The organism is Pontibacter populi (assembly GCF_040278685.1).
Taxonomy (GTDB): domain Bacteria; phylum Bacteroidota; class Bacteroidia; order Cytophagales; family Hymenobacteraceae; genus Pontibacter; species Pontibacter populi.
Genome location: NZ_JBEOKT010000004.1, coordinates 288,111 through 341,907, shown reverse-complemented (window position 1 = coordinate 341,907; position 53,797 = coordinate 288,111). Strand labels below are relative to the sequence as shown.

Genomic DNA, 53,797 nt, shown 5'->3' with positions numbered 1-53,797 from the left:
TATGTCTTATATAGGAGAAAAAAAGCGGCGGCCCCATTTTAAATGGAGCCGCCGCTTTTATGTGTAAACTATAGTTGGTTACATATTTTTTATTTTAGCTAAAAGGTCTTCGGTTCCGGTTACATCGTCGCCATTCTTTTTGCCGGCAGCAATTGCTTTGTTGGCTGCTTCCAGTGCTTTTTGTTTCTGGCCCAGTTTGTAAAGTAAAGCTGCCTGTGTGTCTAAGTTGGCATAGCCCGGCGCAATACTTACCGATTTACTTGCCCACTCTTCCGCTTTTTGCAGCATGGCTTTGTCGTCTATCGTTTCATAGTATTTCCAGGCAATGCTGTTCAGGCGGTTTGCATCGTTGCTGAAGTAGGTATCATATAGTTTGGTATTGGCTGCATGGTACTTCGGCAGGTCCTGTTTGCGTTCGTAGTAAACAGCATCTGCAATCAACATCGACCTTTCAGCGTCTTTCAGGTTTAGTTTAGTGAGATCTGTTTTCAGTTTCGCAAATTCTGCATCTTTTCCTTCGTACGCAGCTCGATTCAGGGCCATGCCATACACACTCAGTATCTTGTTATTTACAGAGTCTGCGGTATACTTTTTGGCAAAGGCATCACGGTTCTTAACCAGGTGCGTAAACGTCGGCGATTCTAATGTACTGATGTTGTTGTAGATAAGGTTCCAGTTGCCACGTTCCATCAGTTGCTCAGATTTTTGGGTAGCGAAATATGCTTCTGCCACTTTTCCGGCATCCAGGGCGGCTTCGTTAAGCACTTTCAGGTAGCCCATCATAAAGTCTGCAGATCGTTCACCACCGTCGAATCTCCTCTGGTAAGATGCAAAATTCTTAGCTGGATCTTTGGCTATACTTGCTACATCCAGAAACATTTCGGCTGGACGGGCGCCAACAGTGCGGTGCATTATACTTCCGTCTGCATTCAGAAACAGGAAGCTTGGATAAGCCTGTACTGCATATTTTTTGGCCATCTCAATACCTTCGCCTTTCTCCATGTCCAGTTTATAGTTCACGAAGTTGGTGTTAAAGTAATCGGCTACGGCATCGTTCACAAACACATTTTTATCCATCCATTTGCAAGGGCCGCACCAGGTAGTATAAGCATCAATAAACACCGGTTTTTTCTCAGCTTTTGCCTGCGCCAGTATCTCGGCCACAGTGCCTTTCCGGAAATTTATCTCTTTGGTTTGTGCCCAAACGGTGCTGCTTACCAGCAATGCCAGCAGCCATAGTATTGATCTTTTCATATGATAGGTTTTGGTTAACGGGATGATGCTACAAACGTAGTTTATTATTTAGAACAAACTATATAGCGTAAACGATAACTACAGTTAAAATTATACTTTTCTACGGATAAATTGCCACTTAAAGATTCTTTTTTATCTTAACAGAACAATTACCCGGACGAAGCTTTTACTTAACAGGACTAACAACCAACTATAAAACATAGCATCGCATGAAACAGAAGGAAGAATTTATGATGGAAGCCATTAAGCTTTCTATAGAAAAGATGGAAGCAGGTTTTGGTGGTCCGTTCGGGGCTGTAGTTGTGTGTGACGGTAAGATTATAGCGCGCGGTTACAACAATGTTTTAGCCACCAACGACCCTACTGCGCATGCAGAAGTAGATGCCATCCGGAAAGCATGCCAGGCTTTAGGCACTTACCAACTTGATAACTGCGAACTATACACCAGCTGCGAACCCTGCCCCATGTGTTTAGGCGCCATTTACTGGGCCAGACCCAAGAAAGTATATTATGGCAACACCAAAACAGATGCCGCCCGCATCGGTTTCGACGACCAGTTTATTTACGATGAAATAGAAAAGCCCCTTACTGCCCGTGCAATACCTATGGAGCAACTTTTAGCAGATGCCGCCAAAGAAGCGTTTGACCGCTGGGAAGCGAAGGTTGATAAGACAGGGTATTGATGATTGATTGCTGATTGCTGGTTGTTGTTAGAGCTTAGCTCTTTCGGACTGGGAAGTCCGCAGCAGCCTAAGTTCCGGACAAGAATGTCCTGAACAGCATCCATTAAGAGCAGGCCAGTTTAAAATCGTGTTAATTTCTAAAACCCTGGTTCTTATAATATCCTGCAAGTTCATTAATCCTGAAAATCCTGATTCGGATAAACAAAAAAGGCTGAGTAAATGCCCAGCCTTTCTCAATTCTACAGTTTAAAGTTCCGCTTAGCGACGGCCCATCATTTTGGCAAGGTTACCTAAACCACCTTTCGTGCCAGCCATCTTGTTCATCGACTTCATCATTTTGCGCATGTCGTTAAACTGCTTCATCAGGTTGTTTACCTGTGTAATGTCAGTTCCAGAACCTTTCGCGATACGGGCACGACGGCTACCGTTTATCAGATCCGGGTTCTCGCGCTCAGCAGGCGTCATCGATTTAATAATTGCTTCGATAGGCTTAAAGGCGTTGTCGTCAATCTCAACATCTTTCAGGGCTTTGCCAACTCCAGGTATCATACCCACCAGGTCTTTGATATCACCCATTTTCTTGATCTGCTCCAGTTGGGTCAGGAAGTCGTCGAAGTTGAACTGGTTCTTACGGATCTTTTTGTTGATACGCTTCGCTTCGTCCTCATCAAACGCCTGCTGGGCACGCTCCACTAAAGAGATAACGTCACCCATGCCAAGGATACGCTGCGCCATACGATCCGGGTAGAACAGGTCAAGCGCTTCCATTTTCTCACCAGTTGAGATGAATTTGATAGGCTTCTCAACTACAGCACGGATAGAAAGGGCCGCACCACCACGGGAGTCACCATCTAACTTGGTAAGAACTACGCCATCGAAATTGATGCGGTCGTTAAAGGTTTTGGCTGTGTTCACTGCATCCTGTCCCGTCATGGAATCCACCACAAACAAGGTCTCAGTTGGCTTAACAGCAGCTTTGATCTCGGCTATTTCTTTCATCATCGCCTCATCCACGGCCAAACGACCGGCGGTATCGATGATGACTACTTTCTTGTTAGTCTTTTTGGCGTGCTCAATTGCGTTCAAGGCAATCTGAACCGGGTTTTTGTTCTCCAGTTCGGTATAAGCTTCTACGCCAACCTGCTCGGCCAAAACCTGTAGCTGGTTAATAGCAGCGGGGCGATACACGTCGCAGGCAGCCACCAATACAGATTTGCCCTGCTTTTTAAGGTAGTTTGCCAGTTTACCGGTAAAAGTTGTTTTACCAGAACCCTGCAGACCAGCGATCAGGATAATAGCCGGGTTACCTGTAATGTTGATGTCCTGCTTCTCACCACCCATCAGCTCGGTCAGCTCTTCGTACACGATTTTCACCATCAACTGGCCCGGCGACACGGAGATAAGGACATCCCGGCCCATGGCTTCGTCTTTGATCTTATCGGTTACAGTTTTGGCAACTTTATAGTTAACGTCAGCATCAACAAGGGCGCGGCGCACCTCTTTTATAGTTGCTGCAACGTTGATTTCGGTAATGCTACCCTGGCCTTTAAGCGTTTTAAAAGCGCGGTCTAGTTTGTTACTTAAATTATCAAACATCTCTTTCTTCTGGATTTACCTACAAAAATAAACAATTTTTACTTGTCAGGGTCAGTGATTAAAATGATTTATGCGATTTCTGTGATTTTATAGTTAGCGTAAACTATAGTTCTCTAATTACACAACCTGAGCCCTGGCAAATCTCATTATTCTAACCAATCCTTTTAATCACTGGTTCAGACATTCCGTAAAGCCATAATTAGTATATATATTTCTTATATTTGAACGACAGCTAAGCAACCTATAGCTTTGGAAAAGACTGACACAACAAACTTACTATACATTTCTTATTACTGGCCTCCGTCGGGCGGGCCAGGCGTGCAACGTGGCTTAAAGTTCTGTAAATACCTGCCCCAATTTGGCGTAACTGCAGGCGTACTCACCGTCGACGAAAAACAGGCATCTTACGCTTTACTTGATACCACGTTTGAAAAGGAGATCCCGGAAGGCCTGGAAGTGTACCGTACTGCTACTTCCGAGCCATTCGAGTACTATAAAAAGCTCTCCGGCAAAAAAGAAATACCTTACAGCGGCTTTGCCAACCAGAAAACCAAAGACACTTTTCTAGATAAGGTGTTCAAGTTTGTGCGCGGCAACCTGTTTATACCGGATGCCCGTGTTGGCTGGAACAAGCATGCCCTTAAAAAAGCCGAAGAACTTATAGTTGCCGGTAAATACAAAGCAATCCTTACCACCAGTCCGCCGCATTCTACGCAGCTTATCGGGCTTAAGTTAAAGCAAAAATATAAACTGCCCTGGGTTGCAGACCTCCGTGACCCCTGGACCAACATCCATTACTACGACCAGCTGCTGCACACACCTATTGCCAAGCGTTTAGATGAAAAGTACGAGCGTCAGGTGCTGGAGCAGGCCGATGCCATTATAGTTACCAGCGAAGACACAAAACGTCTGTTCCTGAACAAACCGGCTAATATTCACGCCGATAAGATTCATGTTATTCCGAATGGCTACGACGAAGACGATTTTGTTTACCCGAGTAATCCGCCACAGGATGAATTTCTGATAACCTATACCGGTACTATAACAGAGCAGTATAATATTGATGTCTTCCTGAAGGTGATAGCCAACCTGCTTTCTACGCACAGCGAAATAAACTATAAGCTTCGGTTTGTAGGCAAGGTATCGGAAGGTGTGAAACAACGGATCGCCAAAGCCGGCCTGGAAGGTATAACGGAATACATTTCATACGTCCCTCACCAGGAAGCCATTAAACACATGATGGAAAGTACGATGCTGTTGCTTTCCATTGCGGAAGTAGACAGCGTGTACGCCAACGTGCCGGGCAAATTGTTCGAGTACTTGGCTTCCAACAAACCAATCGTAGCGCTTGGCCCCGTACATTCCGCCATGGACCAGATCATAGACGAATGTGGCGCTGGCCGCCTGTTCCATTATACTGCCTACGACCTGATGCTGGACCACATGACACAAATGAGTAAAGCCTGGAAGATCAATCCGAATCTGGACCTGCCTTACATTAATCACTCCCAGTTCTCGAGAAGAGCGTTAACAAAGGAGTTGGCAAAGGTGGTGAAGGGGTTGATTAAGGTTTAATGGATTTTAAAGACCTGGCAGTGTTCCCGAAAGCATTCGGGACTGGTCTCCGCTCCTGCTAGTGGCTGGATTTATAGTTTATAGTTCTATAGTTGTTGATTAACACCCCTATTGAGCTATGCTCGCAAGTTTCGAACTCCCGTTCTCACTTGTCCTCAAGGGGATAGTTCTTACTATCCCATAGGTTACTTAATAGTTCTATAGTTAAATTCCATCCATGGACAGGTCGCGACCTGTCCCTACGGAATTATGACCATGATAAATGTCGAAGCTTACCGTTTCAAACTATAGTTCAGCAGTTACTATGAGAAGTATCACAGTCTTTGGGTTGAGCGCCTTTGATTTGTTGCGGTGCCGCAGGCAACCCGAGGTTACGAGGGTAGCTTCAAATCAGCAGCGCGATGCCCGAAGACGAGGCCTCCCGACCGTGAGGGTGCCAAGTTGAAAATGAAACTATAGGTTTGTAAAGCTCCCAGGATTGGAAGTGACTATGGAAGGATAGCTTGGTTAAAGAAGGATTATCTTCAACTATAGAATTCAGATTTCTCATTAGGTTCGAAATGACAAAAGAGAAATTTAAGGACAAAAAGGCTTTCTCGTCTATCACTCGATATGAGGAACCAGCAACTATAGCAACTGCAATACATTCTCCGGCGGACGACCAATAACCGCTTTATCACCTTTTACAACAATTGGTCTTTCAATCAGCACAGGATTCTCAACCATAGCTTGTATCCATTCTTCATTACTCAACTGCTTCCCAGCATACTGCTCTTTATATATGGCTTCGCCTTTGCGTACTAACTCCTCCGGTTTCATACCCAGTTTCTGAAGCACATCTTTCAGTTCAGCAGCATTTGGGGTTTGTTTCAGATATTCAACTATCTCTACCTCCTGGTTATTCTCTTTCAACAGATCAAGCGTGCAGCGGCTTTTGCTACAGCGGTTGTTATGGTAAATTTTGATCATGGCAACTATAGGTTATTTCTGTAAAAGTATAAATTTCCCTTATCTTACGTAAAGTTTACCGCACGAAACGTCAGACACAAATCAGGTACAACCCTCAAGATAAAAACACTATGCACGCAGGCACCGACATTGTCGTTAATTCCTGGATAGAGCTGCAGGCCGCCCTCTTCGACCACAGCTGGGACCCGCAACTGGGCCGTTTCCGGTCGAGTTACGTTTACCGTGGCAACTGGAACAAATCATATGACCTGAGCACCAGCATTACCCGCATTGGCCCTCAGTTTGAAAGGCTGGAGCCCCATATTCTGCGCAATTTCAGAAAGTATGCGCACGGCACCGCTCCCCAGGATGATACCATCTGGAACTGGCTGGCCATGGCACAGCATCACGGTCTCCCAACCCGCCTCCTCGACTGGAGCTACTCGCCTTATGTTGCCCTGCACTTTGTAACTGACCTTCTGGATAAGTATGAAGAAGACGGCGCTGTATGGTGTGTAGACTATGTAAAATCGAAACAATACCTGCCCCCTGCCTTGCTGGCTGCTGTAAACGAAGAAGGCGCCAGCGTATTTACACCCGAAATTCTGGCACCGGTAAGCCCTACACTAAAAAAACTGCAGAGCTTTCAAGACGAAGAGTTTGTGTTGTTCCTGGAGCCACCGTCATTGGATGCCCGCATTGTACAGCAATATGCCCTTTTCTCGATGATGTCGGATGTAAAATCGGAGCTGAGTTTGTGGTTGCAACAGCACCCGGAGTTGTATTTCAGAGTGATCATTCCGGCAGAACTGAAGTGGGAGATACGCGACAAACTGGACCAGGCTAACATCACGGAGCGCGTACTTTTCCCGGGGCTGGCCGGCCTGAGCCAGTGGCTGAAGCGGCATTATACTCATTCGAAATAAGAAAACTAAATTTTAACTAAATTGAGGTAAGCAGTTGTGCGGGGGTAACTATAAAATTGCTAACTTATGCAGTAATTACACCCTTACATTCCTGTTTATGTTTACCCGCGTACGCTTTACTTCTAAACTCCCAAAGAACCGTTTAGCATTTTTACTTTGTACTACTACTTTGTTTGCCAGCAGTTGCATGCAGGAGCGCGAAGCACAACAAGCCGCCGCCCCACTGCAACAGGAAACTATAGTTGCCCCTGATACACTGGCTAAAACAAAAGTAAAAACAGATACTACAACTGTAGTAACACAAACGACTCCAGATACCTCCTGGATTTACCCTGGACCGAAGCCATTGCCGGGCGCGATACTTCCTGAAAAGCGGATTCTGGCATTTTATGGTAACCCACTCTCGAAACGTATGGGTATTTTAGGCGAACTGCCACCGGAGCAGATGCTGCAGAAACTGGACGAAGAAGTAGCCAACTGGAGCAAAGCCGACCCAACCACACCCGTACAACCTGCACTGCATGTTATAGTTGTTACTGCTCAGGGCCACCCAAGCGCCGGTGGAAAGTACAGGTTGCGCATGCGCCACAAGATGATCGATGATGTGCTGGAGATTGCCAAAAAGCGCGATGCGATCGTTTTCCTGGATGTGCAGGTAGGCCATAGTACCTTGCAGGCTGAGTTGCCGGAACTTGAGAAATACCTTAGCCTGCCAAATGTACACTTAGGTATTGATGCCGAGTTTGCGATGAAAGACGGAACAATACCGGGCCGTAAAATAGGCTCTTTTAACGCAGACGATATAAATTATGCAACCAGCTACCTGGCTGACCTGGTCACTAAAAACCAGATTCCGCCGAAGATGCTGATCGTGCACCGCTTTACTCAAGGCATGATCAAAAACACAGAAAACATTAAACTGGACCCACGCTACCAGGTTGTAATGCATATGGATGGCTGGGGCGGACCTGCCCTCAAAAAAGATACGTACCGGCGCTATATTAAAAACGAACCGGTGCAGTTTACAGGTTTTAAGCTATTCTATAAAAACGACACTAAAAACGGTCATCGCCTGATGACACCGGAAGAAGTACTGGCACTTACACCAACACCGATGTATATCCAGTATCAGTAAGCGTTTCTATAGTTCATATTATTTCAAAAGCCGGACTTAGCCTGTAACCATAGGTTTGGTCCGGCTTTTCTCTAGTTATAGTGTACTCGTTTTTATACACTCCCAATTTTTCGTTAAATATAGTATAATCTTATATTTAGTTGTTTATGCATCATTTTCTCCTGCTTTAGTATAATTCCCTGCTTTTAGCTAAAAAGCTTTTATTTATAAAAAATATTCCCGAACTTAAAAACAGAAAGGCCGCCTCCCGTATTTTCTATATAAAATAAATTATACATAAAAGGAGTAATAAGGCCCGGATTTTGCGTTAGGATAATAAAGGAATAAGATAAAGGTACAGTACTGTACTTTTTATACAACAACTTTTAGCGAGAGGGGAAATATGGCGCAGTTCTTACAACCTAAATTGGCAATGGGTTTTGCCGTTCGGTTTATCCAGATCATTATTGTGTTTCCGATGGCGGTGCTACTTAGCTTTTACATACCGCCTTACAAGAGCATGGACTATGAGTTACACTTCCTGCTGTGGCTTATGATTTCGGCGGCTGTCTCGGTTATAGTTACCCGTATCAGTCCCAAGCTTATCGTGTTCACGTTCTTCTCTATTATGGGCGTGTTCTTTTACAACAGCACCTTCCCTAACTATACCTTCGGCGACATTTACTCTGATTACAATGCTGCCCTGGTAAACATGACCAGCAACCCGCATAAGGTGTCGTACTTTAAGCCGGTGAAGGGTACATATTTCCAGGAAGAGCGTGTAAAAAATGCCATGCAGGCAACACACCCAAAGCTGCGCAACTTTGCCGTAGAGAACTCTACCCGCTATTTCCACGACGAATATTACCGCAAGTATGGCAAGCTGACCCGTTATTTTTCGCTATTCAAACATATTCGCCTGAACTGGAAATATGTGAACGACCCGGTAAATATGGATTATTATTCGCCTCCCATTGAAAGCATGGAACTGCTGGCCGGCGACTGCGATGATTATGCTATCCTGATGGCCTCATCGGTAATGGCTATAGGAGGCGAAGCTCGCGTGGTGATCTCTGAGAGCCATATGTACACCGAAGTAAAAGTTGGCAAATCAAAAGATATAGATGCGGTAAGCCATGTGGTAAGAACCTTGTTTCCGGATGAGGTAAACAGCGGTAAAATCCACTTCCACGAGACTAATGATGAGCTTTGGATCAACTTCGATTATACTGCGCGTCACCCGGGTGGTTACTTCCTGGAGCCTGAACTATACAGTGTGATCGCTTTTAACAAATAAGCTGATACCAGAAGTATACTAAATCAGTTATATACACGTACAAGTGCAACAGCCACCCTTGCCGGTGGCTGTTTTATTTTTTAATTTAGCCTGATAACATAAACTGATTCTACCTATGCCCAAAATTCTGATTATAGATGATGAGCGGGCCATCCGTAGTACCCTGAAAGAAATTCTGGAGTTTGAGAATTACGTCGTTGACGAAGCCGAAGACGGTGAAAAGGGACTACAGCTCCTGAGCAAAAGCAAATACGATGTAGCGCTCTGCGATATTAAGATGCCCGGTATGGACGGGCTGGAAGTGCTGGAAAAAGCCATGGAGATATCGCCTGACACGCCGTTCATCATGATATCGGCACACGGAACGATAGACACTGCCGTGGAAGCTACAAAAAAAGGCGCCTACGATTTTCTGCAGAAACCACCGGATCTGAACCGCCTGCTGGTAACTGTCCGCAATGCCCTGGATAAAGCCACCCTGGTAACCGAAACCAAGATCCTGAAGAAGAAGATATCCAAGACCTATGAAATGGTGGGTACTTCGGGAGCATTGGGACGTGTTAAACAGGCCATAGAAAAAGTGGCCCCTACCGATGCCCGCGTACTCATTACCGGTCCTAACGGGTCTGGTAAAGAACTGGTAGCGCGCTCTATCCACGAACACAGCAACCGCAGCCATGGACCATTGATAGAAGTTAACTGCGCCGCTATACCAAGCGAGCTGATAGAGAGTGAATTGTTCGGCCACGAAAAAGGCTCATTTACATCAGCGGTGAAGCAGCGCATCGGTAAGTTTGAGCAGGCCAATGGCGGTACCTTGTTTCTGGATGAGGTAGGTGATATGAGCCTTTCGGCGCAGGCCAAAGTGTTGCGAGCACTGCAGGAGCATAAAATTACCCGCGTTGGCGGCGATAAAGATATTCAGGTGGATGTTCGCGTAATTGCGGCAACCAACAAAAACCTTCTGGAAGAAATCGAATCCAAAAATTTCCGCGAAGACTTGTACCACCGCCTGGGTGTTATACTCATACATGTGCCGCCACTTAACGAGCGCCGCGAAGACATTCCGGACCTGGTAGCCAAGTTTTTAAATGATATTGCCAACGACTACGGTAACAAACCTAAAACCATAGCTGCCGATGCGATGCAGTATTTGCAGGGACTGGACTGGCGAGGTAATGTGCGCGAACTGCGAAATGTGGTAGAGCGACTGGTAATTATGAGCGGGAATGAAATTACGCTGGAAGATGCCAAAGCATATGCACGACCTGTTGTAGCATAACTATAGCTCCAACTATAAACCGCCGGCCCGGAGTATTTAAACTTCAGACCGGCGGTTTTTCTTTAGGCAGCCTGCTTTTTTAATAAGCAGCAGTTCTTATACTTTTCACCGCTGCCGCATGGGCAGGATTCGTTTCGGCCAACCCGCTTGCCATACGGATTTAACAGCTCCCTGAAATTAAGTTTAAACCTTCGTTTAGGATTTTGCTTGAATATCTTAGTAAGCAGCGCGTATAGTTTAGGATGCTTTTCGGCCAGTTTATCGGGTTTTTCAAAAAAGTATTCGGTAACTACGGCAAAAAACTCGGCTTCGCTTGTAGCGCCATAGTCATCTATATCCGACTCCCCTTTTTTTATGCTTTTGATCTTGCGGTACATTAGCTCGCGCCATGGCTCTACCCATTCGTCAGGCAGGTATGTTTCAGGAACACCATCGATCTCTCCGTCTGTCTGGTCGAGCATGTGGGCAAATTCATGTATGCCTACATTTTTCCGGTCGGCCATATCGTTGAAGCCCCGTTCCAACGCCGGCTTAGATAACGTAACATAATGGTCGTTCTGAAAAGGGTTTACGCGACCCAACACTTCAGATACAGCCTCGCTATCCTGGTCTTTGTACTTGTGTATGCTCCCCGGAAACACAAACACCTCACCCAGGTTAGGATATTCCCAGTCCTTAAATCCGAAGATCGGGATAATGGCACTTGATGCAACCAGTACTTTTGTAAGGTCATCTACCTTTAAATCGATACCCGTTATGCGCTTTTCAGACAGAAACAATTGCACCATTTTCTCGAAACGCTGCTTGTCTTCGTCTGTCTTTAAAGTGTGGTAAAAACCAACCCGGTCGTTCAGTATCTTCCGCCATTCAGCAGGGAAATCAGTTTTCAAAACCTTTTTCCTGTTCCGCTCTTTACGCGTTGCCCAACTATAGAAAAGAAGGCAAACAGCAAGAACTATAACTATAAAAAAAACATATCCCATGGCAGGCTATAACGCAGTTGCTTTAAGAAGGATGTTACGCGATGAGTAAATTACAGCCACGGATATCAGAATTATCAAAGCGCCCGAGTACTTCAAAAGTGCCATTGTCATGCATTCTGCCAATATCCTTTGTCTCAATAAAAGCACAGGAATCTATGTTAGCCAAATCGATTACGTTAATACCGCCGCTTCTGTGATGGGCACCAATATCAAACGGATCGTTAAGGTCGCGGAGTAAGATCTGCATGGTTTGGCCAGGTTTAAAAATGCCCTCGCCCATGGAATAGCCCTGCGAGAGCAGTTCGGTCATGCCGTATTCAGAGTGTATTGTTTCAACTCCAAAACCTTGTTTCAGGTAACTATGGAGTTCTTCACGCACCATTTCCCGGTGACGGCCTTTCATTCCACCGGTTTCCATTATAGTTACGCCGTTAAAACTATAGTTGCTTTTTAGTTCTTCGGCCCAGTCCAGCAACGCGTAGCTTACCCCAATCAGTAATACTTTTTTTCCTCGTGCCCGGGCTGTTTCTATAGTTTGCAGCAATTCCTGGTGATTATGTAAATAAAATCCTTCTTCTGTTTGCCCGGTCTGTTTTATAAAATAATCAACCATGGCCACCAAACTGGAGCCGCCCTGCTCTAAATAAGACGGTAAAAGTGCCAGCACTACATACTGCTCCAGTGGTCCGTAAAATTGCTCGAAAATGTGCTTTGTAACCTGGTTATACCAGTGCAGGTCGGCTACATAATGTTTGCTACGGGTTTGCTGGGTAGTGCCGCTACTATAAAAAGTGACTTCGGGCTCAAAAGTACCGGTTGCAACCTTTTGCAGTTTAAAGAACTCTATAGGTAAGAAAGGGATCTGTTTTAAGGTATTTACCTGATCCGGTTTAATGTGCAGGTTTTGCAGGTACGTTTTGTAAAGTGGGTTATTTTCGGCCTGGTACCTGAAAAGCGACAGTGCCAATTGGGTAAAATCGGAAGGTTGCCCGAGTAACTGCTGTTTGAACTGTGCCTTAAAATCCATCAAATAAACTTATAACAAATCCTATATCTAATCGTTTGATTTAGTAAATTTAGCTTCATTTTTCTGATTTCCCTGTATGAACTATACGCTAAAATATGGCCTTGCCTGCCTGGTGCTGGTGCTTGCCCTTGCATCGTGCCGCAAAGAACCCAACTACCCCGACGAACCAGAGATCTCTTTTAAGCGAATAGAACAGGTGAGTCATGATGATGAAGGCCTGCAGATAGACAGTATTTTTTTGGTGATAAACTTCAAGGACGGCGATGGCAACCTGGGGCTTTCAACAGACAGGCAATCGTCGGATTACTTCCCTCCTTTTAACGTGGGCTCCACTTACGAGAACAATTTTAAGGTGAAGCTTTTACAACGCGTGGAGGACCCTAACAATCCGGGCCAGTTTATTTTCAGAGAATACCAGTTTCCGGTTGAAGGCTTTGACCTGAGCGGGCGTTTCCCGAGGATCAGCACCGATGATCGTGAAGAGCCGCTGGAAGGTGAGATACGGTTTGGGATGGAGTTTACGGAAGAGTTTTTCAGGCCCGGCGAAGTCATCAAGTTTGAAGTGTTTATTTACGACCGCGAGACACCTGTACCGAACAAAAGCAATGTAATTGTATCAGACCCTGTCACATTGTTTACCGAATAAGTAACCCAACTATAGTAACTATAAAAAAGGCCCTGCAACTATAGCTGCAGGGCCTTTCTGTTTTTTATATGATCTTCACTTAATAGATCGTAGGATATGTTTCAGGATCAGCTTCGTGCATAATGTCGTATACCGCTTCAAAAACATCTTCAGTGTTAGGCTTAGAGAAGTAATCGCCATCAGAACCATACGGCGGACGGTGCGCCTGCGCTGCCAGGCATTGCGGCTTCGAATCCAGCCATCTCCAGGCTCCCTGTTCGTCTACAACCTGCTGCATCATAAAGGCACTTGCGCCACCTGGCACGTCTTCGTCGGTAAACAATACACGGTTCGTTTTCTTGATGGAGTCAGTGATCACATGCTCAATATCGAAAGGTAACAGTGTCTGCACGTCTACTACTTCCGCTGAGATGCCAAATTCCTCCAGCTGGCGGGCAGCTTCCATAACAATGCGGCACATAGAGCCATAGGTAACTATAGTTACATCCGAACCTTCTTTCAGAATTTCCGGCTTACCAAGCGGCACTGTAAACTCTGCAATGTTATTCGGGATACGCTCTTTTAACCTGTAACCGTTTAAGCACTCAATTACCAGTGCCGGCTCATCAGATTTCAGCAAGGTATTATAGAAACCTGCTGCCTGTGTCATGTCGCGCGGTACTAAAACGTGCATACCACGAATGCTGTTCAGGATCATACCAATCGGGGAACCTGAGTGCCAGATACCCTCCAAGCGGTGACCGCGGGTACGAACTATAAGCGGCGCTTTCTGGCCACCTTTTGTACGGTACTGTAAACAAGCCACGTCATCAGACAAGATCTGGATCGCATATAACAGGTAATCCAGGTACTGAATTTCAGTGATCGGGCGAAGACCGCGTAATGCAGCGCCTATCCCCTGGCCAATGATGGTACACTCACGGATACCGGTATCTGTAACGCGCAGTTCGCCATATTTTTCCTGTAGACCGGCAAATGCCTGGTTCACGTCACCTATTTTACCAACGTCTTCGCCTATGGCAAATACGCGCGGGTCGCGGGCAAGCATGGCATCAAAGCAAGCCTGTAATACTTCGCGGCCATCTACAACCGGGGAGTTATCATCAAACTCAGCTTTTACTTCTTCAACAAGCAGTGCCGACTCTTCAGACTGGCTATACAGATATGAATTGAAACGATCTGCATTCTCTCCTATAGTTTGCTCCAGCCAACCCACCAGTTCACGTTTGGCAGCGTTGTTTTCGTCGCGGACATAACGCAAGGCCTTACGCACCGCTCTAACTGCATCGCTGCGGATAGGTACAGTTACTTTGCGAAGCTCTTCGGTTATAGTTGCAATTTCGGTAATATGCTCACTCGCGGCTGCCAGGTCATCCAGTAACTGAAGTGCTTCAGCATGATCTTCTTTTATACCTGCATCAAAAGCGCTCCATGCATTGGTACGGGCTACACGAACAGCGTCTTTTGCCTCGTTTTCTATCTGGTCGAGCTGATCTGTGGTGGATATACCGTTATCCAGTATCCACTCACGCATCTTTTTAAGGCAGTCATAGTCAGCTTCCCAATCCAGTCTTTCTTTAGACTTGTAGCGCTCATGAGAGCCGGATGTTGAGTGACCTTGCGGCTGCGTTACTTCTTCTACGTGCACCAGAACCGGCACATGCTGCTCACGGCAAACGCGTACGGCTGTTTCGTAGGTTTCGCAGAGAGCGGCATAATCCCAACCCTTCACTTTAAATATCTCGTAGCCCTGCTCCCCTTCTGCGTTGCGCTGGAAACCGGCTAAAATTTCAGATATACTGCCTTTGGTGGTCTGGTACTCAGCTGGCACCGAAATACCGTAGCCGTCATCCCAAACAGAAACCAGCATTGGCACCTGCAGCACACCACCGGCATTTATAGCTTCAAAGAACATGCCTTCAGATGTAGAAGCATTACCTATAGTTCCGAATGCTACCTCATTACCATTGACCGAAAACTGCTGTAAATGCTGTAACTCAGGGTTCTGGCGGTATAGTTTAGATGCATAAGCTAAGCCAACAAGACGTGGCATCTGCGAAGCAGTTGGCGAAATATCGGAACTGGAGTTCTTCTGTTCCATGATATTTTTCCAGTTACCTTCATCATCAAGCGAACGTGTTCCGAAGTGACCGTTCATGGCGCGACCGGCTGTTGATGGCTCGGCTTCTACATCGGTATGGGCGTATAGTTGGGCAAAGTATTGTTGTAGTGTAAGCTCGCCAATGGCAAACATAAAGGTCTGGTCGCGGTAATAGCCCGAACGGAAATCGCCGTTCTGGAAGAATTTGGCCATAGCCAGCTGCGCTACTTCCTTACCATCTCCGAAAATACCGAACTTGGCTTTGCCCATAAACACTTCCTTGCGACCTGCAAGGCTGGCATGGCGGCTTTCCCAGGCTATGCGGTAATCCTGAAGTATTTCTTCAGCAGTTAATTTTTGAGTTATAGATACTTCAGCAGTTTGCATGTTATATCAGGTATATACTTGAGGTATAATTTCATTCAAAAGTACAGAACATTAGCCTAAACTTCAAATTAAGCCCATCCTTCACTAAATTTGGTACGGTAGTGGAACCCGTTTTATAAAAGATTCCTTATCTTTGTTTTACTCCTGAAAATAAAGAGCCATTTTTTACGTTATTTTGCTTCTCAATTTTTTGAAATGAGAAAAAACATATACATTATTGCGTTACTAATTTTATTACTGGTTAGTTTTGGTGCAAGTGCACAAGGCGAACTTACTTTCGAAAAGGAAACGCATGACTTTGGCAAAATAGCAGAAGGCACGCAGGCTACTTACGAGTTTAAGGTAAAGAACGTGGGAGATCAGCCGGTGGTTATTGCTAATGTGCAGCCATCGTGTGGGTGCACCACCCCAGACTGGACTAAAACGCCAATATTGCCAGGGAAAACAGGAGTTATAAAAGCAGTTTATAACAGTACAGGCCGCCCGGGACCGTTCCATAAGTCTATTTCGGTTACGTCAAATGCTAAAACGCCTAACACTACCATTTACATAAAAGGTGACGTTGGCCCAAAAGATTTGAAAAACAGTTATACACAGGAACAAAAACTGATGTCGCCGCGTTTGGCAGTTGGAAGCACAATTTATAGCTTTGGAAAACTTGAAAAAGGACAAAAAGCTGTAGCTAAATTCATCATTAAAAATACAGGTCGGCAGGACCTGGTAGTGCAAGGGGTACAAAGCAAATGCAATTGCGTGAGCTATAGAGTATCTAAGCCGTCAATAAAAGCAGGAGAACAAGCAGTTTTGGAACTTAGATACATTCCGGTGATGTTAAAGGAGCAAAACGAGCAGGTAACTGTACTTTCAAACGATATAGTAATGCCAAACCTCAGGCTAACATTAAAAGCAAATGTAGTGGAGAGCGAGGCTAACAGAAATATGTTAAGGGAAGGCGAATAGCCCAACCTTTCAGATAGTTTTTTTCATAGTTTTATTTTGTACTAACGGCAGTGATTTTATCGCTGCCTTTTTTCATTTTATACCTTCCCGTTTCTTCCATTTCTTATAGTTTCCGGTACAATTTACTGGCATTATCAGTCTAATTAAAGCTTGTTAGATTTGTTGTTTTAATTACCTGAAGTTGTGGTATATTTGCGCAGCTTTAAATAAAAGATACAACGTCATGATAATTGGTGTTCCAAAGGAAATCAAGAATAACGAGAACCGTGTAGGTGTAACTCCTGCCGGTGTTAACGCACTAGTAGGTAACGGCCACACCGTGTACGTACAGGCTACTGCTGGCGAAGGCAGCGGTTTTGCTGATGAAGATTATGTAAAAGCGGGCGCTACTATTCTTCCAACTATACAGGAAGTTTATGGCATCGCTGAAATGATCATTAAAGTAAAAGAGCCTATCGAATCGGAATACAGCCTGATCAAGAAAGACCAGTTGCTGTTCACTTATTTCCACTTTGCTTCTTACGAGCCATTAACGCACGCCATGATAGAGCGTGGCGCAGTTTGCCTTGCTTACGAAACTGTAGAAAGAGCAGACAGAAGCCTTCCGCTTCTGGTGCCTATGTCAGAAGTTGCTGGTCGTATGGCCATTCAGGAAGGTGCTAAATACCTGGAGAAACCATTGAAAGGCCGTGGCATACTATTGGGTGGCGTACCAGGTGTTCGTCCTGCTAAGGTTATGATCCTGGGTGGTGGTATAGTTGGTACCAACGCTGCTAAAATGGCTGCCGGTATGGGTGCTGATGTAACGATAATGGATACAAACCTAGCCCGCCTGCGCTACCTGGATGATATTATGCCTGCAAACGTGAACACGTTCATGTCGAATGAGTACAACATCCGCGAGCTGTTACCTACCCACGACCTGATCATTGGTGCGGTATTGATACCAGGTGCTAAAGCGCCACACCTGATCACGAGAGAGATGCTGAAGGAAATGCGTCCGGGTACTGTGCTTGTTGACGTAGCAGTAGACCAGGGCGGTTGTATTGAAACCTGTAAGCCAACTACGCACGAGAACCCAACTTTTATTATCGACGATATCGTGCATTACTGCGTGGCTAACATGCCGGGTGCTGTACCTTATACTTCAACGCTTGCACTTACAAACGCTACCCTTCCTTACGCGCTGCAAATAGCAAACAAAGGCTGGAAACAAGCATGTGCCGACAACGAAGAACTGAAAAAAGGTCTGAACGTGGTGAACGGTAAAGTAGTGTACAAAGGTGTTGCTGAAGCCTTTAACTTAGAATACACGCCAGTAGAGTCAGTTTTATAGTCTGACTGGAAATAGATTAAAAACGCCTCCTGTAGTTTCTGCAGGAGGCGTTTTTATTTATGGTTACTTAGGCTTTTACCTTAGGAACAGGGGCAGAATTTAACCCACCCCTGCCTCTCCCGAGAGGGGAATTTTGCCTTTGCTATAGTTACAGCTGTAGTTTTATAGTTACAGACCATGAGCAGGCACAAGGAAATAGACCCACGAAAAATGTCGAAGCTTACCGGTTCTAACTATAATTTAGCGGTTACTATGAGAAACATCTCAGTCTTTGGGTTGAGCGCCTTGTGAATATCTGGTGGCGAAGCCATTGCGAAGAATGAGCAAAAGAGATTCGCACAGCGCGATGCCCGAAGACGGGGCCTCCCGGCCGAGAGGGCACCAAAGCTGGATTGAAACGACAGGTAAATAAAGCTCCCAGGATTGAAAGGGGTTTGAAAATATAGCTTGGTGCGGAAGTAGGGTTTACAACTATAGGACACAGATTTCTCCTTTCGTCGAAATGACAATAACGAACTATAGAAATATAAGATCCTTCACAGCTACGCTGGCTCTCTTCGGCTCGCGCCTCAAGAATGCTCAGGATGACAAATGAGAAACTATAGTTGACTATACACAGGTATCTCCAGCAGCGGCTGAAACTGACGAGTATCAAAATCAACCTGCCAGCAATAATGCGCTAAGCCATTGGTAATAACTACAAATTTTGCTTTTAAAGTCTGGTTATAAACAGATACCTGCTTTACTACATCCTGCGTAATCGGCACATACGAAGCTTTACACTCAACCAACAAAAAAGGATTACCGCTGTTATCGTACACACACAGATCGGTGCGTTTTTGAAGCTTGTTATAGTTAGTGCCGCGTTCTATACTAATAAGGCTTTTGGGGTACAGCAGGTCGTTTATCAGGTAATGTAGAAAATGCTGCCTGACCCATTCTTCGGGGGTTAAAACGATATTCTTTCGGCGCAGTATATCAAAAATGAGATAATTCGCACCGGATTTTGTAATTTTGTGTTCGAATGGTGGCAGATTAAGAGCATCCATGCTGCAATTTAGCCATTTTCTGACGCTCCGCCCTAGTAGTACCTACTACCAAGGCGGATTTTTTATATCTATTTGAGTATATTTAATTTATGAAGACTAAAGAAGAGATCGTAAGCGATTGGTTACCCCGGTACACGGGCGTGCCATTAGAAGAGTTTGGAGAATATATCCTGCTTACCAATTTTGTTAACTACGTGCGCATGTTTGCCGACCGCTTTGAAGTGGAAATGAACGGCCTGGACAAGCCCATGCAAACGGCAACTGCCAACAACATTACCATTATTAACTTTGGTATGGGTAGCGCGATGGCGGCAACTGTAATGGACCTGCTTTCTGCTATTAAGCCAAAGGCAGCTTTGTTTTTAGGTAAATGCGGTGGTTTGAAGCGCAAAACACAGATAGGCGACCTTATCCTTCCGATTGCGGCAATCCGTGGTGAGGGTACATCTGATGACTATCTGCCCCCTGAAATTCCGGCCCTGCCATCGTTCCGTTTACAACGTTCTGTATCGTCTATGATCAAAAAGCATGAGATGGATTACTGGACCGGTACTGTGTACACAACCAACCGCCGCGTTTGGGAGCACGACGAAGATTTTAAAGACTACCTGCGCCAGATCCGTGCAATGGGTATTGATATGGAAACGGCTACCATATTTGTAGTTGGCTTTATTAACGAGATCCCGCATGGTGCACTGTTACTGGTTTCAGATAACCCGATGATACCGGAAGGTGTGAAAACATCAGCCAGCGATAAACTGGTAACCACTTCGTATGTTGAAAAGCACCTGAGTATTGGTATTGATTCGCTGATCGAACTTCAAAATTCAGGTGAATCTGTTAAACACATGCGCTTCGAATAAAAAACATTCATGAAAAAAACGCTACGCACCTTTGCTGCGGCTCTACTGCTTGGCTCTACCCTGCTGAGCAGCTGCACCAGTACCCGCAGCCGGACAGCTACCGAAACTGCAGACCTTATAGTTTATAACGGCACGGTTTACACGGTAAACGACAATTTCGATAAAGCCGAAGCCTTTGCTGTTAAAGATGGTAAGATACTGGCTGTAGGCACCACAGAAGAGATACGCCAGAAGTATAACGCTACCGAAGAACTGGATGCGCATGGCAAAGCCATTTACCCTGGCTTTAACGATGCACATGCGCATTTCTACCGCTATGGTTTATCGCTGCAGTCTGCTGACCTGGTAGGTACGGAGTCGTTTAAGGAAGTGGTGCGAAAGGTAACGGAGCAACGCGAAAAGTACCCGGACACCGAATGGATAACGGGCCGTGGCTGGGACCAGAACGACTGGGCCGTAAAGGAATTCCCAGCTAAAGACACCCTGGATGCACTTTTCCCTAACACGCCGATCATCCTTACCCGTGTAGATGGCCATGCCGCAATCGTTAACCAGAAAGCGCTTGACCTAGCCGGTATCACTACAGCCACTAAAATGGTAGGCGGCTTGGTTGAGGAGGAAAAAGGTAAAATGACCGGCATCCTGATCGATAACGCCATTGACCTGGTAACAGCTAAAATTCCGGAAGCTACAGAAGAAGAGCAGCGCCAGGCGTTACAGGCAGCGCAGGAAAATTGCTTTGCTGTTGGTATAACTTCTCTGGCTGATGCCGGACTGGATAAAAGCACAGCCGACCTGATGGATGCTATGCATAAAAGCGGTGATCTGCAAATGCGTGTGTATGTGATGCTGAACCCAACTAAAGCAAACCTTGACCATTATCTGAAGAACGGGATCTATAAAACCGACAGGCTGAATGTGAGATCTTTCAAGATCTATGGCGATGGTGCGCTGGGTTCTCGCGGTGCTGCCTTGTTAAAGCCTTACGAAGATAAAGCTGGACACTATGGTTTCCTGTTGGCTACCGAAAAAGAGTTCAGAGACATTGCAGCAACCTTAGCTAAGTCTGATTTCCAGATGAACACGCATGCTATTGGCGACTCTACCAACCGACTGCTGCTTGATATCTATGGTGAGGTGTTAGGTGGTAAAAACGATAAACGCTGGAGAATAGAACACTCGCAGATCGTAAACCCTGATGACATGGCTAAGTATGGCAAGTATAATATTGTGCCTTCGGTGCAGCCTACACATGCTACTTCGGATATGTACTGGGCCGGCGACAGACTGGGCAAAGATCGTATTGCACATGCATACCCGTTCAAAGAGCTGCTGCAGCAAAACGGTTGGTTACCATTGGGCAGCGACTTCCCGGTGGAGCACATTAACCCGCTATATACGTTTCATGCGGCTGTAGCGCGCCAGGATGCGAAAAACTGGCCTGATGCTGGTTTCCAAATGGAAAATTCATTGACTCGTGAAGAAGCATTGCGTGGCATGACGATCTGGGCGGCAAAGGCAGCTTTTGAAGAGAATGAAAAAGGAACTATAGAAACCGGTAAATTTGCAGATTTCGTGATATTGGAAGATGACCTGATGACAGTTGCTACGGAGAAAATGCGAAACTTGCAAGTTCTATATACTTACCTGAACGGTAAGCAGGTTTACAAGAAGTAAGCATGCTCAAACTATAAATAAAAATGCCGCTGCACCTCCTTCAGCGGCATTTTTATTTAAAACCAATAGTTAACTAAAGTAAAAAACTAAGCTCTAGCTTGCGTCCCGCGAGGGTGAGTTATTTAGCTGACTTTGCCTCTTAAAACTATAGTTTGTAAATCAATTTAACTGAATTGCGTAACGGGACGCCATAAGACTACCCACAATCGTGGGTCGCGAGCGAGAGCCTTGTCTTTAGTTCAGATTCTGAAGCCTAAGAAACTATAGTTGCTTTCATTTCCTGTTGCGTAGCCATGGCACGTTTCCAGCGCACCATAGACAGGAAGATCAAACCAAGCACAAAGAAAATGATGAGCGCCAGAATACTGTTTCGCATAGATCCTGTAAGTTGGGCGACCAACCCATAAGCGAGTGTTCCCAAAACTATAGAAACTTTCTCGGTTACATCATAAAAGCTGAAGAACGAGGCATGATCTATAGTTGTGGCAGGAATGAGTTTGGAATAAGTAGATCTGGACAGTGACTGCACACCACCCATAACAGTACCAACTATAGCTGCCAGTACATAAAAATCCATCTCCCCTCTTATAAAATAAGCCCCGATACAAATGCCTATCCAGATCACAACGGCAACTATAAGCGCCCTGATGTTACCATACTTACCAGATAAAACCGCAAAGGCATAAGCTCCGGCAATAGCAACCAATTGTATAATCAGGATGGTCAATATAAGTGCGCTATCCTCCAGATGCAGTTCTTCAATACCAAAAATAGTAGCCACGTACATTACAGTTTGCACGCCCATATTATAAAAGAAAAAAGCCAGCAGAAAACGCTTCAGCATAGGCAGTTGCTTTACCTGTTGAAGCACTTTCTGAAGCTCTTTAAGGCCATTCAATATCCAGCTGCCTTGTGGTTTTCGATTATAAACGTTACCAGGCAGGTGATAAAACGAATATTGCGCAAAACTGAACCACCAGATACCTGTTGTTAAAAAGGCTATGCGAGGCGGCAGGCTCTTGTTATCAGCAGCAATGCCAAACCACTCCGGTTTCATAATCATAGCCAGGTTAAAGATCAGGAGCAGCACACTACCAACATACCCCATCGAAAAACCACGGGCACTCAGTTTATCAAACTGGTCTTCGGTCGCGATCTCGGGAAGATAGGCGTTATAAAAAACGATACTACCGCTGAAACCAATGGAGGCAAGCACAAATAGTATAACAGATAACGTAAAGGTATCGCGGGTAAAAAAGAACAAGCCGATACAGGACAGGGAACCAAGGTAACAGAACAACTGCATAAACAACTTTTTACGGCCGCTATAGTCTGCAATAGAAGTCAGGAAAGGGCTCAGCAGTGCAATGATCAGGAATGAACCCGACACGGCGTAAGAGAACAACACCGAGCTCTCGAGGTTAAAACCCAGGAAGTTAACTATAGTTGACTGTGTTTCGGGGTTGGTAGCGACAGCGCTATAGTATATCGGAAAAATAGTAGACGTAATAACCAGCGAGTAAACCGAATTAGCCCAGTCGTAGAAACACCAGGCATTGGTTATTTTAGGGTTGTTCTTTTGCATGTGTCAAGATATTAAAAATCTTATTCATGCCTGTTATACAATAAATATAATGTAGAGCTGTTACTATATTTTGTTTTCCAATTTCTGAAGTATTATCTCCCATAATTGCTCGTAGGGCACAATTTCTGTTTCGGCGTATGCGTAACCAGCAACAGGCGTCTGCTTTAATTTATTCAGGATATAACTGCCTTTTTGTTTACAGACTTTAGTGTTTTTATATTCTCTACCTGTTATCTGCAATAGTTTTAAGAACAGCTTGGTACGAGCGTCTCCTTCACTTGTTAAATATTTAGCAATGAATTTTCGTACCCTATCAATTTCCCGTTCTACTAATTCAGGCTGATCTTTTTCAATTACAACTATAAAATCCAGGATAAGACTCCATACATTAAAGCCCTTTTTATCGTTTGGTATGTGTTTTAGCTTTCGGTCACTGAAGCTTGGCAAAGAATAACCTGTTATATAATTTATAATGCTATAATATAGTATCCAGCGTTCCTGTGCAGCAGATTTTAACTCCGCAAAATATTTATTTGTAAATACCTCAGTTAAAATTTCTTCTGCCTTAATATAATCATTAGAATGAACTGCTAAATGAAAGTAATTCTCTAAATGCATAAACCAATTGTTCGTGCCATTCTCGAGTCTATACTTTAATTTTTCTGCCTCTTCTATTCCTTCCCGATATTGCTTTGCTCTTAGGTAAACATATACGAGCATAAACCTATTAAAATTCTCTGAAAAATAGAGCCGATGTATCTTACCTGAATTGTAGAGCGAAAATATGTTATTCAAATAACTGATAAATGAAACAAAGTCGCCTTCTACTTCATAATATATCATTTTGAGTTGATGGTATCTTTTAAACACGAGATTTGATTCTGAAGCATCCCAAAAGATTTGGAGTTCATTAACGTAACTCTGTAACTTCTGCTTAAACTTAAAACTAGCTTCTACTCCTAACTTAATATCAAAACGAATATCATAGTATCTCTTATCCGCTTCCTTTTCTATCTCGTGTAAGCTATAAAGTTTTTCAAGTCTTGAGGTACATTTATCAAATTCCTTTCTGGTGTATTTCTTTTCAGCTAATAAAATCCTTAACTGTTCTAGGCCATCAATTTCATACTTAGTTAGATTAGCATCCTGTGCAATTTTTAATACTTTTCTCAACTGCTGCTCTGCTAATAAAGCTTCATCTGACCATCTTAGAGCGTCTGCCAAGTATAGAATTTTACGGCATCTAATTTCAATACTCCCAAATTCATCCATAAGCTTTTCATTATCAGTATCCAAAAAAAGTAACTGATTATAAAGCTTCTTTTTTACCCTAGACTTAAGCATTCGGAAAGCATCTTGTTTAGCAGGTGCGTTATAAAGCATTGCAATCAGATCTGCTTCATTTATGTCTGCTTCAGATTGCGTAAGCTGGAATAAACGGGTTTCAAGGTTTGTTGTGTCTGTATAGTTTAGCAACGCTGATGCCGACCCTTTTCCTTTACGCTCCAGTACATCTATTAACTTTTTAAGTTCCTCCATAACAATAGCTTACTTTGACATTTCATCTAAAATCAGCTCCCATAAATGTTCGTAAGGAACAATTTCAATTTCTGCGTAAGCATCGCCAGGAGTTGGTGTTTCTAAGAGCTTTTGGTAATGCTTTGCCCCTTTAGTTCTACATGATGAGGCATCGTAATCTTCTGTTACTGTTAGCATCAACAACTTAAGGAATAACTTACTCCTAAGACTAAATGTATCATTTAGATGCGTTAAGATGTACTTCTTTAGACTTTCAATTCTGTATAACAATGCCTCTGTATCACCTTTTTTGAGGAAATACATGAATTGAAGAATTAGAATTGCAACATTGAAACCTTGCTTGTCCTTGTTGTACTCAGTAAAATAAGTTATAAACTTCTGATAATTAAAGCTCTCTAACACTGGAGCGGAAGGTTCCATAAAGTCTAAATAAGCTTTATAAAGCTGCCACCTTTCTTTTGAGTCCTTAAGATTTGAATTAAAAATTGCATTATTCAGTACTCGATGGAGTAATAGCCTAGCTAATTCGTAGTTTTTAGAGTGTAATGCTAATAGAAAATAGTTCTCCATATATGAGAACCAATTCAATGTTTTAGGATCAAAATAGGAGTTAAATTTATCAGCATACTCAAGCCCAATTGCATATTTTTTAATCCTTAATTGCGCATAAATTAACATATGTGCATTAAAGCTCTTATCAAATCTGTGAGTATTTACTAATCCCTGTTGAACTAAATCTTTTGCCTCGTCTGTAATTTCTTCTATTTCCTTAAAATTACCTATTAACTCATAATATAAGATGGATGTTTTATATAATGAATCAAATGCAAGATAAGTAGATGTCTGATCCCAAATATCCTTTAAGCGACTAAGAATAGAGGGAACATTTTTCAAATATTCCTGCCTGGTTTTAACATTGCTTTTAATATGAACTTTAGTAGAATAAAACTGATTTATCGCTTCCCTTTCCAGGTTTACTATATTTGTATATTTTATTAATTCTTTAGTTTTCTTATTAAAAAGCTTATAAGAGCCGCTATTGGCAATACATATAAGTTCCAATTCAATTACATTGAGTAAAATATCATTAAATTCAAATACTGAAGCTATACTTCTTATTTTATTACAATTACTAGCAACAAGATCATACTCAGTTTGCTTTAATAGTAATTTAGATATATGAAGAAGCTTCAAGCATTCTTGTTCTTTTTGGTTAACTATGCGGCTTTTGGAACTGTCTGTTATTAGAAGTTTATCATACAGTTTCTTTTTAACCCGATGTTTCAGCATCTTGTATCTGAAATCCGTTTTATCAGAATCATATAATATTTTAGAAGCATCAGCATCAGAGTTAAATTCATCTTGAATAACACCCAAAAGAAATCTATTTTCTAAGTTTTTTGTTCTACCTACTTTAACAGCAATGTTACTTTTGTCTGAAATTGAATTAATAACTTTGATTAATAGCTTTATTTCTTGCATTGGAAAATATATTAAATATCCCGTTTAATACTGTTAATCTTTTTAAAACCTACTTTTCAGATTTAAAAATTGAATATATATAGAAATCACAGATTTTAAATTCAATTTTTAATTATTTTTTTAAAAGTTATTTATTCCATAAATTATTCCTTTATTATATATTTTTTTAATAAAATCTTTGTGAAGGACTAAAGCCTTAAATTTTAATATTATGATAGAGATACTAATAGCGATCGTTATTCAGGTAGGAACTTTAATGGGCGGTGACGCAAGCAAAGCTGAAGCTGAAGCCAAAGCCAAAGCAGAGGAACAGAAAGCTAAAACAGAGCAACCAAATGCTAATGCTAACTCCGAAGCAGATGGGGGAGCGGGCACCTGGCATTAATTTCTGCAATAATCCTTATCTTGCTTCTAATATCTTTTAGCCAAAGGACTTTTGCCAGATGAGGAAATTATACCCATTACTTTTTAGCTTACTACTATCTTTTTCTTTTTGCTCACAACCTCAGCGACAGCCAGAGGAAGTAAGAGTACGATTAGCAACTGATCCGCAAACGCTTAGCCCTGTAAACTATAGTGACTCTGAAGGATTACAGGTTATCAACCTGTTGTTTCAGAGCCTGCTGGGTGTTGACATGGAAGATGACCGGTTGAAGCCTGTTTTGGCTAAAAGTCTGCCTCTTATCGAACAAAAAGATTCTGTCACGCTTATTACCTACGAGCTAAGAGACGAAGCCAGATGGTCGAACGGGACTCCTGTAACATCAGATGACATCGCTTTTACGTTGAAGGTGTTAAAAGCACCGTTAGTACAAAATGAACAAGTAAAAACACAGGTTGCATTTATCCGTGACCTGATTCAGGACAAAGACAATAACAGGAAATTCACCTTCGTATGTGATAGCTTTACCCCAGAAATGGAGTTGTTATCCGGAGACTTTTTCATCATTCCGGCTTATTTATTTGACCCTGAAAACCTTTTAAAAAATATACCTGTTGCCGCATTCACAGATAGCCTTTCCAAGCTTGAAAACCATAATAACCTAAAGGCTTTTGCGGCAAAATTTAATACACCTGCCTACAACAACGATGGCAAAATGCTACAGGGTAGCGCAGGCTATTTACTTGAGGAATGGATGCCGGGGCAGTATATTAAGCTCCGGCAAAAAGAGAACTGGTGGGGCAAAAATGCTGATGCCACCAACCTCACAGCTAATCCCGAACATATTACACTCCAGATCATTCCGGATAATACTACAGCCTTGCTCGCGCTTAAAAACCGCCAGCTAGATGTGCTGAAGGATATCCCGGCAAGAGAGTTTGATCAGCTAAAGCAAAACACTGCATTCCTGGAGGACTACAACCTCTTCACACCGGACTCTTATAAATCTATTTATGCCGGTTTGAACAGCCGACTGCCAAAATTCGCTGACAAGCAGACCAGACAGGCTATTGCTTACTTATTAGACATTGCCAACTATATAAAAGTTACGCAGCAGCAATACGCTATTCCTACAGCAGGCATTATCCCTCCGAAACTTAAAGAATATTACAACACTGATCTAAAGCCTTACACCCTGAACCCTGATAAAGCCAGGCAATTGTTACAAACTGCCGGCTGGCAAAAGCGTGACAGTGGATGGTTTAAAACTATAAACGGTAAGGAGCAACAGCTAACTATAGTTGTAAGCTACAAGGCAGGCAATAACATTATAGAGTCTACGGCGCTTATGTTTCAGCAGAATGCGGCAGCTCTGGGTATACCTGTGGAGATAGAAGCCCAGGAAGGAAACCTATTTACCCAAAATTCCCGGGAACACCAGTTCGAGATGTTTTTCAGACCGCTGAGCGGCAATCCGTTTGCGTTTAACTTTGAGCCGATACTGCATACTTCTTACGCAGCGAAAGGCGGAACAAATTATACAGGTTTCGGGAATGCAGAAACAGATGCGCTAATACAAACTATAAACAAATCCACAGACGCTAAACAGAAAGCTACTTACCTAAAGCAACTTCAGAAAGTAATGCTGGATGAAGCTACCTTTATAGTGTTATACTATACAAAAGAGCGTTTGGCCATACATAAGCGTTTCCAAAACACAAAAGTCTCGGGTCTATCGCCGAACTATGATGTGAGTGCATTTCAGATTAAAAAGTAGTAGCTGCTTTTTATGCTACGCCTCCTGACTAGCCGCCTGCTTTATGCTGTACCTATAGTATGGCTTATGGTATCTGCTATCTTTTTGCTGAGCAGGATCTTACCAGGCACTTTCGGGGAGCAGCTGTTTACAGACGATGCAGCCTTTTATAGCAAAGGATCTCAGCAACAGAAAACCGCAGCCTACGAGCAACTTCTGAAACGCACCAATCAGCAATTACCTCTCTTTTATGTAGGCCTGGAACCTATCACTAAAGCGAATGCTAACACAGGCTACACATACTTATTGCCAGACTTTACCTGGAACGGCACACATAATCAATATCATATCTGGGCATCAGAAGTTTTAACAGGCAGCTTTGGAGCATCTTTTGCCAGTACCCGTCCTGTAATGGAAGTAATTACTGAGGCTGCAGGCAATACCATCTGGATCATAGGATCGAGTATGCTTGTAACTATAGCTTTAGCATTAGTACTGGGCGTAGCGATGGTGCGTTGGCAAAACGCCAAATGGCCATCATGGCTACTCTCCTTCCTTATTGTGCTGGATTGCTTCCCGTTATTTGTGTTGACCCTGCTGCTGTTATTGTTGTTAGCTAACCCCGATGTACTGCAGCTCTTCCCGGTTTTCGGCCTTGGCTATAGTTCGGTTGTAAATCAAAATGGCATTACAGTGCTTCTTTACCAGTTTCCTTACCTGGTATTGCCCATACTTTGCCTCGTGCTGGCCAACCTGCCCTACCTGACCAACCAGTTCTATAGTTCGCTTGCAGGCACCATGCAGGCTGGCTACATCAAAACCGCACGTGCTAAGGGTCTGCGTGCACAAAAAGTAATTACCGGTCATGCGTTGCGCAATGCGCTCCTGCCTGTCATCACGATACTATCCGATATGTTGCCAGCACTTGTAGCAGGTACTGGTATTATAGAGATCATTTTTGCGATACCCGGCATTGGACGCCTTTTAATAAACAGTGTCGTGGCCCGCGACTTTCCGGTTATAGTTGGTATAGTAGTAGTGATTGCAATTTTTAAGATGGTGTCTCATGTGATAGCCGATGTTCTATACGCGCTGGCTGATCCGAGAATAAGGAATTCCCGAAAATGAGAAGCCTCTTTTTAGATATCGCGCAGCTTTGGAGAAGCAGCTGGAGTTTTAAGGTGGCCTTACTATACCTGGCTGTTCTTGTGCTCCTGGTTCTTGTTCTGCCCTTCCTGCCCCTGCCCTATTCGCCTAACCAAATGGACCTGGAAAATGTGTTTTTAAAGCCTTTTGTAAGCCATAATCACATATTAGGGACAGACCAGCTGGGACGGGATGTGTTGGTTAATACGTTACATGGCGCCCGGAACGGCTTAACAATAGCACTGCCTGTCATGCTTATCTCATCTTTAGTAGGTACAACTATAGGCGCACTGGCAGGATATTTCGGAAACAATAAGATCAAACTGGAGCGTGGTGCTTTACTTATAGTTCTAACCTGTGGGCTGTCATTGCTCTATTATTTTGTTTATGTACCGATCCAGGCATTAACACACAAATTACCGTCAACTATAGTTTACACATCGCTGGTTGCAGGAACTGGTATTTGTTTATTTCTTTGGTTTGTTGCCCGACCGCTGTTAGAGCGGTTCTCCATTTTGAGGGTTCCGGTAAATTTTCCTTTGGATGGCATTACCCTTCGCAGTATAGAACTGGTCACCAGTTTGCCAAAGTTACTTCTCCTGATAAGTGTAGCAGCATTTGCGCCTCCATCGGTCATGTTACTTTCTGTCATTCTTATTTGCACTTACTGGACCGGAACTTCACGTCTTGCCCGCGCCGAAATGCTGCGCATAAAAGAGCTACCTTACATGGAAGCAGCTTTAAGCGCTGGTATGTCTCCTAGCCGGATCATTTTTAAAGAAGCCATTCCTAACCTGATCAGTCCGGTTGTGGTAGCTTTTATTTTTGGAGTGGGGGCCCTTCTAGCTATCGAATCTACGCTTTCATTTCTGGGCATCGGACTTCCGGCTACGTTTCCGAGTTGGGGGCGCACCATTTCCGGTATCCGCTCTAACCTGTCGGCCTGGTGGCTTGTGGCCTTCCCGGGCGGGTTACTGGCGCTAACTATGCTTGCTTTACAAATATGCAGCTATCAATTAGTGCGTGTAAAACAGGAAAGAGCAAGGTAGCAAATGTTACTTTTGGCCTTATTCTGTCATACCCTTTTCCTGTCTTCCTAAACATAAACTACCAATCGTATAACAATGCCTTGGGCGTATGTTGCAATTTCTGTAACAGAGGATAAACCCGGCTTTAAGATACAATGCCTTATTAGTTTTACACAAGTTAACATTCGCTATTAGTTTTCCTGTTAGCAAGCATAGTTATTAGTTAATATTGTTTCAAGAAACTAAAGCACAAGCTGCATGAACTCAACTTATAGCATACTGACCGAATCCGATTGCTTAAGCCAGCAAGTTTTATCTGCTTCTTTTAATGTTGCCTTGCACCAGGACGACCTGATGGAATTCGCAACGATAGATGGTGGTGTAGTGGATTATTATGCCTGCGAAGAGGCTGTAAATACAGGAGCAGGCATTTTTATTGGTGGCTATTTTGTAGGAGTCACAGACTATTCGCAATGTTATAGTCAGCTATCTTTTACGCGTAAATAGTGCGCTTACGCTGAGGATTTTACTTTGAAGATCTTATCTAAGATATAAAATTAGTTGTTGGTTGTTTGTGTTAAACAATTAGCCCTGTGGTAGCCGCTGCAGGGCTTTTGTTTTACAACCCTATGAACTATAGATCCAGTCCAGAGCAGCTTCACGATCTGCAAATGAATGCATACTGCAACCAAAAACAGACTCACATTTAACAGTGCTCAGTAAGCTATCGATAACAGCTTGTGTAAATACATCCGGCTCTGTAATACGGGCAAACTTTATAACAGATGAGGTTGAGAGGGGAAGCAGAAAATTATTTCTAATTATTTTGTGTCCTTCGTTGCCAAGCATGCTAAATTTTCGCGTATCGGCTAGCAGATAGAGGGGCTGCTTATCTTCTATCACGCTTAGTAAATGAGTCAGACGGAGTTGCAACTCCTCTAACGACACATTATCGATTAGCGTAATTTCAAGCAAACTCAGCGGTTCGCTGTAACGTACGGTATACCCTGACTGATCGGAGGAGATAGTTTCGGAAATGGAGGCGTGCTGTAAAACCATAAGAGACTTTTACGCAATAGTTATACCAAATACTTGTACTATAACATTATAATATATTCATACGTAAAGTATTTTCCTATTTAAACTACTATTTCAGCTTTGTACGCTCTATGTTAATTAGCAGAACTATAGGTACGGGCCAACATAAAACAGAAGCCTCGTTCATATTATATAAACGAGGCTTCTGATACTTTTGCAGAGAGCAAGGGATTCGAACCCTTGATACCCTTGTGGGGTATACACACTTTCCAGGCGTGCTCCTTCGACCACTCGGACAGCTCTCTAATTGCGTGCAAAGATACACTTTAAATTTTTATAGTTGCAAACTATAGCAACCTTATCCTTAACCTGCTTATGGAGTTAATTCGCCGCGCAGGTTCTCAGAAAGCAATCTTATAGTTTCATCTTTAGGCAGCTTCAGTCCCAGCACAAACATCAGCTTGGTCACAGCAGCTTCGGTGGTTATATCGGCTCCACCAATTACCCCCATGTTTAGCAGGTACTTACTGGTTTCGTAGCGGCCCTGGTCCACACGTCCTTCGTCGCATTGGCTCACATTCAGGATGTACACACCACGGTCTATCGCCTCTTTTAACAGACTCAGGAACCACTCTGAAGTAGGCGCATTACCGGACCCAAACGTTTCTATTACAACTCCACGTATACCCGGTGCTTGCAGTATGCTCCGCACCACAGTCTCTGTTATGCCCGGAAACAGTTTTAGTATAACTACATTCTCTTCTAACTGATGGTGTACTTTTAAAGGTTGTAACGGGCAGGGTAAAATGTTCTCATCGTAAAAATCAATGTCTATTCCGGCTTCGGCCAAAGGTGGGTAGTTCTCTGATTTAAAGGCATCGAAATGGCTGCTCTCTACTTTTTTAGCGCGGTTACCACGCAACAACAGATTATGAAAGAAGATACTTACCTCCGGCACGCGGCATTTTATATGTGCTTTTGTTCCGGCAATCTGTAAGGCCGTGATCAGGTTTTCGCGGGCATCTGTTCGAATCAACCCGATGGGCACCTGGGCTCCGGTAAAGATCACCGGCTTTTGAAGGTTCTCCAGCAAATAACTCAGCGCTGAGGCACTATAACCCATGGTATCAGTACCGTGCAGCACCACAAAACCATCGTAGTCGTTATAGTTCTCTTCTATCAGTTTGGCCAGCATCAGCCAGTCGGCTATAGTTATGTTAGATGAATCTATAACAGGCTCTATGCTGATAACGGTAAGCAGGTAATTAAACTGCTTTAGCTCCGGCACTTTATCCGGTATCTGCGAAAAGTTGAATGGCACGAGGTGCTGTGCTTCTTCATCGAACACCATGCCTACTGTTCCTCCTGTATAAATGATCAGTATCGATGCTTCCGGATCGTCGGGTGCTGCTGTATCGATGTGTACTTTTACCGTTTGCATAACTATAGTTTAAACAGGTTCAGGGCGTTTTGAGTGGTTGTAGTAGCTACCTCTTCTTCGGTTTTATGCATCAGTTCAGCTACGCGTTTCAGCACCAGCGGAATGTAAGCAGGCTCGTTGCGTTTGCCACGAAACGGCACCGGTGCCAGGTAAGGACAATCAGTTTCCAGAACCAGGTCTTCCAGCTGTACATGTGGCAACACCTTGTCCAGACCGCCATTCTTAAAGGTAGCCACGCCGCCAATTCCCATCAAAAAGTTTAGCTCTTTTACCTTAGCAGCCTGCTCTGCCGTGCCCGAAAAGCAATGAAATATTCCACGTAAGGTTCCGTCCTGCGCAGCGGCTACCAGTTCGTAAGTTTCATCAAAAGAATCGCGGGTGTGCAGCACAATGGGTAACTTATGTTTTTTAGCAAGCTCGAGCTGTACTTTCAGTGCTTCCTGTTGCTGCAGGAAAAACGTTTTGTCCCAGTACAGGTCAATGCCGAACTCCCCTACTGCCGCAAATGGGCGCTTATTAAGCCACTCTTCCACCAGGTAAAGTTCGCGCTCAAAATCCTTCTTTACATAGGTTGGGTGCAAGCCCATCATAGGTATGCATTGATCCGGAAAAGCAGCTTCCGTTTCCAGCATCGCATCTATAGACGTATGGTCAATGTTGGGCATGTAGATCTTCTCTACCCCTGCTTCCCGGGCCTTTGCTACGGCAGCTACCTGGTCTTCCTTAAACTCTTCGGAGTAAATATGTGCGTGCGAATCAACTAATTTCATCTTTACAGTTATCAGTTATCATTGATCAGTGACCAACGGGGTACTATAAATTTAAAGCTGCAAGTTAAAGTTAATTGTTGATTGTTAATTGCCGATTGTCTGAATCAGGACTTTCAGGATGAAAGGATTGACAGGATTTTAATTGAGTAACTCACAAACTTTCTAACTCTTTAACTCCCAAACTCACTAACTCCTAAACTCTCAATATCTTCTTCCCTTCCAGACGGTTTTAAAAGGCATGAAGAAATAAATGATCAGCATTACTGAAGAAATGACCAGGTATAGTTCGAAAAAAATGTAGAAATACCACGGAATGGCCAGGTTCAGGCGGCGCAGGCAGATGTGCAGAAATATACTCTGGAAGATGAGCTTAAGTACAAAAATACTACCCATAATGGCCACCGAAGTGTAAGCAAAGAACGGAATGAGAACCGGGTAATAAGCAGAATGCAGAATAAATATGATAGCCATATACCACGGCAGATGCATCGCGCCGCTCATCCAGCGTTTGCGTTGGTTTATGTACTGCACAAAGTTGGCCGCCGGCAACGAAAGCGCTAGCACATCCCTGCTATAGATATTCCTGAAATCCCAACCCTGGCGCAGAATTTCGTTAAATATGGCAATGTCTTCGGTTATCGAGAAGTTGATCCCTTCAAAACCGCCAACACTATCGTAGGCCTCGCGACGCAACAACATGTTATTACCCATAGTTGTAACCGGCAAACCTTTATCTGATACTACCTGCACTAAACCCAGGGCATAGAGCCAGTCCAGGGCCTGCATTTTATAGAAAAACCGGTTACCGGTTATAGTTGTAATGCCCGTTACCACACCCACTTTCTCAGTCATCGCCGAAAGCATTTTTTGCACCCAGTTTGCAGGCACTGCTATATCGGCATCGGTATAAAAATAGTAACCGGTGGTAGCATGATGGGCTAATTGCGCCAGCACGTTTGCCTTGCCTCGTGTAGTGCCAATATTTTCAGTTATCGTGATGCACTTATAGTTTGGTTTGCCTTGTATGTATGCCTCTATAACTGCCAGCGTGTTATCTGTGGAAGCATCATTCCCGATCAATACTTCTATTTTATCTTTCGGATAGGCAAGGGCATCAATAGCAGCAAGGCAACGCAAAATGCTGTGTTCTTCGTTGCGGGCGGCAATTAAGATACTGATATGAGGTTGCTCGGAGAGATCTAAACTATAGCGTTTGCGGTTATAAACCAGCAGGTACAGCAGCGCCACGAAGATGAAAAAGTAAACTATAAAATAAATGACCGAGAAGATCATAAGAGCTCGAACGAATAACCCTGCCTTGTGAAATGCTCCAGAAAACGGGGCAAGGCATAGCGCATGTTTCGCTCCGCTTTCAGGCTGTCATGGAAAACGATGATACTGCCGGGTTGGGTTCTAGTTATACTTTGCTGTAGGCATTTGTCAGCAGACAGCGTTGCATCGTAATCGTTGGTCAGTACATCCCACATAATCAGTTCATAGGTTGGTCGTAAAGCCGCAGCCTGCTTAGAGGTTATTCTGCCGTAAGGTGGACGGAATAATGGCCTTTGCTGTGTAGTGCCTGCAGCTATAGTTTCCAACAGGTGCTGGCATTGCTGTACATTCTGCAGATACGCGTCGAAAGGGGTTTGCCAGCCTTTTAAGTGGTTGTAGGTATGGTTCGCAAGTTTGTGTCCACCTGCTAAAACCTGCTGCGCTATTTCCGGGTGCTTCGCCAGGTTATCGCCCACGCAAAAAAACGTAGCCTTCGCGTTATAGTTGGCTAATTGCTCCAGCACAAACGGTGTTACTTCCGGAATGGGCCCATCATCAAAAGTAAGGTATAACTTTTTATCTGCCCCCTCCCGATGCCAAGTGTAGCCAGGCAGTAGCTTCTTCATGAGATAAGGCGTTTTAAAAAGGCGGAGCAAAGCTTAATTGTTGGTTGTTAAATTGCTTAAATGTTGAATCTGCTAAAGTAGCTGTTAGCGGCCACAAAACAATTTAAACATGCAGCCATTAAACCATCAATTATTTAAACCGGCACGAAAGCAATGTGATGTCGTCGTTCAGGGTGGCGTCTTCGTTGTAAAGGTTTATTTCGCGGAGCAGTTGCAGGTGCAGCATTTTAGAGCTCAGGAAACGGTGTGTCTGCAGGAAATTTATAGTTCGCTCAATACCAAACTCCGAATCGTCTTCGTCAAAAACTTCTGTTAAGCCATCGGTATAGCACAGCAGCATTGAATTTTCAGGTATAGCAACCCGGGTCACGGACATAAACGGCAGCACATCGAAAGCACCCAACATGGTACAGCCCTCGTTTAAAAGTTGGTGGGTGTTGTTCTCGAACAGCAGTATTGGCGAGTTATGGCCGGCATTCACATAGCTCAGTTCGCGGGTTTTACGGTTGTAAAGACCCATAAATGAGGTGATGAACTTCTCTGCGATCGCGTTTCTATAGATCAGGTTATTCAGTTCGGCAACTACCGTGTTCAGGTCCTGTGTCTGCCGAAGTACAGTTCGTAAACCAGCCTGGAAATTAGACATCAGCAACGAAGCCGGAACTCCTTTACCGGATACATCGGCCACGCAAAACAGGAACTGGTCCTGGTCAATTTCTATGTAATCGTAATAATCGCCGCCTATAGATGAATGGGGAATATAACTGGCATGTATAACCACATCTTTATCGTTTGGCAACGCTTTCGGGAACAGCATGGCCTGTACTTCGCGGGCAATTTCGATCTCTCTTCTGATAGATTCCTGGGCAAGTCGCTGGCGGGCCATTTTGTGGTTCTCGATGGCAACCAGCATAATATTACTTACCGTCTGCACAAAGTTCAGGGCCTCTACGTTGGTATAAAAAGGCTGCATCTTCCCGATCATCACAAAGGCCAGCACTTTACCATTATGCAATACCGGAATCACGATCTCAAAAGCACGCCACTTCTTATCTATCTGTAACTTGGATGTATAGGTTATTTCTTTCAGTGATGTGATCGCTTCGGGGAGGTCATGTTTCTTAAAATCCTGCTGCGTTCCAAAATCGGCTTTGCATTCCCATTGTTCGTCGTGTACATACAACACCAGCCTGCTGATCTGTAACTGGGCAAGCAGGGTAAAACGGTAAATTTTGTATAAAGCAGCTTCGGGCAGGTTCTCGTTGATCGCCTGCGTGATCTCGAGAAGCGCCGAAAGCTCCAGTTTTTTCAGGTTTAGCTCCTGCAATATATTTGGGGTGCTACTTTCAGCCATTTGTCAAAGGAATTTTCGGATCGTATGCATCGCGCAGGCCATTTCCTAACAGGTTAAACGCCAACACCAGCACGCTAATGCATAAACTAGGTAATAGTACTAAGTATAAACCGGCCTTCGCGCCTATCAGCTGAAAACCTTCATTTACCATCATGCCCCAACTAGGAGCAGGTGGTTGCACACCAAGCCCCAGGAAGCTAAGGCCAGCCTCGATAAGTATAGCCGAAGCGAAGTTTGCTGTGGCAATAACGATTAAGGGCCCTATCATGTTTGGTAGCAGATGCTTTAAGATAATCATTCTTTCCGGAACTCCCAGTACCTGAGCAGCTTCTATGTAAGTCTTTTCTTTTAAACCAAGTATCTGTCCACGTACAACACGCGCTACTTCTACCCACATGGTTAAGCCAACAGCCACAAAAGCTACCCAAACACCTTTGCTATCCAGGGCCAGACTAATGGCAATAACCAGCATAATACTTGGCACCGACCACACTACGGTCATCAGGAAAGTCATGAGTTTATCTACCCAACCACCAAAATAACCACCTGCGGCCCCAACTGCAATACCTACTATCAACGATATCAGCACCGCTACAAACCCGATTCCCAGCGAAATGCGTGCACCGAGTATTAAACGGCTCATCACATCGCGCCCGGCCTTATCGGTACCCAGCCAAAAGGTATTCGTGCGGATATGTTCTTCCTTTATAGTTTGCTGCATTTCTGTACCGTAACTATAGTTTGCAGGGTTCGCTACAATCTCGTTCAGGCCAAAAGTGCGGGGCTGGTCGGCCATGGCATTGTTACTGCGCAGTGGCTGCACCTGCAAACTGTCACCTCTGAAACTATAGCTTTCGATCGGAATTTCGGAGTAGTCTTCGGGTGCCCCGGAAAGCATGAATGTAAGCGGGTTAACATCTGCTGCCGGATTTACTTTAGCAATGCGCAACACCTGAGTTGAGAAGCCGGGATTCTTTTTCTGGATCTGTACCAGGCCGTTGTTGGCATTTGGCGTGCTGTCGGGCATAATGGCGTAGCCCAGTATAGCTACAACTATAGCAAATACGATAATGCCCAGCCCAACCATAGCAGGTTTATTCTGTAACAGGCGCTGCTTTATGTAATAGGAAGGCGGCCTGTTAGCTGCTTTGTCTTTTTGTAGTACAGCCATTTAAATTGAGTTATGCACTACAAGCCCGGCTTTGGTAGCCAGGAAATAATACTCCTGGCAATGCTTGCCGAATGTGTTGGGGTCGTATGTATGCTCGGTGTCCTGGTCAGGGTACATAATGCGAATGTAGCCTTTCTCTAGCAGCGACTGTAATCCCTGGCAAAGCTCTTCGTCGATAAGCGAAAGCGTGCTGCGCAGGTCCGGGTAAGAGGTTACAAAGTATAGTTCGTCGAGTATATCGAATTCGTGTTCTGTCATTGGTTCTGTATCGTTCTTCCTTTCCAGCGGTAGCGCCCCGAAAGGCCTAATAGAGCTGTTACCAGTACATAAGGGATGTATACTAATTGCAGCGGCAGCATGTATAAAATGTACTTCTTCCGGCCTAAAAAGCGCAGTATACGAGATAAAAATAAGAAATCTACGGCGAACTTGACAACTATAGCTCCAATAAAAAGCCATATTGGCAAAACTCCGCCCATCATCATAAAGAATGCTACAAAAAGTAACAGATTAACTATAAAAACGATGAGCGCCAGCAACTTTACATGCACATCCTGATACGCCCGCCACTTGCTGGCCCACCTGATGCGCTGGCCCAGGAAACTGGAGATGGATTTGCACGCTTCAGTGTAAACTATGGCACCTTTATTCTTTAAGAAAAATACCTTTCCGGGGAATAGTTTATGGATTTTGTGCAGCAGGAATTCGTCGTCGCCACTGGCTATGGATTCGTTGCCATCAAAGCCACTAACCGCTTCAAAAACCTGTTTGGTGTAGGCCAGGTTAGCGCCGTTGCACATGTTCGGTTTCTTCATTCCTATCGAAGCACCGCCAATCCCGATCAGGCTTGCAAACTCCACCAGTTGCATCCGCTCCAGCAAAGTATAGGTATTTTGAAAACTTACAGGCCCGCTGATAAATAATGGTTGATGTGCCTGATAATTATAAGCATAAAGTTGAAGCCATTCCGGTTGCACGCGACAGTCGCCATCTGTAAATACAAGTAACTCTCCTTCTGCTAGCTCCACTCCTTTCTGCACAGCTGCCTTTTTACCTCTATAGTTAACATAAGTATTCAACTCAACAACTTCTATGGTTAAAGCTGACTTGCTGCTGAATTGCTGAACTATAGTTTTGGTTTCGTCTTCTGAATGATCATCTACAACTAAAATTTCAAAAAGCTCTTTCGGGTAAGTCTGATTCTCAAGATCCTGGAGTAAGGATAGAATATTGGCCGATTCGTTTCGAACAGGAATAATAACGGAGAGTTTTATAGTTGGCTGCCAACCTGCAGGTATAGTTGGCTCCGGAATTTTTGCCCAGGCTACCCACCTTCGGACTATTACCCAACTATAGCTTGCCAATGAAACTATAAGCAGCAAAATAATGATCCCGGTCATACCGCCGCTCCCTTCCTGAAAAAGCGCAGCCGAAGTACAAAGTATAAACCCACTACACTAGGCACCGCAATATTTAATAGCCACAGGCTAAGGCTAGCGCTTAACACCTGTAGCCGATCCTGGTCAAGTAGTCCAAACAGGTACATTGCAGAAAGCTCCCTTGCCCCCAGATCAGAAAGCAAACTCACCGACGGAACTATAGATTTGATAAAAAACGTACCAGCCACGCCACATACATATTGCAACGCACTTAGCTTCACTTCAAAAAGTATCAGTAGCAAAATAAACTGCAGCAGGAACACAGCATAACGGCAAAGCGAAAGGATTAACAGCTTTGAGATCTCCGCAAAACTATAGCGCCCCATGACAGACACGTAGTTAACAAATTTACGTAACGGCTTAATGGCCGAAATAACCGCCACCATGGCCTGTGCATTATACAAAAGCAACAATGTGGTAGCCGTAATGGCCATCAGCAAAAAGATCAGACTTAAGGAAACACCAGGATAATCGGCCCAGAAGAAGGTAACTATAAAATATAGCAGCCCAACCGAGCCAACTATAACCGTAGCCACCAACTGGCAAAACCGCCCGATAAATATGGCTCCGATGGCTTCCAGGCGTTGCTTGCTTTTAAGTTCGAGTACACGGCCTGCGTAATCTCCCAGTCGGTTTGGGGTGATAAAGCCTAAGGTTAAACCAACCATTACGGCCCGGTAAGCCCGCAGAAAAGAGATAGGTTCCAGTTTCTGACCGAGTAATTTCCACTTTTTTGCTTCGAAGCCCCAGTTAAAAGGGATAAGCAACGCAGTTACTATAAAAAGCCAGCTATGTTGACTTGATATAGCATTCCGAACTATAGTTTGCCAGCTAAGAAAGGTATCGGGTGCGGTAAAGATGGTGCTGTAAAGCAGATAGAGCGTAACGATGACCACCAGCAGTTTAGCGGCAAGTAAAAGGAACCTTCTGTTTGAGGCAATGTTCAAGATATTGTCTTATTTTTGCAGACTTATGGTTTACTCTTCTGCGCTTCCGCCTAACAAACTTATTCTCGGCATCGACCCCGGCACCCAAGTTATGGGCTACGGCCTTATTGAAGTTACAGGTTCTAAGGTAAAGGTAGTGCAGTATGGCGTTATTCACCTCAAAAGTTACAGCAACCACGCCATCAAGTTAAAGAAAATTTTTGACCGCATGATACAGCTCATCGACGAATACCTTCCCGACGAGCTGGCCATCGAGTCTCCTTTTTTTGGGGTTAACGTGCAAAGTATGCTAAAACTGGGTCGTGCCCAGGGAGTTGCCATTGCCGCCGCCCTCTCCCGCGACATCCCGTATGTAGAGTACGCCCCTAAGAAAGTAAAGCAGTCGGTTACCGGTAATGGTAATGCCTCCAAAGAGCAGGTTGCCAGTATGCTTGTGCAGATCCTAAAAATTCAGCCAGATCCGAAAATGTTTGATGCCACCGACGCCTTGTCGGTTGCGCTATGCCATCATTACCAGAAAGGCAATAACGCTAAATCAGGTGCTAAGTCCTGGAAAGGTTTTTTAACGGATAATCCGGATAGGGTTTCATCGAAGTAGAGTACTTGTTGTTATTTCGAGCATTCTCGAGACGAGAGTCGAAGAGAGCCAGCGTAGCTGTGAGGAATCTTATATGTCCTTCAAGTTCTCTTTTGTTATTTCGACGCAGTGAGAAATATGAATTCTATAGTTGAAGCTCCTCTCAACCTGAATCAAGCCATAGTTTCAAACTACCTCCAATCCTGGGAGCTTTACATACCTATCGTTTCAATTCAGCTTTGGTGCCCTCACGGCCGGGAGGCCCCGTCTTCGGGCATCGCGCTGTGCGAATCTCTTTTGCTTGTTCCTCGCAATGCCTGCGGCACCAGATATTCACAAGGCGCTCAACCCAAAGACTGTGATATTTCTCATAGCAACTGCTAACTATAGTTTGAACCGATAAGCTCCGAGATTTATCGTGGCTATAGTTCCGTAGGGACAGGTCGCGACCTGTCCGTGTTATATCGTCAACTATAGAACTATAAAGCCAACTATAGCCAAAGCAGAAATTCCCCTCTTGGGAGGGGCAGGGGTGGTTGGACCTCGGCAACTATAAAACTATAGCCAGAGCTATTACTAATTCCTGTCCCTGCCTGGCCAGTTGAGTCAGGAGACTCAACATTATCAAAAGTCACGAGTCTGAAGACTCGAGCCAGCGTTACGAACTATAAACTAAAACCCTGCTCAACATCTAATTCTGCAAAACAAACGTTATACAAATCCTGTTGTACCCCATCAACTATAAACTTTACTTTATCCGGAATATACTATATAAACTGCCTTACGTTAGGCATAGAAAAGCATTTGAATTACATTTGCGTTTTAAAACCCTGAAGGTTGGGCTGCTTGCAAGTTGAATTACTCGCTTACAGCCCCGAATTCGCATTTTTTAGTAAACTTGAGCAAAAATCGGCACCAGAAAACAGCCAATGGATTATAGTAACCGAGATAAAAATAAAACACGCCGCCGCAAATACTTTATTACCAAAAGGTTGGATCGCCTGTTTCTGGAACTATACCAGATCTATGCTTTCGTTTCACGATTTTTCCGCGAAGTTTTTTTCCCGCCTTACGAAGGCAGAGAGATCATAAAACAGTGTTATGAGGTTGGAGTTAAGTCACTTCCGCTCATTACCATCACAGCTTTTATTATAGGCATCGTTTTCACCAATCAATCGCGCCCTTCACTTGCCGAGTTTGGGGCTACCTCGTGGTTGCCAGCCCTAATTTCGGTAGCTATAGTGCGTGCCATGGGGCCGTTGGTAACAGCAATTATTGCCTCTGGTAAAGTAGGCTCCAGTATTGGTGCCGAGCTGGGCTCTATGCGTGTAACGGAGCAGATAGATGCCATGGAAGTATCGGCCACCAACCCTTATAAGTTCCTGGTAGTGAGCAGGGTACTGGCCACTACACTGATGATCCCGGCTCTTACCATGTACACAACACTGGTTGCGTTACTGGGTGGCTATGTAAATGTGCATCAGAACGAACTTACTACGCTTACTACCTTCTTTACCCAGGTTTTCGACGCGATTACCTTTCTGGATATTATTGCTGCGTCGGTTAAGTCTGTCTTATTCGGTTTTACAATTGGTATGGTAGGTTGCTACAAGGGGTATTATTCGTCCAAAGGTACGGAGGGTGTTGGTAAAGCGGCCAATTCATCGGTGGTAACGGCTATGTTCCTTATTTTTATCGAGGAGTTGCTTACCATGCAAGTCATCAATGCTATTCGTGTTATGTAACCGTTTGTACCGATGAAGAAACCTAACTCTAAAATAGACCTAACCCAGAAAGTGATCACCATTAAAGGCCTCACCAAAGCCTTTGATGACTTTGAAGTACTGAAAGGTGTTGATCTTGACCTGTATAAAGGTGAGAATCTGGTAGTGCTTGGGCGTTCCGGTACCGGTAAGTCTGTTTTGATCAAGATCATTTCTGGATTATTACGCCCTGATAAAGGGTATGTGAACGTACTGGGCCAGGAAGTAGATAAGCTCACGCCAAAACAACTGGATGCTCTGCGCCTGAAGATTGGATTTTCGTTCCAGAACAGTGCGCTTTATGATAGCATGACGGTAAAGGAAAACCTGGAATTTCCGTTGATCCGCCACTCAAAAGAGATGTCGGCACGCGACCGGACCCGTATTATTGATATAGTGCTGGATGCGGTGGGTTTGGGTCAAACAATAAACCAGATGCCTTCCGAGTTATCAGGCGGACAGCGTAAACGTATAGGTATTGCCCGGACACTGATATTGAAACCGGAAATAATGCTTTACGATGAGCCAACTGCCGGTCTGGACCCTATTACAAGTCAGGACATAAATAATTTAATTAACGAAGTACAACGACGCTTTAATACGTCATCCATTATCATCACCCACGACCTTACCTGTGCAAAAGCTACTGGCGACCGCATCGTAATGCTGCTCGATGGCCAGTTTCAGCGCCAGGGTAGCTTCGAGGAAGTGTTTGATACAGACGATGAACGCGTAAAAGCTTTTTATAACTACAACTTTACTGAATAATGAATACGGCAGAAAATAAACGCGCTATTATAGTTGGCATTTTTGTGCTCTTAGCCCTGCTAATATTGGTAGTGGGCATTTTTACGCTTGGCGGCCAACAGAAACGCTTTATTGATACTATAACTGTAAAAGCTGTTTTTGATGACGTAGCCGGCCTGAAACAAGGTAACAACGTGTGGTTCTCGGGTGTGAAGATCGGCACCATTAAATCCATTAAACTGTATGGAGACTCGCAGGTGGAGGTGATCATGAACATCGAGGAAAGCACCCAGCAGTTTATTCGAAAGGACGCCGTTGCCCGCATCAGTTCCGAAAGTTTTATCGGTAACAAAAACATCATCATCGAGAGCGGAAGTCCGCAATCGCCGCCTGTAGAGGACGGCGACAGACTTGCAGCTGTAAACCCACTTAACACCGACGACCTGATGGAAACACTGCAGCAAAACAACAAGAACCTGGTAGCAATTACCGGCGACTTCAAGCAGCTTTCGTCTAAATTAGTGAACGGCGAGGGTACTGTTGGTGCGATACTGACTGATACAGCTATGGCGGATAACTTCAGGGCGATGGTAGCAAACTTGCAGCGTGTATCTCAGAACACTATGCGTGCCTCTAACGATCTTAACCGGTTTACATCGCAGCTAAACACACCGGGTAGCCTTGCAAGCGAATTACTAACAGATACTACTGTATTCAACCAGCTTCAGGCTTCCATGGCTCAATTAAAACAGGCTTCATCGTCGGCAGCAGCGCTTACTCAAAACCTGCAGCAGGCAAGCACCAACCTGAACGACAAAAACAATGCGATGGGCGTGTTACTGACAGATAAGGAGTTTGCCCGCAACCTGCAAAACACCATGCAAAACCTGGAAACCAGCACTCAAAAATTCGATCAGAACATGGAAGCACTTCAAAGCAATTTCCTGTTACGCGGTTTCTTTAAAAAGCAGGCCAAGGAAGAAGAAAAGCTAAAACAACAGCCAGTTCAGCCAGATACTACTAAGATATAGTTATTGTAAACTATAACCCTAAAAGCGGAGTTGGTGTTGTATCAACTCCGCTTTTTTATTGTGCATCGTTTTCTTTTTTGTCATCCTGAGCATTCTTGAGGCGCGAGCCGAAGAGAACCAGCGTATCTGTGAAGGATCTTATTTTTCCTTCAAGTTCTCTTTTGTCATTTCGACGCAGTGAGAAATATGAATTCTATAGTTGAAGCTCCTTTCAACCTGAATCAAGCCACCCTTTCAAACCAACTCCAATCCTGGGAGCTTTACTCACCTATCGTTTCAATTCGGCTTTGGCTCCCTCACGGCCGGGAGGCCCCGTCTTTGGGCATCGCGCGGCTGATTTGAAGCTACCCTCGTTACCTCAGGTTGCCTAAAGGCACCGCAACAAATCAAAGGCGCTCAACCCAAAGACTGATACATTTCTCATAGCAACCACCTATCTATAGTTTTAACTGACAGGCTTCGATATTTATCGTGGTTATAGTTCCGTAGGGATAGGTCGCGACCTGTCCGCTCCATATCGTTAACTATAGAACTATAAATCCAACTATAGCAAAGGCAGAAAGTCCCCCTTTGAAGGGGGTAGGGGGATGACAAACCATACCAGATCTCTCACGCTGTTCGAGATGACAAAGTAAAAAAGCAGAAAAGCTCCCCTCCTTAGACTACCGAGAAGTGAGTTCGAAGGTAGCGAGCTAAGCTCTGAGGGGTTAGGGGTGGTTGGATAATGCAAACTACAGAACTAGAGTTACAGCCTTAGCCATATATGTCCCTATCGGGCCAGTTGAGTCAGGAGACCCAACATTTCAAAGTAAGTCACGAGTCCGGAGACTCGCGCCAGCAAAATACGTTACTATTAATCTATAGCTTGATTCTGACAATCCTCTAACCCTGAAAACCTGGTTCAGACAGAATGCCTGAAGGACTAAAACAAAATCGCCGGAACAAAGCGTAAACTCCATCCCGGCGATCATTAAATCTATAGTTACTTTTTACCCCTGATAAGCGGCTTTAATATTTTCAAGCGTTTCCTCAAACTCCTGCTGGCTGAACTGCTTTTTGTTGGCGAAATTCATATCCTGCATGCTGTTCAGTGGTATAAGGTGCACATGGGCATGTGGTACCTCCAGGCCTACTACAGCTATACCTATTCGTTTGCAAGGCACAGCTTTCTCGATGGCAACAGCTACTTTTTTAGCGAAAGCCATCAGGCCCAGGTAAAGCTCATCATCCAGGTCAAAAATATAATCTGTTTGCTGCTTCGGTATAACCAGGGTGTGGCCTTTTGCAGTCGGAAATACATCCAGGAAAGCAAGGTAGCGGTCGTCTTCTGCTATTTTATAGGCAGGTATGTCACCATTCACAATCTTAGTAAATATCGAAGCTTCCATAGTTTATCGGCTTATTTCCAGAATTTCAAACTGTAGCTTTCCGGCTGGCACTGTTATTTCGGCTACGTCACCTACCGATAAACCTAACAGGCCTTTACCGATCGGTGATTTCACAGATATTTTACCTGAAGCCAGATCTGCCTCTTCCTCAGCTACTAAAGTATAGTCTACTACCATATTGTTCTTCAGGTTTTTGATCTTTACTTTAGAAAGGATCAGGGCCTTGCTCGCATCCAAACCAGACTCATCTATCAGGCGGGCGTTGCCTACTACTTCTTCCAGTTTCGATATCTTCAGTTCCAGGTGACCCTGCGCATCTTTTGCAGCATCATACTCGGCATTCTCGCTCAAGTCGCCTTTGTCGCGGGCTTCTGCAAGCTGGCGCGCTACTTCAGAACGGCCTTTTGTTTTAAGCTCCTGTAACTCTTCTTTAAGTTTCTGTAAACCCTCTGCAGTGTAATAAGATAATTTGCTCATACGCTATACGTCTTGTTTTAAACACAAAAACAAAGAGAACGGTTATGGCATGCATAACCGTTCTCTTTGCAAACTATGTAAATTATATTAGTTCTCTATATCCGTGCAACACCACCTGTAGCGGCGTTACTTACTTTATACCATACGCTGGTACTTAGTTATTTGGTTAACTCCGGCAGCTTTAATTCCGGAATGCTGTTAAGGCAAATATAATAAATTTTTAATTACAAGTAACTTTCGCTCTCATTTAAAAATTTTCTCTGAATTATACCTGTAGTGCGCCCAGGCCGGCTTTTCTATAGTAGTAGTACAGCTTTTATTTTGGCTGTAAGCACCTCATTTATTTTAATATAAGACTCGTGGGTCCATCCGCCGATGTGTGGGGTAAGCACAACGTTTGGGGCCTGTACAAGGTAGTTATAGTTGGCCAGTTGCTTTTCGGTAAGCGAATGTAGTTTCTCGTTTTCCAGCACATCCAGGGCAGCGCCTTTTATAGTTCCTTTTTTCAGATGTGCAACCAGCGCATCCTCGTTTGCTACTTCGCCGCGCGAGGTGTTCAGGAACCAGACCGGCTTTTTAAATCCACTAAAGAAGGCGTCATCGGCAAAGTTATAGTTCTCCGGTATATAGGGAATATGGAAACTCACCACATCAGCTTCTGCCTGTATCACTTCCATAGGCACCTGCTCTGCCGGCACCGATACTTTTTCAGGGGCAAACTTATCATAGGCTAATATCCTGCAGTCAAAGCTCTGCAACACGCGCGCAAAACTCTGCCCCATATGTCCATAGCCAAAAATACCGATAGTCTTACCGCTGATCTCTTCGCCACGGTTCTCTTCGCGAAGCCATACCTTATTACGCACTTCACGGTCGCCGCGAACGATATTTCGTGTTAATGACAGCAGTAAACCAAGTGTAAACTCCCCTACTGCCTGCCGGTTTCCTTCGTTAGCTGATAGTAAAGCAATACCGCGTTTTTCCAGCGTATCCGCATCAATGTTATCTACTCCGGCCCCTGCTCGGGCTACAAACTTCAGTTTATCGGCATTTTTTATAGTTTCAGCGGTAATGCGCATTTTGCTGCGAACGATAAGCCCGTCAAAACCATTCAGTGCTTCGCAAACATCTATTGGTTTTATAGTTGGCCTGTAATCTGCCTCCACTCCTATCGCTTCCAGCATCGGAAAAATACTCGGGTGCATTTCATCGATAATAAGTAACCGTGTTGTAGAGGAGGGCATAATTGATCTTGAACTGTTCTAATGGTGACTAACTTTAACAGAATACGTGAGACTTCTGACTTAAAGTTAACATTGTGTGTAAACTATAGTTTTCATGATCATCAGATTAATCACAAAATTATAGCTCAGACTATAAACTATAAAGTAAATGCGCTATACCAAAATAGATCGCCAGCCCTAAAAGGTCGTTAGCTGTAGTAATGAAAGGACCGGCAGCAACGGCTGGGTTAATGCCAAATTTATCTAATACCATCGGCGTTATAGTTCCCATTAACGAGGCCAGCATTACTACCGAGAACAACGCCACCGAAACAACTATAGCCAGCGTGAAATCGCTACGGAACAGGTATGTAAAGGAGAACACTAATACAGAAATGATCAGGGCATTAAGCAGCGCAACCAGTATCAGTTTCATCAAACGTTGAGCGAAGTTTTCGAACATTACCGCGTTAGAGGATAGCGTTTGGATGATAATGGAAGATGACTGAATGCCGACGTTACCACCTGTAGCAGTAATCAGTGGCACAAAAAGAGCCAGCGCCGGCAATATGGCAATATCCTTTTCGAACAGGCCCATAAACTGTGCAGCCAGCAAGCCACCCACCATGCCAATGATCAGCCATGGGATGCGCGAGCGCGAGATACGGAACACGCTGTCATCTTCTTCCACGTTTTCGGTAATACCTGTCATGAGCTGACGGCTGAGTTCGGCCTGCTCCTGCATAACGTCTACTACGTCATCAATCGTAATACGTCCGAGCAAACGGCCTTGTATGTTCACGACAGGTATCGCTTCCAGGTCGTATTTCTGCATCACGCTTACTACCTCATTCTCATCCCTGAACGACTCTATCGAGATCACATCCTCACTATAGATATCCTTTACCAGCTTATCATCTTTAGAGAGCAGCAGCGCTTTCACACTCACACGGCCTACCAGCACATCCTTATTATCAACAACATACACCGTATAGATGCGTTCTACATCTTCGGCCTGCCTTCTTATCTCTTCAATACACTGCCGTACGCGCCAGTTCAGATTAACTTTAATAAGTTCCTTCGCCATAAGACCACCGGCACAATCTTCTTCGTAGTGCAGCAGGTCAAGAATGTCTTTGGCTTTTTCTTCGTTCTCGATTAAGGCTATTACCTCCTCACGCGTCTGCACCGATTGCTCGTTGAGTATATCCACGGCATCATCGGAGTGCATCAGGTTTATGTAGCGGGCAATCTCGGCTGATGTAAAATACTGCAGAAAATCGGTACGGATGTCGTAATCCAGGTCGCTCAGAATCTCAGAACCCACTTCCGGCGGAAGCAGGTCCATCACGTATTTGGATTCGTTGGCGTCCAGTTCGTAGAGCACCGTGGTAATATCGGCCGGGTACATGTCGGCCATCGTACTCAGTATAAATTCTGAGTCCTTGCGTTCAATGGCTTCCTCTACCTGGTCAATATACTCTCTTGTGATCTCTACCTGCATACGCTATTTGTTCTGCTCTACCAGCTGGGTTAATGCTATAAAATCCTGCACCGAAAGTTGCTCGGCACGCTTATCGAAAACGGGCTGCGCCTGTATTTCAGGCGGCAAGTTATAACTTTTGAGACAGTTACGCAGTGTTTTGCGACGTGTTCCGAAACTCTGCTTCACCACTTCAAAGAATAGCTTCTCGTTACAAGGCAATTCCTTCACTTCATTCCGGATTAAACTGATGACCCCGGACTTTACTTTTGGCGGCGGATGGAACACATGCTCGTGCACCGTAAAGTTGTACTCTATCTTATAAAATGCCTGCAGCAATACACTTAGGATGCCATAGGTTTTAGAGCCCGGAGGTGCTGCAATACGCTCAGCCACTTCTTTTTGTATCATACACACCACTTCCGGAATCACATCGCGGTGCTTTAACACGGCAAAGAAAATCTGGCTCGAAATGTTGTAAGGAAAGTTACCAATAATCGCAAACTTTCCTGGAAACAGTTTGCTCAGATCCGTCTTCAGAAAGTCGGCAGAAATGATCCGGTCTTCGAGTTGCGGAAAATGTTCTTTTAAATAAGCGATGGATTCGCGGTCTATATCAATAACTGTAGTTCTGTACTCTTTATGCTGCAACAGGTATTGTGTGAGCACGCCCATACCCGGGCCAATTTCCAAAACATCCTGCACGCCTTCCGGCATGGTCAGTTGCTCCACTATCTTCTGGGCAATATTCTGGTCGACCAGGAAATGCTGGCCTAAATGTTTTTTCGGACTTACTTTGCTCACGGTGTATACTTTATAGTTTGCGGCGCAGCATTATACTTTTTGCCGGAAACCCGTTATAACTCTATTGTGCGATAAACGGCTACGGCTGCTTGTCTTCGCATTACGTTTTATAGTTACTATATTGCAGCCTTCAAAGATACGAACGACAAATGCCAACACAACTTAAATACGACACAAGCTTAGCTAAAAATACCGATCTGGCACTTATTATAGCTGCCGACAAGGGAACTGAGTTGCAGGAACTGCAGCCGGAAGAGCAAAACTATGTGCAACAGCAGTTACAGCAGGAAGCCAAGTTCATTTACCTGAACCGCTATTCGCACCGCGTGTATATAGTTGTTACGCCCGATAGCAAATCCGAAGACCTGAAAAACGAGGCGCTTCGCCAGGCCGGCCATAGTTTGCTAAAGCAGCTTAAAACTGATAAATCAGAAAGCTTAACTATAGTTGATAAAACTAACAGCAATGCCAGCCTATACTTAGCCGAAGGCTTATACCTGAGCAACTACCAGTACTTTAAGCATAAAACCAAAGACACTAAAGAGACTACGCTTAAAACCATAACTATAGCCGATGAAACTATAGACGGACAAAAAGTGCAGGAACTGGCTAACGTGCTGGAGGCGGTCTACAAAACACGAAGTTTAATTAACGAGCCACACAGCCACCAGTCGGCGTCGCAGTTTAGCGAGCAACTGATAGAACTGGCCAACGAAGCTGGTTTCAGCATTGATGTGCTGGACGAGATAAAGATACAAAGCCTGAAGATGGGTGGCTTGCTGGCCGTGAACCAGGGAAGCGAAGAGCCTGCTACCTTTAATATATTAGAATGGAAGCCAGAGAACGCTAAAAATAGCAAGCCTTATGTATTGGTTGGAAAAGGTGTAGTGTACGATACCGGTGGGTTAAGTATAAAGCCAACACCCATGTCGATGGACTATATGAAATCGGATATGGCGGGCGCTGCTGCGGTTACAGGCGTATTGTATGCTGCAGCTAAAAACAACCTGCCACTTCATATTATCGGTCTGATACCGGCTACAGATAACCGCCCGGGCGGACAAGCTGTGGCACCTGGCGATGTGATCACCATGCACAGCGGCTTAACGGTAGAAGTGCTGAACACCGACGCCGAAGGCAGATTGATACTTGCCGATGCCCTGAGTTTTGCTAAAAAGTATAACCCGGAGTTAGTGATCGACCTGGCTACATTAACAGGCTCTGCAATGCGTGCGCTGGGTAAAGAAGCCCTGGCTGCCATGGGTACTGCCGGCGACGAGGTAATGGCTGACCTGAAAAAAGTGGGTAATAAAGTACACGAGCGCGTAGTGGATTTCCCGCTATATGACGAGTATAAAAAGCAACTGGAGTCTGATATTGCCGACCTAAAAAACATTGGTGGTGCAGATGCAGGCCATATTACAGCAGGTAAGTTTCTTGAGGCATTCACCGATTACCCTTGGGTGCACTTTGACATTGCCGGAACTGCTTACTTACATGCCGAAGACTCTTATCGCGGAAAACTGGCTACCGGCACAGGCGTGCGTTTAGTGTATACTTACCTTAGCGAGCAGGCTAAATAAACAACATGGACAATAGATTTAAAGCCAGACTGGGCTTAACTATAGGCGACACCAACGGCATTGGCCCCGAGGTGATCATCAAAACATTATCAGACCAGCGTATACTTAACTTTTGTACGCCAGTTATTTATGCATCAGCAAACGTACTTAATAAAGTACGCAAAGCATTGAGCGCCGAGCATTTCCATTACCAGCAGGTAGCATCTGTTCAGGCTATAATTCCTAAAAAGGTAAACCTGATCAGTTGTTTGGACGAAGCGTTGGAAATGAACCTGGGCAACCCAACACCGGAATCCGGCAAAGCATCACTGGACTCACTGATGGCTGCCTGCAAAGACCTGAAATCCGGACTGCTGGATGGCATCGTTACAGCGCCAATTGATAAAGAGAATATCCAGACCGATGATTTCCGTTTTGCGGGCCACACCGAGTTCCTGACATCATATTTTGATGCACCGGAAAGCCTGATGCTGCTTGTAAGCGGTGACCTGCGCGTAGCAACTATAACCGGGCACCTGCCGGTTAAAGATGTATCTGATAAGATCACCTTCGACCTGATCATCCGGAAAGTAACTATATTGCTGGAATCGTTGAAAAAGGATTTCGGCATTCTGAAGCCACGCATTGCTATACTTGGCCTTAACCCGCATGCAGGCGAAAACGGGCTATTAGGTACGGAAGAACTGGAGATCATCAGGCCGGCAGTAATGCATTTAAAAGAGAAAGGCCACCTGGTATTTGGTCCCTACCCTGCCGATGGTTTCTTCGGGATGCAGCAGTACAAACAAGTTGACGCAGTTGTATCGATGTACCACGATCAGGGACTGATACCTTTTAAAACATTGGCTTTTGAGAGTGGTGTTAACTTTACAGCTGGCCTGCCCGTTGTGCGCACCTCCCCCGACCATGGTACAGCTTACGATATTGCCGGAAGACATACAGCCAGTGAAACCTCTTTCAGAGAGGCGTTGTTTCTGGCCTGCGATGTAATAAAAAAGAGAACTGCAGAACAAATGCCTGTTGTTTAACGCGCAGGTATTTTATTTGTCAGAATAATGTTCTAATTTTGCAACTTGCAATAAAAAAAGGTAGTGAAGAAGCTAAAAGAATACGACATCAACATTGCCAAACTCAGCAATAAAACGCACCAGTTCGAGTTTGATATGGATGATTCTTTCTTTGACCTTTTCAGCGGAGAGATCATGCATGGCGGCAAACTGCACGCCGATGTAGAACTGGAAAAGACGGAAACGTTGCTGACCCTGCACTTTGACATTAAAGGAACCGTACGCTTAACCTGCGACAGAAGCCTGGAGGAGTTTGATCAGCCGGTGGATGTACAGGAGACGTTTCGCATGAAGTTTGGTCCGGAAGATACAGAACTGGACGAAGACCTCTGGCAGATAGCAAGCGATACGCAGCAGATTAACGTGGCGCAGCACCTGTACGATTACATAGGGTTGTCTCTGCCAATGAAAAAGCTGCACCCGCGGTTCCTGGAAGAAGAGGACGAAGACAGTGATGACGATATCCTGATCTATTCTTCGAAACATGCCGGCGACTCAGACAGCGACAGCGATGAAGGAGATGATGACGATGACATCGATCCGCGCTGGGACGCACTGAAGAACCTGAATTAGTAGTAGCTTAACGAATTATAAACAACAGTAAATAAATTATTTAACTAGAAAATGGCACATCCTAAACGTAAGATTTCGAAGACCAGAAGAGATAAGAGAAGAACTCATTATAAACTTTCTGAGAAAGCCATTGCGATCTGCCCAACTACGGATACTCCGCACCTTTTCCACCACGCATATGTAGTAGAAGGTGACCTGTTCCATAAAGGCAAGCTTGCAATCAAAAATTATACAACTAACGCTCAGTAAGCTTTAGCTGCTATTAGTTTTAGTTCTGTATAGTTTAACATCAACCACTACATGAGGATCGCCTTAGACGCAATGGGTGGCGATTATGCACCGGAGGCAATAGTTAAAGGTGCCATACTTGCCGAAAAGCAGCTTCCTGATCAATACGAAAT

At 44.4% G+C, this 53,797-nt stretch carries 50 protein-coding genes and 1 tRNA gene (1 of these 51 running past the window's edge); 25 read left to right on the top strand and 26 right to left on the bottom strand.

Annotated features, from left to right (window positions below; translation table 11 throughout):
- Positions 1-78: 78 nt before the first annotated feature.
- A complete protein-coding gene (locus ABS362_RS06550; RefSeq protein WP_350411584.1) occupies positions 79-1,254 on the bottom strand; it encodes a thioredoxin family protein in 1,176 nt (391 codons plus the stop codon).
- A 209-nt stretch (positions 1,255-1,463) separates the two neighbouring features.
- On the opposite strand from ABS362_RS06550, the gene ABS362_RS06545 reads away from it, so the two are divergent.
- On the top strand, positions 1,464-1,937 hold the full coding sequence (locus ABS362_RS06545) for a nucleoside deaminase (RefSeq protein WP_350411583.1): 474 nt from the start codon (positions 1,464-1,466) through the stop codon (positions 1,935-1,937).
- Between the two features lie 258 nt (positions 1,938-2,195).
- Here ABS362_RS06545 and ffh read toward each other — a convergent pair whose 3' ends face one another.
- Positions 2,196-3,533, bottom strand: a complete 1,338-nt coding sequence (ffh, locus tag ABS362_RS06540) for a signal recognition particle protein (RefSeq protein WP_350411582.1) — start codon at positions 3,531-3,533, stop codon at positions 2,196-2,198.
- Positions 3,534-3,782: 249 nt separating this feature from the next.
- On the opposite strand from ffh, the gene ABS362_RS06535 reads away from it, so the two are divergent.
- A complete protein-coding gene (locus ABS362_RS06535) occupies positions 3,783-5,108 on the top strand; it encodes a glycosyltransferase family 4 protein (protein WP_350411581.1) in 1,326 nt (441 codons plus the stop codon).
- 627 nt (positions 5,109-5,735) lie between these two features.
- Here ABS362_RS06535 and arsC read toward each other — a convergent pair.
- Entirely contained in the window at positions 5,736-6,077 is a 342-nt protein-coding gene (gene arsC / locus ABS362_RS06530) for an arsenate reductase (glutaredoxin) (RefSeq protein WP_350411580.1), read from the bottom strand.
- Between the two features lie 110 nt (positions 6,078-6,187).
- On the opposite strand from arsC, the gene ABS362_RS06525 reads away from it, so the two are divergent.
- From ABS362_RS06525 to ABS362_RS06510, 4 genes are all read left to right on the top strand, one after another.
- A complete protein-coding gene (locus ABS362_RS06525) occupies positions 6,188-6,982 on the top strand; it encodes an FRG domain-containing protein (protein ID WP_350411579.1) in 795 nt (264 codons plus the stop codon).
- A gap of 97 nt (positions 6,983-7,079) precedes the next feature.
- On the top strand, positions 7,080-8,117 hold the full coding sequence (locus tag ABS362_RS06520) for a hypothetical protein (RefSeq protein ID WP_350411578.1): 1,038 nt from the start codon (positions 7,080-7,082) through the stop codon (positions 8,115-8,117).
- Between the two features lie 382 nt (positions 8,118-8,499).
- The gene (locus ABS362_RS06515; protein ID WP_350411576.1) at positions 8,500-9,393 is read left to right on the top strand and encodes a transglutaminase domain-containing protein; all 894 of its coding nucleotides are present in this window, start codon (positions 8,500-8,502) and stop codon (positions 9,391-9,393) included.
- Positions 9,394-9,508: 115 nt separating this feature from the next.
- A complete protein-coding gene (locus ABS362_RS06510) occupies positions 9,509-10,675 on the top strand; it encodes a sigma-54-dependent transcriptional regulator (protein ID WP_350411575.1) in 1,167 nt (388 codons plus the stop codon).
- A 62-nt stretch (positions 10,676-10,737) separates the two neighbouring features.
- On the opposite strand, the gene ABS362_RS06505 is transcribed toward ABS362_RS06510, so the two are convergent.
- Together ABS362_RS06505 and ABS362_RS06500 are read right to left on the bottom strand one after the other, a co-directional pair.
- Positions 10,738-11,658: a zinc-dependent peptidase gene (locus tag ABS362_RS06505; protein ID WP_350411574.1), complete on the bottom strand. Its 921-nt coding sequence runs from the start codon at positions 11,656-11,658 to the stop codon at positions 10,738-10,740.
- A 34-nt stretch (positions 11,659-11,692) separates the two neighbouring features.
- Positions 11,693-12,685 (bottom strand): acyl-CoA synthetase family protein, encoded by a 993-nt coding sequence (locus tag ABS362_RS06500; RefSeq protein WP_350411573.1) that lies wholly within the window; start codon positions 12,683-12,685, stop codon positions 11,693-11,695.
- Between the two features lie 76 nt (positions 12,686-12,761).
- Here ABS362_RS06500 and ABS362_RS06495 point away from each other — a divergent pair, with 76 nt between their 5' ends.
- Entirely contained in the window at positions 12,762-13,331 is a 570-nt protein-coding gene (locus ABS362_RS06495) for a hypothetical protein (protein WP_350411572.1), read from the top strand.
- Positions 13,332-13,410: 79 nt separating this feature from the next.
- Here the strand turns inward: ABS362_RS06495 and ABS362_RS06490 are convergent, their stop codons facing one another.
- Positions 13,411-15,819 carry an alpha-ketoacid dehydrogenase subunit alpha/beta gene (locus ABS362_RS06490; protein WP_350411571.1) on the bottom strand — a complete coding sequence of 803 codons (2,409 nt, stop codon included), beginning with the start codon at positions 15,817-15,819 and terminating at the stop codon, positions 13,411-13,413.
- A 195-nt stretch (positions 15,820-16,014) separates the two neighbouring features.
- On the opposite strand from ABS362_RS06490, the gene ABS362_RS06485 reads away from it, so the two are divergent.
- Together ABS362_RS06485 and ald are read left to right on the top strand one after the other, a co-directional pair.
- Entirely contained in the window at positions 16,015-16,779 is a 765-nt protein-coding gene (locus tag ABS362_RS06485; RefSeq protein ID WP_350411570.1) for a DUF1573 domain-containing protein, read from the top strand.
- Positions 16,780-17,002: 223 nt separating this feature from the next.
- A complete protein-coding gene (ald, locus tag ABS362_RS06480) occupies positions 17,003-18,115 on the top strand; it encodes an alanine dehydrogenase (protein ID WP_350411569.1) in 1,113 nt (370 codons plus the stop codon).
- 599 nt (positions 18,116-18,714) lie between these two features.
- On the opposite strand, the gene ABS362_RS06475 is transcribed toward ald, so the two are convergent.
- Positions 18,715-19,164 (bottom strand): type I restriction enzyme HsdR N-terminal domain-containing protein, encoded by a 450-nt coding sequence (locus tag ABS362_RS06475; RefSeq protein ID WP_350411568.1) that lies wholly within the window; start codon positions 19,162-19,164, stop codon positions 18,715-18,717.
- An 89-nt stretch (positions 19,165-19,253) separates the two neighbouring features.
- Between ABS362_RS06475 and ABS362_RS06470 the strand changes: the two genes are divergently transcribed.
- Both ABS362_RS06470 and ABS362_RS06465 read left to right on the top strand, forming a co-directional pair.
- Complete coding sequence (locus tag ABS362_RS06470) at positions 19,254-20,027, top strand: AMP nucleosidase (RefSeq protein ID WP_350411567.1); 774 nt, start codon at positions 19,254-19,256, stop codon at positions 20,025-20,027.
- 9 nt (positions 20,028-20,036) lie between these two features.
- Positions 20,037-21,704 (top strand): amidohydrolase, encoded by a 1,668-nt coding sequence (locus tag ABS362_RS06465; RefSeq protein WP_350411566.1) that lies wholly within the window; start codon positions 20,037-20,039, stop codon positions 21,702-21,704.
- 253 nt (positions 21,705-21,957) lie between these two features.
- Here the strand turns inward: ABS362_RS06465 and ABS362_RS06460 are convergent, their stop codons facing one another.
- The 3 genes from ABS362_RS06460 to ABS362_RS06450 form a co-directional block, all read right to left on the bottom strand.
- A complete protein-coding gene (locus ABS362_RS06460; RefSeq protein ID WP_350411565.1) occupies positions 21,958-23,289 on the bottom strand; it encodes an MFS transporter in 1,332 nt (443 codons plus the stop codon).
- A 63-nt stretch (positions 23,290-23,352) separates the two neighbouring features.
- Entirely contained in the window at positions 23,353-24,828 is a 1,476-nt protein-coding gene (locus ABS362_RS06455) for a hypothetical protein (RefSeq protein WP_350411564.1), read from the bottom strand.
- Between the two features lie 9 nt (positions 24,829-24,837).
- Complete coding sequence (locus ABS362_RS06450) at positions 24,838-26,310, bottom strand: hypothetical protein (RefSeq protein WP_350411563.1); 1,473 nt, start codon at positions 26,308-26,310, stop codon at positions 24,838-24,840.
- A gap of 211 nt (positions 26,311-26,521) precedes the next feature.
- Between ABS362_RS06450 and ABS362_RS06445 the strand changes: the two genes are divergently transcribed.
- The 5 genes from ABS362_RS06445 (at position 26,522) to ABS362_RS06425 (ending at position 31,129) form a co-directional block, all read left to right on the top strand.
- Complete coding sequence (locus ABS362_RS06445) at positions 26,522-26,695, top strand: hypothetical protein (RefSeq protein WP_350411562.1); 174 nt, start codon at positions 26,522-26,524, stop codon at positions 26,693-26,695.
- Between the two features lie 58 nt (positions 26,696-26,753).
- A complete protein-coding gene (locus tag ABS362_RS06440; RefSeq protein ID WP_350411561.1) occupies positions 26,754-28,469 on the top strand; it encodes an ABC transporter substrate-binding protein in 1,716 nt (571 codons plus the stop codon).
- Positions 28,470-28,481: 12 nt separating this feature from the next.
- Positions 28,482-29,576 (top strand): ABC transporter permease, encoded by a 1,095-nt coding sequence (locus ABS362_RS06435; protein WP_350411560.1) that lies wholly within the window; start codon positions 28,482-28,484, stop codon positions 29,574-29,576.
- A complete protein-coding gene (locus ABS362_RS06430; RefSeq protein WP_350411559.1) occupies positions 29,573-30,643 on the top strand; it encodes an ABC transporter permease in 1,071 nt (356 codons plus the stop codon). Before ABS362_RS06435 ends, ABS362_RS06430 begins: the two co-directional genes overlap by 4 nt.
- A 237-nt stretch (positions 30,644-30,880) precedes the next feature.
- Entirely contained in the window at positions 30,881-31,129 is a 249-nt protein-coding gene (locus tag ABS362_RS06425; protein WP_350411558.1) for a hypothetical protein, read from the top strand.
- 120 nt (positions 31,130-31,249) lie between these two features.
- Here the strand turns inward: ABS362_RS06425 and ABS362_RS06420 are convergent, their stop codons facing one another.
- From ABS362_RS06420 to ABS362_RS06370, 11 genes are all read right to left on the bottom strand, one after another.
- Positions 31,250-31,681 carry a hypothetical protein gene (locus ABS362_RS06420; RefSeq protein ID WP_350411557.1) on the bottom strand — a complete coding sequence of 144 codons (432 nt, stop codon included), beginning with the start codon at positions 31,679-31,681 and terminating at the stop codon, positions 31,250-31,252.
- A gap of 196 nt (positions 31,682-31,877) precedes the next feature.
- Positions 31,878-31,965: transfer RNA gene (locus ABS362_RS06415), tRNA-Ser, on the bottom strand.
- A gap of 68 nt (positions 31,966-32,033) precedes the next feature.
- Positions 32,034-33,101 (bottom strand): asparaginase, encoded by a 1,068-nt coding sequence (locus ABS362_RS06410; RefSeq protein WP_350411556.1) that lies wholly within the window; start codon positions 33,099-33,101, stop codon positions 32,034-32,036.
- Positions 33,102-33,103: 2 nt separating this feature from the next.
- The gene (locus tag ABS362_RS06405; protein WP_350411555.1) at positions 33,104-33,871 is read right to left on the bottom strand and encodes a TatD family hydrolase; all 768 of its coding nucleotides are present in this window, start codon (positions 33,869-33,871) and stop codon (positions 33,104-33,106) included.
- 201 nt (positions 33,872-34,072) lie between these two features.
- Positions 34,073-35,164 (bottom strand): glycosyltransferase, encoded by a 1,092-nt coding sequence (locus tag ABS362_RS06400; protein WP_350411554.1) that lies wholly within the window; start codon positions 35,162-35,164, stop codon positions 34,073-34,075.
- Complete coding sequence (locus ABS362_RS06395; RefSeq protein WP_350411553.1) at positions 35,161-35,769, bottom strand: polysaccharide deacetylase family protein; 609 nt, start codon at positions 35,767-35,769, stop codon at positions 35,161-35,163. Before ABS362_RS06395 ends, ABS362_RS06400 begins: the two co-directional genes overlap by 4 nt.
- A gap of 130 nt (positions 35,770-35,899) precedes the next feature.
- Positions 35,900-37,123, bottom strand: a complete 1,224-nt coding sequence (locus ABS362_RS06390) for a SpoIIE family protein phosphatase (protein WP_350411552.1) — start codon at positions 37,121-37,123, stop codon at positions 35,900-35,902.
- Positions 37,116-38,294 (bottom strand): ABC transporter permease, encoded by a 1,179-nt coding sequence (locus ABS362_RS06385; protein ID WP_350411551.1) that lies wholly within the window; start codon positions 38,292-38,294, stop codon positions 37,116-37,118. Before ABS362_RS06385 ends, ABS362_RS06390 begins: the two co-directional genes overlap by 8 nt.
- Positions 38,295-38,552 carry a hypothetical protein gene (locus ABS362_RS06380; RefSeq protein WP_350411550.1) on the bottom strand — a complete coding sequence of 86 codons (258 nt, stop codon included), beginning with the start codon at positions 38,550-38,552 and terminating at the stop codon, positions 38,295-38,297.
- A complete protein-coding gene (locus ABS362_RS06375) occupies positions 38,549-39,694 on the bottom strand; it encodes a glycosyltransferase family 2 protein (protein WP_350411549.1) in 1,146 nt (381 codons plus the stop codon). Before ABS362_RS06375 ends, ABS362_RS06380 begins: the two co-directional genes overlap by 4 nt.
- Positions 39,691-40,680, bottom strand: a complete 990-nt coding sequence (locus tag ABS362_RS06370; protein WP_350411548.1) for a lysylphosphatidylglycerol synthase domain-containing protein — start codon at positions 40,678-40,680, stop codon at positions 39,691-39,693. Before ABS362_RS06370 ends, ABS362_RS06375 begins: the two co-directional genes overlap by 4 nt.
- A gap of 25 nt (positions 40,681-40,705) precedes the next feature.
- Here ABS362_RS06370 and ruvC point away from each other — a divergent pair, with 25 nt between their 5' ends.
- The 4 genes from ruvC to ABS362_RS06350 all read left to right on the top strand — a co-directional run bounded on the left by ruvC (position 40,706) and on the right by ABS362_RS06350 (position 44,798).
- Positions 40,706-41,278, top strand: coding sequence for a crossover junction endodeoxyribonuclease RuvC (gene ruvC, locus ABS362_RS06365; RefSeq protein ID WP_350411547.1), 573 nt, complete (start codon positions 40,706-40,708; stop codon positions 41,276-41,278).
- A 908-nt stretch (positions 41,279-42,186) separates the two neighbouring features.
- The gene (locus tag ABS362_RS06360) at positions 42,187-43,002 is read left to right on the top strand and encodes an MlaE family ABC transporter permease (RefSeq protein WP_350411546.1); all 816 of its coding nucleotides are present in this window, start codon (positions 42,187-42,189) and stop codon (positions 43,000-43,002) included.
- 12 nt (positions 43,003-43,014) lie between these two features.
- A complete protein-coding gene (locus ABS362_RS06355) occupies positions 43,015-43,788 on the top strand; it encodes an ABC transporter ATP-binding protein (RefSeq protein WP_350411545.1) in 774 nt (257 codons plus the stop codon).
- A complete protein-coding gene (locus ABS362_RS06350; RefSeq protein WP_350411544.1) occupies positions 43,788-44,798 on the top strand; it encodes an MlaD family protein in 1,011 nt (336 codons plus the stop codon). The genes ABS362_RS06355 and ABS362_RS06350 overlap by 1 nt, the downstream gene beginning before the upstream one ends.
- Before the next feature lie 989 nt (positions 44,799-45,787).
- Here ABS362_RS06350 and ABS362_RS06345 read toward each other — a convergent pair.
- The 5 genes from ABS362_RS06345 to rsmA all read right to left on the bottom strand — a co-directional run bounded on the left by ABS362_RS06345 (position 45,788) and on the right by rsmA (position 50,173).
- Entirely contained in the window at positions 45,788-46,186 is a 399-nt protein-coding gene (locus ABS362_RS06345) for an HIT family protein (protein WP_350411543.1), read from the bottom strand.
- 3 nt (positions 46,187-46,189) lie between these two features.
- On the bottom strand, positions 46,190-46,663 hold the full coding sequence (gene greA, locus ABS362_RS06340) for a transcription elongation factor GreA (RefSeq protein WP_350411542.1): 474 nt from the start codon (positions 46,661-46,663) through the stop codon (positions 46,190-46,192).
- 296 nt (positions 46,664-46,959) lie between these two features.
- Positions 46,960-47,907 carry an NAD(P)-dependent oxidoreductase gene (locus ABS362_RS06335; RefSeq protein ID WP_350411541.1) on the bottom strand — a complete coding sequence of 316 codons (948 nt, stop codon included), beginning with the start codon at positions 47,905-47,907 and terminating at the stop codon, positions 46,960-46,962.
- Between the two features lie 130 nt (positions 47,908-48,037).
- The gene (gene mgtE / locus ABS362_RS06330) at positions 48,038-49,390 is read right to left on the bottom strand and encodes a magnesium transporter (RefSeq protein WP_350411539.1); all 1,353 of its coding nucleotides are present in this window, start codon (positions 49,388-49,390) and stop codon (positions 48,038-48,040) included.
- A gap of 3 nt (positions 49,391-49,393) precedes the next feature.
- Positions 49,394-50,173, bottom strand: coding sequence for a 16S rRNA (adenine(1518)-N(6)/adenine(1519)-N(6))-dimethyltransferase RsmA (gene rsmA, locus ABS362_RS06325; protein ID WP_350411538.1), 780 nt, complete (start codon positions 50,171-50,173; stop codon positions 49,394-49,396).
- Positions 50,174-50,322: 149 nt separating this feature from the next.
- On the opposite strand from rsmA, the gene ABS362_RS06320 reads away from it, so the two are divergent.
- The 5 genes from ABS362_RS06320 to plsX form a co-directional block, all read left to right on the top strand.
- Positions 50,323-51,756: a leucyl aminopeptidase family protein gene (locus ABS362_RS06320; RefSeq protein WP_350411537.1), complete on the top strand. Its 1,434-nt coding sequence runs from the start codon at positions 50,323-50,325 to the stop codon at positions 51,754-51,756.
- Between the two features lie 5 nt (positions 51,757-51,761).
- Positions 51,762-52,784 carry a 4-hydroxythreonine-4-phosphate dehydrogenase PdxA gene (gene pdxA / locus ABS362_RS06315; RefSeq protein WP_350411536.1) on the top strand — a complete coding sequence of 341 codons (1,023 nt, stop codon included), beginning with the start codon at positions 51,762-51,764 and terminating at the stop codon, positions 52,782-52,784.
- Positions 52,785-52,847: 63 nt separating this feature from the next.
- Entirely contained in the window at positions 52,848-53,396 is a 549-nt protein-coding gene (locus ABS362_RS06310) for a YceD family protein (protein ID WP_350411535.1), read from the top strand.
- Positions 53,397-53,447: 51 nt separating this feature from the next.
- Complete coding sequence (rpmF, locus tag ABS362_RS06305; protein ID WP_162426976.1) at positions 53,448-53,645, top strand: 50S ribosomal protein L32; 198 nt, start codon at positions 53,448-53,450, stop codon at positions 53,643-53,645.
- A gap of 51 nt (positions 53,646-53,696) precedes the next feature.
- A protein-coding gene (plsX, locus tag ABS362_RS06300; RefSeq protein ID WP_350411534.1) for a phosphate acyltransferase PlsX crosses the window boundary here: on the top strand, positions 53,697-53,797 show its beginning. Its footprint extends 841 nt past the window's final position; the window shows 101 of its 942 coding nt (coding positions 1-101); its start codon is at positions 53,697-53,699; its stop codon lies beyond the right edge, outside the window.

What these genes read in the sequence shown, in the direction of transcription:
- ABS362_RS06550 (WP_350411584.1), bottom strand. Translation starts at nt 1,254, where the DNA reads ATGAAAAGATCAATACTATGGCTGCTGGCATTGCTGGTAAGCAGCACC.
- ABS362_RS06545 (WP_350411583.1), top strand. Translation starts at nt 1,464, where the DNA reads ATGAAACAGAAGGAAGAATTTATGATGGAAGCCATTAAGCTTTCTATA.
- ffh (WP_350411582.1), bottom strand. Translation starts at nt 3,533, where the DNA reads ATGTTTGATAATTTAAGTAACAAACTAGACCGCGCTTTTAAAACGCTT.
- arsC (WP_350411580.1), bottom strand. Translation starts at nt 6,077, where the DNA reads ATGATCAAAATTTACCATAACAACCGCTGTAGCAAAAGCCGCTGCACG.
- ABS362_RS06525 (WP_350411579.1), top strand. Translation starts at nt 6,188, where the DNA reads ATGCACGCAGGCACCGACATTGTCGTTAATTCCTGGATAGAGCTGCAG.
- ABS362_RS06520 (WP_350411578.1), top strand. Translation starts at nt 7,080, where the DNA reads ATGTTTACCCGCGTACGCTTTACTTCTAAACTCCCAAAGAACCGTTTA.
- ABS362_RS06515 (WP_350411576.1), top strand. Translation starts at nt 8,500, where the DNA reads ATGGCGCAGTTCTTACAACCTAAATTGGCAATGGGTTTTGCCGTTCGG.
- ABS362_RS06510 (WP_350411575.1), top strand. Translation starts at nt 9,509, where the DNA reads ATGCCCAAAATTCTGATTATAGATGATGAGCGGGCCATCCGTAGTACC.
- ABS362_RS06505 (WP_350411574.1), bottom strand. Translation starts at nt 11,658, where the DNA reads ATGGGATATGTTTTTTTTATAGTTATAGTTCTTGCTGTTTGCCTTCTT.
- ABS362_RS06500 (WP_350411573.1), bottom strand. Translation starts at nt 12,685, where the DNA reads ATGGATTTTAAGGCACAGTTCAAACAGCAGTTACTCGGGCAACCTTCC.
- ABS362_RS06495 (WP_350411572.1), top strand. Translation starts at nt 12,762, where the DNA reads ATGAACTATACGCTAAAATATGGCCTTGCCTGCCTGGTGCTGGTGCTT.
- ABS362_RS06490 (WP_350411571.1), bottom strand. Translation starts at nt 15,819, where the DNA reads ATGCAAACTGCTGAAGTATCTATAACTCAAAAATTAACTGCTGAAGAA.
- ABS362_RS06485 (WP_350411570.1), top strand. Translation starts at nt 16,015, where the DNA reads ATGAGAAAAAACATATACATTATTGCGTTACTAATTTTATTACTGGTT.
- ald (WP_350411569.1), top strand. Translation starts at nt 17,003, where the DNA reads ATGATAATTGGTGTTCCAAAGGAAATCAAGAATAACGAGAACCGTGTA.
- ABS362_RS06475 (WP_350411568.1), bottom strand. Translation starts at nt 19,164, where the DNA reads ATGGATGCTCTTAATCTGCCACCATTCGAACACAAAATTACAAAATCC.
- ABS362_RS06470 (WP_350411567.1), top strand. Translation starts at nt 19,254, where the DNA reads ATGAAGACTAAAGAAGAGATCGTAAGCGATTGGTTACCCCGGTACACG.
- ABS362_RS06465 (WP_350411566.1), top strand. Translation starts at nt 20,037, where the DNA reads ATGAAAAAAACGCTACGCACCTTTGCTGCGGCTCTACTGCTTGGCTCT.
- ABS362_RS06460 (WP_350411565.1), bottom strand. Translation starts at nt 23,289, where the DNA reads ATGCAAAAGAACAACCCTAAAATAACCAATGCCTGGTGTTTCTACGAC.
- ABS362_RS06455 (WP_350411564.1), bottom strand. Translation starts at nt 24,828, where the DNA reads ATGGAGGAACTTAAAAAGTTAATAGATGTACTGGAGCGTAAAGGAAAA.
- ABS362_RS06450 (WP_350411563.1), bottom strand. Translation starts at nt 26,310, where the DNA reads ATGCAAGAAATAAAGCTATTAATCAAAGTTATTAATTCAATTTCAGAC.
- ABS362_RS06445 (WP_350411562.1), top strand. Translation starts at nt 26,522, where the DNA reads ATGATAGAGATACTAATAGCGATCGTTATTCAGGTAGGAACTTTAATG.
- ABS362_RS06440 (WP_350411561.1), top strand. Translation starts at nt 26,754, where the DNA reads ATGAGGAAATTATACCCATTACTTTTTAGCTTACTACTATCTTTTTCT.
- ABS362_RS06435 (WP_350411560.1), top strand. Translation starts at nt 28,482, where the DNA reads ATGCTACGCCTCCTGACTAGCCGCCTGCTTTATGCTGTACCTATAGTA.
- ABS362_RS06430 (WP_350411559.1), top strand. Translation starts at nt 29,573, where the DNA reads ATGAGAAGCCTCTTTTTAGATATCGCGCAGCTTTGGAGAAGCAGCTGG.
- ABS362_RS06425 (WP_350411558.1), top strand. Translation starts at nt 30,881, where the DNA reads ATGAACTCAACTTATAGCATACTGACCGAATCCGATTGCTTAAGCCAG.
- ABS362_RS06420 (WP_350411557.1), bottom strand. Translation starts at nt 31,681, where the DNA reads ATGGTTTTACAGCACGCCTCCATTTCCGAAACTATCTCCTCCGATCAG.
- ABS362_RS06410 (WP_350411556.1), bottom strand. Translation starts at nt 33,101, where the DNA reads ATGCAAACGGTAAAAGTACACATCGATACAGCAGCACCCGACGATCCG.
- ABS362_RS06405 (WP_350411555.1), bottom strand. Translation starts at nt 33,871, where the DNA reads ATGAAATTAGTTGATTCGCACGCACATATTTACTCCGAAGAGTTTAAG.
- ABS362_RS06400 (WP_350411554.1), bottom strand. Translation starts at nt 35,164, where the DNA reads ATGATCTTCTCGGTCATTTATTTTATAGTTTACTTTTTCATCTTCGTG.
- ABS362_RS06395 (WP_350411553.1), bottom strand. Translation starts at nt 35,769, where the DNA reads ATGAAGAAGCTACTGCCTGGCTACACTTGGCATCGGGAGGGGGCAGAT.
- ABS362_RS06390 (WP_350411552.1), bottom strand. Translation starts at nt 37,123, where the DNA reads ATGGCTGAAAGTAGCACCCCAAATATATTGCAGGAGCTAAACCTGAAA.
- ABS362_RS06385 (WP_350411551.1), bottom strand. Translation starts at nt 38,294, where the DNA reads ATGGCTGTACTACAAAAAGACAAAGCAGCTAACAGGCCGCCTTCCTAT.
- ABS362_RS06380 (WP_350411550.1), bottom strand. Translation starts at nt 38,552, where the DNA reads ATGACAGAACACGAATTCGATATACTCGACGAACTATACTTTGTAACC.
- ABS362_RS06375 (WP_350411549.1), bottom strand. Translation starts at nt 39,694, where the DNA reads ATGACCGGGATCATTATTTTGCTGCTTATAGTTTCATTGGCAAGCTAT.
- ruvC (WP_350411547.1), top strand. Translation starts at nt 40,706, where the DNA reads ATGGTTTACTCTTCTGCGCTTCCGCCTAACAAACTTATTCTCGGCATC.
- ABS362_RS06360 (WP_350411546.1), top strand. Translation starts at nt 42,187, where the DNA reads ATGGATTATAGTAACCGAGATAAAAATAAAACACGCCGCCGCAAATAC.
- ABS362_RS06355 (WP_350411545.1), top strand. Translation starts at nt 43,015, where the DNA reads ATGAAGAAACCTAACTCTAAAATAGACCTAACCCAGAAAGTGATCACC.
- ABS362_RS06350 (WP_350411544.1), top strand. Translation starts at nt 43,788, where the DNA reads ATGAATACGGCAGAAAATAAACGCGCTATTATAGTTGGCATTTTTGTG.
- ABS362_RS06345 (WP_350411543.1), bottom strand. Translation starts at nt 46,186, where the DNA reads ATGGAAGCTTCGATATTTACTAAGATTGTGAATGGTGACATACCTGCC.
- greA (WP_350411542.1), bottom strand. Translation starts at nt 46,663, where the DNA reads ATGAGCAAATTATCTTATTACACTGCAGAGGGTTTACAGAAACTTAAA.
- ABS362_RS06335 (WP_350411541.1), bottom strand. Translation starts at nt 47,907, where the DNA reads ATGCCCTCCTCTACAACACGGTTACTTATTATCGATGAAATGCACCCG.
- mgtE (WP_350411539.1), bottom strand. Translation starts at nt 49,390, where the DNA reads ATGCAGGTAGAGATCACAAGAGAGTATATTGACCAGGTAGAGGAAGCC.
- ABS362_RS06320 (WP_350411537.1), top strand. Translation starts at nt 50,323, where the DNA reads ATGCCAACACAACTTAAATACGACACAAGCTTAGCTAAAAATACCGAT.
- pdxA (WP_350411536.1), top strand. Translation starts at nt 51,762, where the DNA reads ATGGACAATAGATTTAAAGCCAGACTGGGCTTAACTATAGGCGACACC.
- rpmF (WP_162426976.1), top strand. Translation starts at nt 53,448, where the DNA reads ATGGCACATCCTAAACGTAAGATTTCGAAGACCAGAAGAGATAAGAGA.